52 protein-coding genes and 1 pseudogene (1 of these 53 running past the window's edge) are annotated in these 54,640 nt (G+C 74.2%); 20 read left to right on the forward strand and 33 right to left on the reverse strand.

Features of this window, described 5'->3' with window-relative positions; translation table 11 throughout:
- Positions 1–321: 321 nt before the first annotated feature.
- Together ACZ7KX_RS16590 and ACZ7KX_RS16595 are read right to left on the reverse strand one after the other, a co-directional pair.
- Positions 322–1,212 carry an aldo/keto reductase gene (locus ACZ7KX_RS16590; protein WP_470327031.1) on the reverse strand — a complete coding sequence of 297 codons (891 nt, stop codon included), beginning with the start codon at positions 1,210–1,212 and terminating at the stop codon, positions 322–324.
- Positions 1,209–2,117: an NAD-dependent epimerase/dehydratase family protein gene (locus ACZ7KX_RS16595; RefSeq protein ID WP_470327032.1), complete on the reverse strand. Its 909-nt coding sequence runs from the start codon at positions 2,115–2,117 to the stop codon at positions 1,209–1,211. Before ACZ7KX_RS16595 ends, ACZ7KX_RS16590 begins: the two co-directional genes overlap by 4 nt.
- 45 nt (positions 2,118–2,162) lie before the next feature.
- Here ACZ7KX_RS16595 and ACZ7KX_RS16600 point away from each other — a divergent pair, with 45 nt between their 5' ends.
- Positions 2,163–2,702 carry an Lrp/AsnC family transcriptional regulator gene (locus ACZ7KX_RS16600; protein WP_470327033.1) on the forward strand — a complete coding sequence of 180 codons (540 nt, stop codon included), beginning with the start codon at positions 2,163–2,165 and terminating at the stop codon, positions 2,700–2,702.
- A gap of 114 nt (positions 2,703–2,816) precedes the next feature.
- Here ACZ7KX_RS16600 and ACZ7KX_RS16605 read toward each other — a convergent pair whose 3' ends face one another.
- Positions 2,817–3,623: an IclR family transcriptional regulator gene (locus ACZ7KX_RS16605; protein ID WP_470327034.1), complete on the reverse strand. Its 807-nt coding sequence runs from the start codon at positions 3,621–3,623 to the stop codon at positions 2,817–2,819.
- A gap of 374 nt (positions 3,624–3,997) precedes the next feature.
- Between ACZ7KX_RS16605 and ACZ7KX_RS16610 the strand changes: the two genes are divergently transcribed.
- The 3 genes from ACZ7KX_RS16610 to ACZ7KX_RS16620 all read left to right on the forward strand — a co-directional run bounded on the left by ACZ7KX_RS16610 (position 3,998) and on the right by ACZ7KX_RS16620 (position 7,281).
- The gene (locus ACZ7KX_RS16610; RefSeq protein WP_470327035.1) at positions 3,998–5,308 is read left to right on the forward strand and encodes an extracellular solute-binding protein; all 1,311 of its coding nucleotides are present in this window, start codon (positions 3,998–4,000) and stop codon (positions 5,306–5,308) included.
- A 135-nt stretch (positions 5,309–5,443) separates the two neighbouring features.
- A complete protein-coding gene (locus tag ACZ7KX_RS16615; protein WP_470327036.1) occupies positions 5,444–6,424 on the forward strand; it encodes a carbohydrate ABC transporter permease in 981 nt (326 codons plus the stop codon).
- On the forward strand, positions 6,421–7,281 hold the full coding sequence (locus ACZ7KX_RS16620) for a carbohydrate ABC transporter permease (protein ID WP_470327037.1): 861 nt from the start codon (positions 6,421–6,423) through the stop codon (positions 7,279–7,281). The genes ACZ7KX_RS16615 and ACZ7KX_RS16620 overlap by 4 nt, the downstream gene beginning before the upstream one ends.
- A gap of 60 nt (positions 7,282–7,341) precedes the next feature.
- On the opposite strand, the gene ACZ7KX_RS16625 is transcribed toward ACZ7KX_RS16620, so the two are convergent.
- The 3 genes from ACZ7KX_RS16625 to ACZ7KX_RS16635 form a co-directional block, all read right to left on the reverse strand.
- The gene (locus ACZ7KX_RS16625; protein WP_470327038.1) at positions 7,342–7,680 is read right to left on the reverse strand and encodes a hypothetical protein; all 339 of its coding nucleotides are present in this window, start codon (positions 7,678–7,680) and stop codon (positions 7,342–7,344) included.
- 1 nt (position 7,681) lies between these two features.
- Complete coding sequence (locus tag ACZ7KX_RS16630) at positions 7,682–8,491, reverse strand: VOC family protein (protein ID WP_470327039.1); 810 nt, start codon at positions 8,489–8,491, stop codon at positions 7,682–7,684.
- A gap of 142 nt (positions 8,492–8,633) precedes the next feature.
- Entirely contained in the window at positions 8,634–9,275 is a 642-nt protein-coding gene (locus ACZ7KX_RS16635; RefSeq protein ID WP_470327040.1) for an alpha-ketoglutarate-dependent dioxygenase AlkB, read from the reverse strand.
- Positions 9,276–9,367: 92 nt separating this feature from the next.
- On the opposite strand from ACZ7KX_RS16635, the gene ACZ7KX_RS16640 reads away from it, so the two are divergent.
- The gene (locus ACZ7KX_RS16640; RefSeq protein ID WP_470327041.1) at positions 9,368–9,985 is read left to right on the forward strand and encodes a hypothetical protein; all 618 of its coding nucleotides are present in this window, start codon (positions 9,368–9,370) and stop codon (positions 9,983–9,985) included.
- A 105-nt stretch (positions 9,986–10,090) separates the two neighbouring features.
- Entirely contained in the window at positions 10,091–10,609 is a 519-nt protein-coding gene (locus ACZ7KX_RS16645) for a universal stress protein (RefSeq protein WP_470327042.1), read from the forward strand.
- A gap of 7 nt (positions 10,610–10,616) precedes the next feature.
- Here the strand turns inward: ACZ7KX_RS16645 and ACZ7KX_RS16650 are convergent, their stop codons facing one another.
- The 9 genes and pseudogenes from ACZ7KX_RS16650 to ACZ7KX_RS16690 all read right to left on the reverse strand — a co-directional run.
- Positions 10,617–12,236: an amidohydrolase gene (locus ACZ7KX_RS16650; protein WP_470327043.1), complete on the reverse strand. Its 1,620-nt coding sequence runs from the start codon at positions 12,234–12,236 to the stop codon at positions 10,617–10,619.
- Entirely contained in the window at positions 12,233–13,162 is a 930-nt protein-coding gene (locus tag ACZ7KX_RS16655) for a PaaX family transcriptional regulator (RefSeq protein WP_470327044.1), read from the reverse strand. The genes ACZ7KX_RS16650 and ACZ7KX_RS16655 overlap by 4 nt, the downstream gene beginning before the upstream one ends.
- A gap of 93 nt (positions 13,163–13,255) precedes the next feature.
- Positions 13,256–14,014, reverse strand: a complete 759-nt coding sequence (locus tag ACZ7KX_RS16660) for a maleate cis-trans isomerase family protein (protein ID WP_470327045.1) — start codon at positions 14,012–14,014, stop codon at positions 13,256–13,258.
- A gap of 77 nt (positions 14,015–14,091) precedes the next feature.
- The gene (locus ACZ7KX_RS16665; protein ID WP_470327046.1) at positions 14,092–14,985 is read right to left on the reverse strand and encodes a fumarylacetoacetate hydrolase family protein; all 894 of its coding nucleotides are present in this window, start codon (positions 14,983–14,985) and stop codon (positions 14,092–14,094) included.
- Positions 14,986–15,002: 17 nt separating this feature from the next.
- A complete protein-coding gene (locus ACZ7KX_RS16670) occupies positions 15,003–16,202 on the reverse strand; it encodes a cupin domain-containing protein (protein ID WP_470327047.1) in 1,200 nt (399 codons plus the stop codon).
- Positions 16,199–17,173 (reverse strand): carbon-nitrogen hydrolase family protein, encoded by a 975-nt coding sequence (locus ACZ7KX_RS16675; protein ID WP_350524739.1) that lies wholly within the window; start codon positions 17,171–17,173, stop codon positions 16,199–16,201. Before ACZ7KX_RS16675 ends, ACZ7KX_RS16670 begins: the two co-directional genes overlap by 4 nt.
- 9 nt (positions 17,174–17,182) lie before the next feature.
- The gene (locus ACZ7KX_RS16680) at positions 17,183–19,561 is read right to left on the reverse strand and encodes an oxidoreductase (protein ID WP_470327048.1); all 2,379 of its coding nucleotides are present in this window, start codon (positions 19,559–19,561) and stop codon (positions 17,183–17,185) included.
- Positions 19,558–19,893, reverse strand: coding sequence for an acyl-CoA thioesterase (locus ACZ7KX_RS16685; RefSeq protein ID WP_470327261.1), 336 nt, complete (start codon positions 19,891–19,893; stop codon positions 19,558–19,560). The genes ACZ7KX_RS16680 and ACZ7KX_RS16685 overlap by 4 nt, the downstream gene beginning before the upstream one ends.
- An 87-nt stretch (positions 19,894–19,980) precedes the next feature.
- A pseudogene (locus ACZ7KX_RS16690) lies at positions 19,981–21,585 on the reverse strand (AMP-binding protein); the annotation flags it as partial.
- Between the two features lie 323 nt (positions 21,586–21,908).
- On the opposite strand from ACZ7KX_RS16690, the gene ACZ7KX_RS16695 reads away from it, so the two are divergent.
- Positions 21,909–23,171: a sensor histidine kinase gene (locus tag ACZ7KX_RS16695; protein ID WP_470327049.1), complete on the forward strand. Its 1,263-nt coding sequence runs from the start codon at positions 21,909–21,911 to the stop codon at positions 23,169–23,171.
- Positions 23,156–23,803 carry a response regulator transcription factor gene (locus ACZ7KX_RS16700; protein WP_350524736.1) on the forward strand — a complete coding sequence of 216 codons (648 nt, stop codon included), beginning with the start codon at positions 23,156–23,158 and terminating at the stop codon, positions 23,801–23,803. The genes ACZ7KX_RS16695 and ACZ7KX_RS16700 overlap by 16 nt, the downstream gene beginning before the upstream one ends.
- A 3-nt stretch (positions 23,804–23,806) precedes the next feature.
- Here the strand turns inward: ACZ7KX_RS16700 and ACZ7KX_RS16705 are convergent, their stop codons facing one another.
- The 4 genes from ACZ7KX_RS16705 to ACZ7KX_RS16720 form a co-directional block, all read right to left on the reverse strand.
- A complete protein-coding gene (locus ACZ7KX_RS16705; protein WP_470327050.1) occupies positions 23,807–24,895 on the reverse strand; it encodes a hypothetical protein in 1,089 nt (362 codons plus the stop codon).
- Positions 24,896–25,149: 254 nt separating this feature from the next.
- Complete coding sequence (locus ACZ7KX_RS16710; RefSeq protein WP_470327051.1) at positions 25,150–26,508, reverse strand: hypothetical protein; 1,359 nt, start codon at positions 26,506–26,508, stop codon at positions 25,150–25,152.
- 115 nt (positions 26,509–26,623) lie between these two features.
- Positions 26,624–27,172, reverse strand: coding sequence for a GNAT family N-acetyltransferase (locus ACZ7KX_RS16715; RefSeq protein ID WP_470327052.1), 549 nt, complete (start codon positions 27,170–27,172; stop codon positions 26,624–26,626).
- Positions 27,169–28,512: a DUF6271 family protein gene (locus ACZ7KX_RS16720; protein ID WP_470327053.1), complete on the reverse strand. Its 1,344-nt coding sequence runs from the start codon at positions 28,510–28,512 to the stop codon at positions 27,169–27,171. The genes ACZ7KX_RS16715 and ACZ7KX_RS16720 overlap by 4 nt, the downstream gene beginning before the upstream one ends.
- A 372-nt stretch (positions 28,513–28,884) precedes the next feature.
- Between ACZ7KX_RS16720 and ACZ7KX_RS16725 the strand changes: the two genes are divergently transcribed.
- The 7 genes from ACZ7KX_RS16725 (at position 28,885) to ACZ7KX_RS16755 (ending at position 35,466) form a co-directional block, all read left to right on the forward strand.
- Positions 28,885–30,084, forward strand: coding sequence for a peptidoglycan-binding protein (locus ACZ7KX_RS16725; RefSeq protein ID WP_470327054.1), 1,200 nt, complete (start codon positions 28,885–28,887; stop codon positions 30,082–30,084).
- Positions 30,085–30,267: 183 nt separating this feature from the next.
- Entirely contained in the window at positions 30,268–30,930 is a 663-nt protein-coding gene (locus ACZ7KX_RS16730; protein ID WP_470327055.1) for a DUF2269 domain-containing protein, read from the forward strand.
- A 40-nt stretch (positions 30,931–30,970) separates the two neighbouring features.
- The gene (locus ACZ7KX_RS16735) at positions 30,971–31,990 is read left to right on the forward strand and encodes an MsnO8 family LLM class oxidoreductase (RefSeq protein WP_470327056.1); all 1,020 of its coding nucleotides are present in this window, start codon (positions 30,971–30,973) and stop codon (positions 31,988–31,990) included.
- 727 nt (positions 31,991–32,717) lie between these two features.
- The gene (locus ACZ7KX_RS16740; protein ID WP_350524811.1) at positions 32,718–33,101 is read left to right on the forward strand and encodes a hypothetical protein; all 384 of its coding nucleotides are present in this window, start codon (positions 32,718–32,720) and stop codon (positions 33,099–33,101) included.
- A gap of 175 nt (positions 33,102–33,276) precedes the next feature.
- Positions 33,277–34,482: a hypothetical protein gene (locus ACZ7KX_RS16745; protein WP_470327057.1), complete on the forward strand. Its 1,206-nt coding sequence runs from the start codon at positions 33,277–33,279 to the stop codon at positions 34,480–34,482.
- A gap of 82 nt (positions 34,483–34,564) precedes the next feature.
- Positions 34,565–34,960 carry a roadblock/LC7 domain-containing protein gene (locus ACZ7KX_RS16750; RefSeq protein ID WP_350526655.1) on the forward strand — a complete coding sequence of 132 codons (396 nt, stop codon included), beginning with the start codon at positions 34,565–34,567 and terminating at the stop codon, positions 34,958–34,960.
- A 131-nt stretch (positions 34,961–35,091) separates the two neighbouring features.
- On the forward strand, positions 35,092–35,466 hold the full coding sequence (locus ACZ7KX_RS16755) for a hypothetical protein (RefSeq protein WP_350526656.1): 375 nt from the start codon (positions 35,092–35,094) through the stop codon (positions 35,464–35,466).
- Positions 35,467–35,502: 36 nt separating this feature from the next.
- On the opposite strand, the gene ACZ7KX_RS16760 is transcribed toward ACZ7KX_RS16755, so the two are convergent.
- Together ACZ7KX_RS16760 and ACZ7KX_RS16765 are read right to left on the reverse strand one after the other, a co-directional pair.
- Positions 35,503–35,928, reverse strand: a complete 426-nt coding sequence (locus tag ACZ7KX_RS16760; RefSeq protein WP_470327058.1) for a DUF6188 family protein — start codon at positions 35,926–35,928, stop codon at positions 35,503–35,505.
- Between the two features lie 154 nt (positions 35,929–36,082).
- A complete protein-coding gene (locus tag ACZ7KX_RS16765; RefSeq protein WP_470327059.1) occupies positions 36,083–37,225 on the reverse strand; it encodes an NUDIX hydrolase in 1,143 nt (380 codons plus the stop codon).
- A gap of 278 nt (positions 37,226–37,503) precedes the next feature.
- On the opposite strand from ACZ7KX_RS16765, the gene ACZ7KX_RS16770 reads away from it, so the two are divergent.
- Positions 37,504–37,875, forward strand: a complete 372-nt coding sequence (locus ACZ7KX_RS16770) for a hypothetical protein (protein WP_470327060.1) — start codon at positions 37,504–37,506, stop codon at positions 37,873–37,875.
- Positions 37,876–37,926: 51 nt separating this feature from the next.
- Here ACZ7KX_RS16770 and ACZ7KX_RS16775 read toward each other — a convergent pair whose 3' ends face one another.
- The 6 genes from ACZ7KX_RS16775 to ACZ7KX_RS16800 all read right to left on the reverse strand — a co-directional run bounded on the left by ACZ7KX_RS16775 (position 37,927) and on the right by ACZ7KX_RS16800 (position 44,313).
- Positions 37,927–38,805 (reverse strand): SGNH/GDSL hydrolase family protein, encoded by an 879-nt coding sequence (locus tag ACZ7KX_RS16775; protein WP_470327262.1) that lies wholly within the window; start codon positions 38,803–38,805, stop codon positions 37,927–37,929.
- A complete protein-coding gene (locus tag ACZ7KX_RS16780) occupies positions 38,786–39,982 on the reverse strand; it encodes a glycosyltransferase (protein ID WP_470327061.1) in 1,197 nt (398 codons plus the stop codon). Before ACZ7KX_RS16780 ends, ACZ7KX_RS16775 begins: the two co-directional genes overlap by 20 nt.
- Positions 39,979–41,304 carry a glycosyltransferase family 4 protein gene (locus ACZ7KX_RS16785; RefSeq protein WP_470327062.1) on the reverse strand — a complete coding sequence of 442 codons (1,326 nt, stop codon included), beginning with the start codon at positions 41,302–41,304 and terminating at the stop codon, positions 39,979–39,981. The genes ACZ7KX_RS16780 and ACZ7KX_RS16785 overlap by 4 nt, the downstream gene beginning before the upstream one ends.
- A 120-nt stretch (positions 41,305–41,424) precedes the next feature.
- On the reverse strand, positions 41,425–41,613 hold the full coding sequence (locus tag ACZ7KX_RS16790) for a YegP family protein (protein WP_350630945.1): 189 nt from the start codon (positions 41,611–41,613) through the stop codon (positions 41,425–41,427).
- Between the two features lie 278 nt (positions 41,614–41,891).
- Positions 41,892–42,539: an HNH endonuclease family protein gene (locus tag ACZ7KX_RS16795; protein WP_470327063.1), complete on the reverse strand. Its 648-nt coding sequence runs from the start codon at positions 42,537–42,539 to the stop codon at positions 41,892–41,894.
- Positions 42,540–42,924: 385 nt separating this feature from the next.
- On the reverse strand, positions 42,925–44,313 hold the full coding sequence (locus tag ACZ7KX_RS16800) for an amino acid permease (protein ID WP_470327064.1): 1,389 nt from the start codon (positions 44,311–44,313) through the stop codon (positions 42,925–42,927).
- 421 nt (positions 44,314–44,734) lie between these two features.
- Here ACZ7KX_RS16800 and ACZ7KX_RS16805 point away from each other — a divergent pair, with 421 nt between their 5' ends.
- Positions 44,735–44,959 carry a hypothetical protein gene (locus ACZ7KX_RS16805; protein WP_470327065.1) on the forward strand — a complete coding sequence of 75 codons (225 nt, stop codon included), beginning with the start codon at positions 44,735–44,737 and terminating at the stop codon, positions 44,957–44,959.
- Between the two features lie 73 nt (positions 44,960–45,032).
- Here the strand turns inward: ACZ7KX_RS16805 and ACZ7KX_RS16810 are convergent, their stop codons facing one another.
- On the reverse strand, positions 45,033–47,129 hold the full coding sequence (locus ACZ7KX_RS16810) for an MMPL family transporter (RefSeq protein ID WP_470327066.1): 2,097 nt from the start codon (positions 47,127–47,129) through the stop codon (positions 45,033–45,035).
- A gap of 105 nt (positions 47,130–47,234) precedes the next feature.
- Entirely contained in the window at positions 47,235–48,188 is a 954-nt protein-coding gene (locus ACZ7KX_RS16815; RefSeq protein ID WP_470327067.1) for a deoxyribonuclease IV, read from the reverse strand.
- A 211-nt stretch (positions 48,189–48,399) separates the two neighbouring features.
- Here ACZ7KX_RS16815 and ACZ7KX_RS16820 point away from each other — a divergent pair, with 211 nt between their 5' ends.
- From ACZ7KX_RS16820 to ACZ7KX_RS16830, 3 genes are all read left to right on the forward strand, one after another.
- The gene (locus tag ACZ7KX_RS16820; protein WP_470327068.1) at positions 48,400–49,755 is read left to right on the forward strand and encodes a cytochrome P450 family protein; all 1,356 of its coding nucleotides are present in this window, start codon (positions 48,400–48,402) and stop codon (positions 49,753–49,755) included.
- A 334-nt stretch (positions 49,756–50,089) separates the two neighbouring features.
- Positions 50,090–51,172 (forward strand): right-handed parallel beta-helix repeat-containing protein, encoded by a 1,083-nt coding sequence (locus tag ACZ7KX_RS16825; RefSeq protein ID WP_470327069.1) that lies wholly within the window; start codon positions 50,090–50,092, stop codon positions 51,170–51,172.
- A gap of 41 nt (positions 51,173–51,213) precedes the next feature.
- Complete coding sequence (locus tag ACZ7KX_RS16830) at positions 51,214–52,248, forward strand: methyltransferase (protein ID WP_470327070.1); 1,035 nt, start codon at positions 51,214–51,216, stop codon at positions 52,246–52,248.
- 129 nt (positions 52,249–52,377) lie between these two features.
- On the opposite strand, the gene ACZ7KX_RS16835 is transcribed toward ACZ7KX_RS16830, so the two are convergent.
- The 4 genes from ACZ7KX_RS16835 to ACZ7KX_RS16850 all read right to left on the reverse strand — a co-directional run.
- Positions 52,378–53,067: a class F sortase gene (locus tag ACZ7KX_RS16835; RefSeq protein ID WP_470327071.1), complete on the reverse strand. Its 690-nt coding sequence runs from the start codon at positions 53,065–53,067 to the stop codon at positions 52,378–52,380.
- Between the two features lie 104 nt (positions 53,068–53,171).
- On the reverse strand, positions 53,172–53,684 hold the full coding sequence (locus ACZ7KX_RS16840) for a hypothetical protein (protein ID WP_470327072.1): 513 nt from the start codon (positions 53,682–53,684) through the stop codon (positions 53,172–53,174).
- A 365-nt stretch (positions 53,685–54,049) separates the two neighbouring features.
- The gene (locus tag ACZ7KX_RS16845; protein ID WP_350520173.1) at positions 54,050–54,379 is read right to left on the reverse strand and encodes a TcmI family type II polyketide cyclase; all 330 of its coding nucleotides are present in this window, start codon (positions 54,377–54,379) and stop codon (positions 54,050–54,052) included.
- Positions 54,376–54,640: the 3' portion of an SRPBCC family protein gene (locus ACZ7KX_RS16850; protein WP_350520172.1), read on the reverse strand. 191 nt of this gene lie beyond the right edge of the window; the window shows 265 of its 456 coding nt (coding positions 192–456); its start codon lies beyond the right edge, outside the window; the stop codon is at positions 54,376–54,378. The genes ACZ7KX_RS16845 and ACZ7KX_RS16850 overlap by 4 nt, the downstream gene beginning before the upstream one ends.

Here is a 54,640-nt window from a genome sequence, read left to right on the forward strand (position 1 = left end):
CGCCAGTGGTGCTACCAGAGCACGTCCTACTTTCAGTAGGAAGAGTCCGTGCGACCCGGGCCTGGCGCTCTTGTTCGGATGGGGTCCGGTGCCTTTCAGGGGTGCCGGGCCCCATTCGTGTTTCCCGGGGGTGGGGTTTGTTGGGTGCTTGTTTCCCGGGGTTCCGTATTCGCTCGTCGGGGTGCTAATGTTTCTCCTGTCGCGAGGGAGATGATTCCTCGTCAGGCGTCAGTGGTGCTACCAGAGCACGTCCTACTTTCAGTAGGAAGAGTCCGTGCGACCCGGGCCTGGCGCTCTTGTTCGGATGGGGTCCGGTGCCTTTCAGAGGTGCCGGGCCCCATTCGCGTTTTCCAGGCGGGCCAGTTCCTCGCTGCCGAGGACCAACTCCCCTGCAGCGGCCGAGTCGCGGATCGTCTCGGGGCGGCTGGCGCCGGGGATCGGGATGGTGACCGGGGAGGTGGCCAGCAGCCAGGCGAGGGCGACGCGCTGCGGGCTGGCTCCGCGGTCGGCGGCGACGGCCGCGAATTCCTGGCCGGCCCCGCCGAGTTCGGCGGAGCGGCCGATGCCGCCGAGGGGGCTCCACGGGAGGAAGGCCAGGCCCAGTTCGGTGCACAGGTCCAGCACGGGCTGGTGCTTGCGGACGGCGGGGGAGTACTCGTTCTGGACGGAGACCAGGGCGTCACCGAGGATCTCCCGGGCGAGCCGGACCTGCGCCACGTCGACGTTGGAGATGCCGGCCGCGCGGATCTTGCCCTCCTCGTAGAGCTCCCGGAGGGCGCCGAGCGAGTCGGCGTACGGGACGTTCCGGTCGGGGTGGTGCTGCTGGTAGAGGTCGATCGCCTCGACGCCGAGGCGGCGCAGTGAGCCCTCGCAGGCGCGCTTGAGGTGGGCCGGGTCGCCGTTGACGGTCCAGGTGCCGTCGCCGGGGCGACCGCGGCCGCCCTTGGTGGCGACCATGACCCGGTCGGCGTCCGGGCCGTAGGCGGCGAGGGCCCGGGCGATCAGTTCCTCGTTGTGGCCGTACTCGTCGGCGTGCCAGTGGTACGAGTCGGCGGTGTCGATGAGGGTGACGCCGGCGTCCAGCGCGGCGTGGACGGTGGCGATGGCGCGGGCCTCGTCGGGGCGGTTCTCGACGGAGAGCGGCATCGCGCCGAGGCCGATGGCGCTGGTCCGGACGGTGCCGAGGAGGCGGGTCGTCGTGGTGGTGGTCATGCGGGGAGCTCCTGTCCACGGGTGGCGGCGATCAGGCCGGGCAGCCAGTCGCGGGTGTGTGAGAGGGGGTGGCCGAGCCGGCGGGCCCGGGAGTTGTCCATGCCGTAGTAGCGGTCGAAGGAGAACGGCGAGGCCTGCTGCCCGGGTTCGGGTGCGGCGGTGCGGTACGGGCGGCCGGCGGCGAGTAGGTCGCAGAGGTCGGTGGCGGTCAGTTCGCCGTCCGAGGCGAGGTTGACGGGGCCGGTGAACCGTTCGCCCGCTGCCCAGGCCAGGAAGGCGGCGGCCTCGTCCTCGTGGGTGTAGGAGGAGGGGAGGTTCTCCGGGTGCACCAGTACGGGCAGGCCGGTCTCGATCCGTTCGGTGTAGTGGGCCAGCCGTCCGGTGAAGTCGGCGGTGCCGAGGACGTGTCCGAGCCGGACGGTGACGAACGGGAACGGCGCGCCGCGGGTGAACACGGCCTCCGCCTGGCGCTTGCCCTCGCTGTACGAGGACTCGACGAACTCGGCTTCCTTCCAGGGGAGTTCGAGTCGGACCGGCCATTCGTCAGGGTTGACGGCGGACTCGGCGAGCGGGCGGTCCGCCGGGCGGGGCTCGCCGGTGTCGTAGACCTCGATCGTGGAGGTCATCAGGTAGCGGCCGGTCCGTCCGGCGAAGGCGCGGACGGCGAGTTCGGCCTGTTGCGGGGTGTAGCAGACCTGGTCGATCACCGTGTCGAAGTCCTGCCCGGCGAGTGCGCTGGTCAGCGCCGCCTCGTCCGTACGGTCGGCGACGAGCCGGGTGACACCGGGAGGCGGCGGTGTCGAGCCCCGGTTGAGCACGCTGACCCGGACTCCGGAGTCGCGCAGCCGGGTGACCAACTGCCGTCCGAAGTAGCGGTTTCCCCCGATGACGAGCACGTTTTCCATGCCCACAAGTGTTATGGTGCGGCGCGGTTCGATGAAGGGGTGATCATGGGAGTTCAGGCGCTGCGACCGAAAGACCGACGGCAGTCCGGGGGTTCGGCCGACGATTCGTCGGTGGGCTCCCGGAGCGGCGTCGGCGGGGGTCTGGACGCGGTCGACCTGGGGCTGCTGGAGCTGCTCCAGTCCGACGGGCGGATCACGCTCAGCGAGCTGGGCCGGCGGGTCAACCTCAGCCCGGCCGCGGTCGGCGAGCGGGTGCGCCGGCTGGAGGCGAGCGGCACGATCACCGGCTACGCGGCCCTGGTCGCGCCGGAGCGGCTGGGCTACGGCATCCGCGCCTTCGTCCGGGTCTCGCCGCACGCCCGGATGACGGTGAAGTACCTGCGCAGTCAGGATCTGCTGAGCCGGCCGGAGGTGCTGGAGGTGCACCACGTGATCGGCGAGGACTGCTGGGTGTTCAAGGTCGCCGCCCGGGACACCGCCCACCTGGAGGAGCTGATCGAGGCGATCGCGGTGCTCGGCCGGACGACCACTTCGGTGATCCTCTCGTCGCCGGTGGACCAGCGGGCGCTGCTGCCTTCGGACTGACGGAGCGCCGGAGGGCCCGCGTCAACGCGAGCGAGGGCGTACGTGTGAACGCGAGCGGGGACGTACGCGGGAACGCGCTCCGGAACACACGCGGGAACGCGCGCGAGGACGCGTTCACGATGGCTGCCGGTCGGAGCCCAGCTCGCGCGAGATCCGCAGGCCGACCTGCGCCACGACCGGCCCGAGCGCCCGCACCCGGGCGGCCGTCATCCGGGAGGTGAGCCCGGAGACGGAGAGCGCCGCCGTCACCTCCCCGGTGTGGTCGAAGATCGGCGCGGCGACGCACCGCACCTCGGGCTCGTTCTCCCGGTCGTCGATGGAGTAGCCGCGGGCGCGGATCCGGGCGAGGTCGGCGCGCAGCCGGCTCTCGTCCGAGATGGTCCAGGCGGTCACTGGGCGCAGGCCGGCCGTGACCACCTCGGTGACGGCCTCCTCCGGCAGCCAGGCGAGGATCGCCTTTCCGGTGGCGGTGCAGTAGGCCGGGGCCCGGCTGCCGACCCGGGAGGCCATCCGGACGTTGGTCTCGTCCTCGACCTTGTCCAGGTAGACGATCCCGGGGGCCTGCCAGACCGTCAGGTGGACGGTCTCGCCGGCCTCGCGCTGGAGCCGGCGCAGGTGTTCGGCGGCGACGCTGCGCAGGTCGAGGGTGGTCAGGTAGGCCTGGCCGAGCCGCAGGGAGCCGTGGCCGAGCCGGAACCAGCCGGTCTCGCGGTCGCGGTCGAGCAGGTGCTCGTCCAGCAGCGGACCGGCCAGTCGCAGCACGGTGCTCTTGTTGAGGCCGAGGGCTTCGGCGAGTTGGGCCAGCGGCACGCCGCGCCCGTCGCCGTGGTCGCGGACGTGGCCGAGGACGGCGAGCGCGCGGCGCAGCGAGGAGGACTGGTTGCGTTCGGTCGCGGGCTTCCTGGGTGCCGTCTCCGTCATGGGGTCGTGTCCCTGCTGGTGTGTTCCCTGGTGGGTTCTGCCGTCGCTCCTCCGCCATGCGTCGGCGGTGCCGTCGGCCGTGGTGGTGGTCAGAACGTACCCGTTCGCGGTCGGAACGCCGCATCCTCGACACAACGTTGTGCAGTGCAAAACTTTCGCCGACCCCCTCTTGTTGGCGCCGATCGCCCGCGCCTAACGTCCCTGCCATCGAGCAGGCGACGTCGCCCCACCCGAGCGCTGCGCCCTGCCCCACCCCCACCACTTCACCCACCATCGGCCCCGGTCAGGGCCTGCTTCGACGTGCCCGCCCCGCGGTCAGCGGTCCGCGGCGGCGCACGTCCCGGCGGCAGCTGTCGGGAGGGGAGGTCTCCACCATGCGACTCACCGGACGGACCGCAGTGGCCGCCGTGCTCGCCGCCGGTTGCCTGGCCGCCACCGCCTGCGCGCCGGGCACCGCCTCGTCGGCGGGCGACCGGGCGGGCGACGACCGGACGGGCACGCTGCAGGTCTGGCTGTACAACGAGGCGGGCAACGCGGCCAAGGAGGCCGTGATCGCCAAGGCGGTCGGCGAGTTCCAGTCCTCCCACCAGGGCGTCACCGTGAACGTGAGCTACATCGACACCGACGCCTCGGCCCGCGCCGCCAAGATGAAGGGCGCCTTCAACGACCCCGGCAGCGCCCCCGACCTGGTCGAGTTCGGCAACACCGACCTGCCCGGTTACGTCGCCGCCGGCGGTCTCGCCGAGATCGGCGCCGAGCTGGACCGGTGGAAGGACCGGGGCGACCTCGACCCGGCCATCGCCAGGACCGCCGTGGTGGACGGCAGGGCCTACGGCCTGCCGTGGTGGGTCGGTGTCCGGGCGCTGTACTACCGCACCGACCTGTTCACCGAGGCCGGGCTCACCCCGCCGACCTCCTACGCCGAACTGGTCGCCGCCGCCCGGAAGATCCACGCCGCGCACCCGGACACCTTCGGCATCGCGGTCGGCGGCAAGTACACCTTCGGCGCGTTGCCCTTCGTCTGGGACGCGGGCGGCGACATCGCCGCCAAGGACGGCACCGCCTTCAAGGCGGCCATCGGCTCGCCCGCCTCGCAGGCCGGGATCAAGCGCTACACCGACCTGTTCGGCGCCGACGGCTGCCCCGCGCAGCAGTGCGCGGACCTGACCGGCGGCAAGACCGTCGACCTGTTCGCGGCCGGGAAGTCGGCGATGGCGATCCTGCTCAACTCCAACCGCGGCAAGGTGGACGCGGGCGCGGCCAAGGGGAAGTACGGCGTGGTGCCGCTGCCCGGCGAGAAGGCCGGATCCATCGCCCCCGCCTTCGCCGGCGGCAACAACCTGGGCGTCATGAAGGCGGCCAGGCACCGCACGCTCGCCGTCGAGTTCGCCGAACTGCTGGCGAGTCCGGCCTACCAGGAGCAGATGTACGACGCGATGGGCAACCTGCCGACGCTGACGTCCGTCAGCGGCAGGGTCGCGGCCAAGGACGCGTTCCTGAAGCCGTTCACCGACACCATCGCGGCCGGCACCAGGTTCGTGCCGCTGGACCGGGCGTGGGCGCAGATCGACGCCCAGTCGGTGATCCCGACGCTGCTCCAGCAGGTCGTCACCGGCAAGGCGGACGTGGCCAGGGCCTCCGCCGACGCAGCGGCGCAGATCGACTCGGCCTTCGCCGGGCACTGACAGCCGCGCTGACGGCCGCGCCGGCGGCCGCGCATCGGCAGCCGAGCCGTGGCAGCCGCGTACTGACGGCCACCGCCCTGACAGCCGCGCCTTGACGGTCCCCCTACCGGTTCGTCACAGAGAGCAGGTCCGCACGTGTCCGCATCCACCACGACCGCGCCGCCGGTTCCGCCCTCCCCGCAGCGGCGGCGTGGGAGCAGAGCGTCGGCGGCACCCCCGGGTGGCCGGCGCCGCAGGCCCCCGTTGCTGCTGCTCCTGCCGGCCGCGGTCATCCTGATCCCGCTGGTCGGCTACCCGGTCTACCAGCTCGGGCTGCTGTCCGTCCTGGACTTCGGGCAGCCCCAGGCGTCCGGCGGCGCACCGACCTCCTTCGTCGGCCTCGGCAACTACACGCAGATCCTGGCGGACGACCAGTTCTGGTCGGTGCTGCTGCAGACGGTCGGCTTCGCCGCGTTCTGCGTGCTCGCCACCCTGGCCGTCGGCGCCGCCCTCGCGGTGCTGCTCACCAGGGTCGGCCGGTGGCCGCGGCTGGTGCTGACCACCGCGGCGATGGCCGCCTGGGCGGCGCCGGCGATGACCGGCTCGACGGTGTGGAGCTTCCTGTTCGACACCAACCTGGGCCTGGTCAACCACACCCTGGAACGGATCGGGCTCTCGGGCTTCCACGAGTTCAACTGGTTCTACGACAAGTGGACGGCGTTCCTGGTCGTCGGGGCCGTGGTGGTGTGGCACTCCTTCCCGTTCGTGATGGTCACCCTCTACGCGGGCATCCGCGCCATCCCGGAGGAGGTGCTGGAGGCGGCCGCGCTGGACGGCGCCAACACCTGGACCACCTTCCGCCGGGTCACCGCGCCGATGCTGCGGCCGATCCTGACGATCGTGGTGATCCAGTCGGTGATCTGGGACTTCAAGGTCTTCACCCAGATCTACGTCATGACGGAGGGCGGCGGCATCGCCGGCCAGAACCTGGTGCTCAACGTGTACGCCTACCAGAAGGCGTTCGCCTCCTCGCAGTACGGGCTGGGCGCGGCGATCGGCGTGATCATGCTGCTGATCCTGGTGGTCCCGACGGTCCTCTACATCCGCAGCCTGCGACGGACGGGGAACGAACTGTGAACTCCCTTCGCAACGCCCGCAGCCGGTGGCGGCTCGGCGCTGACGCGGCCGCCGTCCTGCTGGCCGTCGTCACCGCCTTCCCGATCTTCTGGATGGTGCTCTCGGCCTTCAAGCCCAAGGGCGAGGTGCAGTCGCTGGACCCGAGGCCGTGGACCGCCCACCCCACGCTGCAGAGCTTCCGCCAGGTGCTCGGCGTGGACGGCTTCGGCCGGTACTTCGCGAACAGCCTGGTGGTGGCGCTGTCGGTGGTGGTGCTCTCGGCGGTCGTGGTGTTCCTGGCTGCGGTGGCCGTGACCCGCTTCAGGTTCAGGTTCCGCACCACCGTCATGGTGATGTTCCTGATCGCCCAGATGATCCCGGTCGAGGCGCTGACCATCCCGCTGTTCTTCATGTTCCGGGACGCCGGGCGGTTCGTCCCCGGCATCGGGCTGAACACCCTGGCCTCGCTGGTCCTGGTGCAGTTGGCGTTCTCCCTGCCGTTCGGGATCTGGATGATGCGCGGGTTCGTCGCCGCCGTTCCGGTCTCGATCGAGGAGGCCGCGCAGATCGACGGCGCCGGCCGCGCCCGCATCCTGTGGCGGATCCTGCTGCCGCTGGTGGCCCCGGGCCTCGCCGCGACCAGCGTGTTCTCCTTCATCACGGCGTGGAACGACTTCGTCTTCGCCAAGACGTTCATCATCAGCGCCACGCGGAACCAGACGCTGCCGTCGGCGCTGCTGGTCTTCTTCAAGCCGGACGAGAACGACTGGGGCGGCATCATGGCGGCGTCCACGCTGATGACCGTGCCGGTGCTGGTCTTCTTCGTCGCGGTGCAGCGGAGGCTGGTGTCGGGGCTGGCGGGGGCGGTGAAGGACTGATGCGCGGTGAGGGACGGGCGGGCGTGGTGACCTGACCGGCGGGGGTGACGGGCGGCGGGCTCAGCCCTCCCGGTGGACGAACGCGTACGCCTCGCGGGCGAGTCGGGACCAGGACAGCGGGGAAGCCGGGTCGAGGGCGAGCCACTCGCGCATCGGGCGGCCCTTGCCCGCGTCGAAGTTCGTGCCCTCGCCCGCCGCGACCAACTCCTCCACCCGGGGCCGCGGCAGCTTGAGGACCAGGCGGCCGGAGGACAGCATCGCGAAGATGTGACCGTCCGCCTTGAGGGCGTCGGAGCCGAAGCGGCGGCCCGGACCCGGCGTGGTGACACCGGGGAGGCCGGCCGTCTCCCGGACCAGGGCGGCGAAGCGGTGCTCGGGGTCGAGCTGGTCACCGGTCATCTCAGGCCGCCTCCGCGGACTCGTGGGAAGGCACGGAGACCAGGACGAACACCGCGTCGGCGTCGTCCCGGACCAGCGCGGCGCGGCCGTACGGCGTCGGCTCGGGTCCGGTGAGGACGGCTCCGCCGAGGTCGCGCAGCCGGTCGGCCGCGCGGTCGGTGTCGGCGGTGCCGAACTGGGCCAGCCAGCGTGCCCCGGTGGCGGTCGGGTCGGTCAGGTCAGCCGGGTCAGCCGGGTCGGCCGGGTCCGCGCCGGCGGCGGACGGGCCGATGCTGCAGGCCGGGTGGCCGGCGGCCCGGGCGAGGGTGTGGCCCGCCTTCGGCCGGTCGTAGGTGTAGCCGAAGACGCGGCGGTAGAAGGCGCGTGCGGTGTCGGGGTCGGGGGAGAGGTGCTCGTTCCAGGCGAGGGTGCCGGGCTCGTCCACCAGGGCGGCGCCCTCGATGGCGCCCGCCTGCCAGAGGCCGAAGACCGCACCGAGCGGGTCCATGGCCAGTGCGGCCCGGCCCTGGTCGGGCACCTCGTACGGCTCACGGACGATCCGGCCGTCGGCGGCGCGGACGAGCGCGGTGGTGCGGTGCAGGTCGGCGCAGGCGAGGTGGGTGGTCCAGGCGGCGCTCCGGGCCCGGTCAGGGGCCTGTCCGACGGCCGCGACCTGGGCACCGTACCGGGTGGCGACCGACTCGGCGGGGCCGGTCGGGACGAACTCCCAGTCGAACAGCGCGCCGTAGAAGCGCTGCGCGCTCGCGGCGTCCGGCGTCGTCAGGACGACCCAGCACGGGACGCCCTCGCGGTACTTGCCCGCCTTCGGCATGCCGCCCTCCTGGTGCCACCGGTCCCACTGGTCAGCGTCCGCGCCGGGCAGGTGCGCGGCAACCGGAGGCGGACGGCGCCCGCGTCGGGGCGGACGGGCCGGGGGCTCAGGTGGACGGACGGTGGCCGGGCCGACCGGGGGCTCAGGAGACGCCGTGCGGCCGGAACTGGATGCTGATCCGCGGGCCCACCGGGCGGGCGGTCTTGGGGATCGCGTGCTCCCAGGTGCGCTGGCAGGAGCCGCCCATCACCACCAGGTCGCCGTGGCCGAGCGGGCGCCGGACGACCGTCGAGCCGCCGTACCGGGGCCGCAGTGCCAGGACGCGCGGTTCGCCGACGGACAGGATCGCCACCATGGTGTCCTCGCGGGCGCCGCGCCCGATCCGGTCGCCGTGCCAGGCCACGCTGTCCCGGCCGTCCCGGTAGTAGCAGAGCCCGAGGGTGCGGAACGGCTCGCCCAGTTCGTCGGCGTAGTGCCGGCTCAGTGCTGCCCGGGCCTGTCCGAGCACCGGGTGCGGCGGCTCGGCGTCCGCCGGGTACGAGGCCAGCAGGCGGGGGACGTCCACCATCCGCTCGTACATCTCGCGGCGCTCGGCCCGCCAGGGCACGGTTGCGGCCAGCCGTTCGAACAGCTCGTCCGCGCCGTGCAGCCAGCCCGGCAGCACGTCCAGCCAGGCGCCGTCGCCGAGCACCTGCCGCCGCAGGCCGTCGAGCGGGCCGAGGCGGACGCCCTCGCGGTCCGCGTCGTCGAACAGCGAGGGCTGGAGGGGGACGGTGCCGTGCATGGGGTCAGCGTACGCCTTCATTCGAACAAATGCTCGAACAGATGGTTCCGGCGATCGGCTCGGGCCGTCGCTCCGGGTCGTAGCCTGCGGGTATGGCGATCAACGGCTTCGGGGTGACCGAGTTCCAGCTGGTCCTGCTGCGCCGGATGGCGGACTTCCGGCCGGGCTCGGTCGAGGACGCGGTGCGGCGGCTGGGCGCCGACCGGGCCTCGATGCGGGAGGCGAACAAGCGGTGGCAGGCGATGGTCCGGGCGCCCCGGTTCCCGCGCGGCGCAGCCCGCCACGCCGCCGTGCTCGGGCCGGCGGAGGCGAGCGTGCCGCGCCGGATCGGGGACCTCGCGTGCACCGCGCGGCAGTGGATGCTGCCGCTCTGGCCGGAGCTGCGCTTCGAGGTCCTGCTCGGGCCGGCGGAGATCGGCTCACCGGTGCTGAACGAGTGGCTGGTGCGGGCGCCCGGCGTCCCGGCGCCCGAGCTGCGCACGGTGGCCGATCTGGTGCCGTGGGGCTGTGTGGTGGGGGACGTCGGAGCCGCGTTCCTGACGGCCGTACCGCGGGAGGGGAGTGCGCCGACCAGGTTTCGCCTGGACTTCGAGGCTCCGGACGCCGCCGGGCGGGTGGGGGCGTGGACGGCGGACTTCACCTGGGGGCTGCTCCAGGAGGTCCGGCGGGAGGAGGGCGGGCCCGCAGAGTTTGCCGAGCCTTCCGAATGATGCAAGGCGACATTCAGTTAATGCCTTCGATTTGCAGGCAAGCCCGAAAGCATGGCAGCATAATCGCAGACACTGTTGAGGCTTGACATCGGAAAGTGAAGGATCATGTCGGACGGCGCCCGCGTCATCGTCGGAGTCAACGGCTCGCTGCACAGCCTGACCGCCCTGCACCGAGCGGCGGAGGAGGCCCGGATCCGGCAGGCCGTGCTGGTCCCGGTGCTCGCCTGGACGCCGGTCGGCGGCGAGCGCAACTACCGCGCGCGGCCGTGCCCGCCGCTGCTGCGCGCCTGGCAGGACCTCGCCGACGCCCGGATGGGCGCCGTGCTGGAACAGGCCTTCGGCGGGCTCCCGATCGGCGTGCCGGTGCGCCCGCTGGTCGTGCGCGGCGAGGCCGGTGCGGTGCTGACCGAGCTGGCCGACCGCCCGGGCGACCTCCTGGTGATCAGCACCGGCGGGCAGGACGGCCTGCGGGCCCGGCTGCGCCGCATGACGGGGCGCTCGGTCGCCCGCCACTGCCTGGAGCAGGCGCGCTGCGGCGTGCTCGTCGTCCCGCCGTCCACGCTGCACGAGGACCTGCGCGCGCTGCACCGCGGCATCGACCTGCGGGAGCTGGTCGCCGCCTGACGGGTAGTCAGGACATGTGAACCGAAAGGCCGTTGACCACCGTACGGGTCGGCCGCAGGTCGCGCAGCGCCTCCACCGGGCAGTCCAGCGGGTCGAGCGGCCACACCGTGAGGTCGGCGAACGCCCCCGGTCGCAGGCTGCCGCGCACGGCGCTCTCGCCGGTCAGCCGGGCGGCGTTCACGGTGTGCAGCACGACCGCCTCCGACCGGTCGATCGCGTGCTCCGGGCCGACGATCCCGGCCGTGGTGCCCCGGGTCGTCATGCCCCACACCGAGACCATGGCGCCGTACGGGCCGACCGGGAAGTCCGAGCCGCCGGTGAGCAGCGCGCCCTCGTCCAGCCACTCGCGCAGCGGGAAGAGCGCGGCCGTGCGCTCCTCGCCCCAGGCCCGCTGCTGGGTGAGCGCGCCGTCGTGCAGCAGCGGGTGCTGGACGGTCACCGGAATGCCGAGCGCGATCGCCCTGGCCCGCTGGTCGGGGCGGGCCAGGCCGCCGTGCTCGACCACCAGCGTGCCGGGCGGCAGGCCGGGGTGGCGCTTGAGCACCCGCTCGAAGACGTCCAGCAGCACGCGCAGACCGCGGTCGCCCCAGGCGTGCACGCCGGCCCGCCAACCGCGCTCGACCACCCGGTCCACCGCCGCGAGCAGCTCGTCCGGTTCCCAGAGCAGCCGGCCGTGGTAGCAGGGCTGGCCCTGGTACGGCTCCTCCATCGCGCCCGCCTCGAAGCCGCCGTCGATGCCGAACTTGACGCCCCAGAGCCGGAGTCGGTCGTCGTCACGGCCGTCCGCGCGCCAGGCGTCCATCCGCTCCAGCAGCGTGTCGACCTGCTCGGGCGTCCGGGCGGCGAAGCCGGAGACCAGCGCCCGCATCCGGACGGCGAGGGCGCCCTCGGCCCGGGCCGCGTCCAGCACGTCGAGGTCCTCGACCGGGACGAGGCAGTCGCGGACGGTGCCGATCCCGGTGGCGGCGTAGTCCGCGGAGGCCGCGCGCAGGCCGTCGATCCGCTCGGCGAGGGTGGGGCTCGGCAGCACCGGCTCGACCAGCTCGATCGCCCGGTTGATCAGCCGACCGGTGAGCCGGCCCTGCTCGTCGCGCTCGATCACGCCGCCGGGCGGGGCCTCGGTGACCTCGGTGATCCCGGCCAGCCGCAGCGCCGCCGAGTTGAGCACCATGTTGTACGCGCCGCGGCGCACCAGCACCGGGTGCTCGGCGGTGGCGCCGTCCAACTCGCCGGTGGTGGGCATCCGTTGCTCGGCCAGCAGCACCTCCTGCCAGTTCACCGTGGTGTGGATCCACTGCCCGGCGGGGGTGCGGGCGGCGCGCTCGCGGATCAGGTCGAGGAATCCGGCCAGGTCACGGGCCCGGTGCACGGGCACCCCGTGGACGCTCTGGGCGGCCAGGATCAGATGGGTGTGGGTGTCGTCGAAGGCGGGCAGCACGGTCGAGCCCGGGGCGTCCACGACCTCGGTGGCCGGCCCGATCAGGGCGTCCAGGCCGTCGGGGGCGGGGGAGAGCGCGGTGATCCGTCCGTCGGTCACGGCGATCGCGCGCCGCGGCGGCTCGCCGGGGACGAGGGTGTGCACGGCGGCGGCCCGGATCAGCAGGTCGGCGGGGGGCTGGGGGGTCATGACGGCTCCTGGGGGTGGGACAGACCGGTGACCTTCTCGACGTACCGCAGGCTGGGCTCGGCGAGCAGTCCGTGCAACTCGGCGAAGACCGCCCGGGCCGGGACGGCGTTCCAGTCGGCGGGCAGCAGTTGGGCGGGCAGCCCGGGGTCGAGGTAGGGCAGGCGGCGCCACTGGGTGAGCATCGGGACGTAGGCGCGGAACGCCTCGGCCGGGTCGATCCGGGGCTGGTCGCCCGGTTCCGGTGCCCGCGGTGGGCCGTCTGTCTCCGGTGTCGCTGGCGGGCCGTCTGCTCCCGCTGCCCGCGGCGGGTCCGGCTCGCGCAGGTCCTCGGCCACCGGGCGCCAGGCGTCGGTGAAGGCCGCGTACTGCGCCTCGATCGCCGGGAGGTCCCACCAACCCGCCACCGCCGTCCGGAGATCGGCGAAGCCGGCGTACTCGGCGGACAGGAAGAGGTGGACGTAGGCGCCCAGCCCGAGGCGCTCCAGCAGGCGGCGGGCGTCCGGCAGCAGCCGGGCGGGGGCCAGCCAGACGCCGGGGGCGGCGTTGCCGAAGCCGAGCCAGCTCAGCCGGGAGCGCAGTTGGTGGCGGTGGGCGCGCTCGGACTCGGGCACCGAGAAGACCGCCACCACCCACCCGTCGGCGAGCTCGGCGGGCTCCAGGCTGCGGAAGATCCGGCGGTCGCCCTCCTCGAACACCGGCTCCATCGCGGGGGCGAGCCGGTAGCCGGTGCCCGCGCGGCGTTCCTGGTGGAGGGTGCCGGCCTTCTTCAGCCGGGACATCGCCGAGCGGACCGCCGGGCCGTCGACGTCCAGCTCGGCCATCAGCGCGATCAGGTCGGCGATGGATATCCAGCCGCCCAGGCGGCGGACGAACTCGCCGTAGACGGTGTGGATCAGGGAACTCGGCCGGGGCGTGGTCTCCGACATGCGTGGGCGCTCCTCCCCGGCGATCGGCGGTGACCGGGCCACCGGGTGGCGACCCGGTGACCGGTGGTGATCATAGCGTCGGTCCCCGCCGGTTCAGACCTCCGCGTAGGCGCCGGAGAGCAGCTGCCCGGCCCCCGGGGCGAAGGCGGGCAGGCCGAGGGCGCGGAGCAGTTGGTGGGCGGTGCAGATCGCGGCCGACACCACCGGTTTGCCCAGCTGCTGCTCGGCCTCCTCGACGGCGGACAGCGAGGGCATCTGCACGCATGCGGAGAGCACCACGGCGTCCGCCCCGGAGTGTGCGAGGCCGCGGGCGATCGCGGGCAGCCGGGCCGGGTCGTGGGCGGCCACGTCGAGGTTGTCGGCGATCTCCAGGGCGGCGTGGTCGAGCACCTCGATGTCCTCCTCGGCGAGGTAGTCGACCACCGTCCGGGCCAGCGGCCGCAGGTACGGGGTGACCATCGCGACCTTCGCCGCGCCGAGCGTCCGCAGCCCGGCGACCAGGGCCCCTGCGCTGGTGACCACGGGGGCCGGCGCGCCGTTCTCCACGGTGCGCCGGTGCAGTCGCCGTTCGGCCTCGCGGTGGTAGCCGGGGCCGGTGGCCATCACGGCGACGAGGCAGGCGTAGCCGATCACGTCCACCCGGGCGTCCGAGAGCTCGGCGGCGCAGCGGTCGGACTCGCCGTCCATGGCGCGCAGTTGCTCGGGGGTGACCCTGGTCATCCGCATCCGGCTGGAGTGGAAGGTGAACCGTTCGGGGGCGACCGCCTCGCGAGCCCGCAGCAGGGCGGGGACCTCGGTCTCCATGGTGACGTTGGAGCTCGGGACGATCTGGCCGATCCGGTACGTCGACATCGCGGGAAGGGTCCTTTCGGGCGACGGAACCGTGCGGGGGCGCGGGCTCGGTGGACCGGGCTGCGCAGCGGGTGGGCTCAGCGGGCGTCGATCACGGGGTTGGCGAGCGTGCCGATCCGCTCGATGGTCGCCTCGACCAGGTCGCCGGGCTGCAGGAACTGCGGCGGGACCATACCGGCGCCGACGCCCGACGGGGAGCCGGTGGCGATCACGTCGCCCGGTTCCAGGGTGACGCCGGAGGAGATGTCGGCGATCAGCCGGGCGATGCCGAACAGCATGTGGCGGGTGTTGGAGTCCTGCCGCAGCTCGCCGTTGACCCTCAGCGAGAGGTCGAGCCGCTGCGGGTCGGGGATCTCGTCGGCGGTCACCACGACCGGGCCGAAGGGCGCGTAGCTGTCCTGGCCCTTGGAGAAGAACCACTGGCCGGAGCGGCGTTGGTCGCGGGCGCTGACGTCGTTGACGATGCTGTAGCCGAACACGTGCCGCAGGGCGTCCCGTTCGTCGACCTGGAAGGCGGGTGCGCCGATCACCACGGCGAGTTCGCACTCCCAGTCGAGCTGCTTGGTGAGGTTCGCGTTGTGCCGGATCGGCTGGCCGGGCCCGGTGACGGCGGTCGACGGCTTGCCGAACAGCACCGGGCGGTCGGGCAGTTCGCGGTCGGTGTCCAGGGTGCGGTGGGACTCGGCCACGTGCTCCACGTAGTTGAGGCCGACCCCGACGATCTTTCCGGGGCGCAGCGGTGCCCGCAGCGACACCCCGGCGAGCGGCCGGGTGTCCGGCGACCCGGCGACCAGTCGGCGTGCGGTGGCGAGCGCCGGCTCTCCGGCGCGGATCAGCCCGAGGAGGCTGTCCGGCAGTCGTTCCCCGGCGGCGCCGGCGAGGGCGGTGAGGTCGGCGACCCGCTCCCCGGCGAGCAGCGCGCCGAGGCGCGGGGTGTCGTCGCCGTCCGCGAGGTAGGTCAACAGGTGCATGGTGGCGGGTCTCCTGGTCAGGCGGGGGTGGTGGTGGGCTGGTGCCCGTCGTGCTCCGGGTAGGCCTCCTCGCGGTACAGGCCGAGCGAGTGCATCACCGGGAAGTCGTTGAAGGAGAACAGGCAGGCGTCCTCGCCCTGGTCGAGGTTCGCGTGTTCGTGCCAGGCCCAGGACGGGACGACGAAGACGTCCCCCTGCTGCCACGCGAAGCGCTGCCCGGCGATCAGCGAGACGCCGCGCCCCTTGGCGGCCGTGTAGACGACCGAGCCGGTGTGGCGGTGGGCGCGGGTGGCCTGGCCCGGGCGCAGCAGCTGCAGGTGGGCGGCCATGGTCGGCATCACCGAGCCGCCGGTGGCGGGGTTGGTGTACTCCATGATGACGCCGTCGTACGGCGATCCCTCGGCGGCGCGGGCGAGTTGGCACAGTGCGTGGTAGCTGGGCTCCCAGGGCCAGCCGAGCAGCGGCGAGTACGGCCGGGTCCACTTCTCGACGCCGTACGGCAGCAGGTTGCCGCCGTGGCTGAGCAGCGAGGAGTTCACCACCGGGCCGGGGCGCTGGTACAGCTCAGGGTGGACCTCGTAGAAGTTGGCGTCGAGGGTGTTGACCAGCGGGATGTCCAGGCCGTCCTGCCAGATCACCGGGGCGTCGTCGGACTCGTTGCCGTGCTCGTGCCAGGTGTTGTTGGGGGTGATCGCGAAGTCGCGCGGGCCGACCTTGAGCTTCTGGCCGTCCACGATCGTCCAGGCGCCGGTGCCCTCGTGGACGAAGCGCAGTGCGGAGGCCTGGTGGCGGTGCGCGGTCATCGCCTCGCCGGGGCCCATGATCTGCAGGCCGGTGTACAACAGGCCGACGGCGGCGCTCAGTTCGCGGCGGCCGGGGTTCACCAGCATCACCACCCGGCGGCCGGCGTCGTCGGCCTTGACCAACGGGAGCGCCTTGTGGACCAGCGGGCGCAGGTCCGCGTAGCGCCAGAGCGCCGGGACGGACTTCGGCTGTGGGTACCAGGGCTCGATCTCGTTCGCCACCGTCCACAGCGCACCGGCCTCGTGCTTGGCCAACTCCTCGTAGTAGGCTAGGAGTTCCGGGCTGTCCGTGACGCGGGCCCGGCCGATCCGGTCGTCGCTGAGGTCATTGTCGAGGTCATTGCCAAGGGTGGTGCCGAGGTCGTCGCCGTCCTCGCGGCCGTTGCCGCGGGCACGATCGTCCTGACCGGTCATGACTCCTCCTCCTCGGGGAACACCAGGGGCCGCAGCGGTCGGTCGTTCACGTGCAGCCGGAAGACGTCGAAGCGGTTGTAGTGGCCGACGATGTCGTGCATCTGCTTGGGCTGGATGCAGCGGCCGAGGTCGATCTCGGCGTGGACGATGCCCTCCTCGTCGACCAGGGGTTCGGTGACGGCGCGCCCGTCGGGGCCGAAGATCCCGGACAGCGCGCTGCGCGGGCGGGCGAGCTGCTTGCGGACCTGCTGGTCCTCTCCGGCGATCAGGTCCACGATCTCGGGCGAGATGGTGGAGCAGGAGACCACGGTGAACAGCTTGCCCTCGAAGCAGTGCGCCGCGGCGCGCACCGCGATCGCCTCCGCCATGTCGTAGTCCTCGGGGCCGACCGGCAGGGCGATGTAGCTGGCGGCGTGGACGAGTTCGCCCTGGGCCAGCAGGGTGAAGCGGGCCAGGGTGTTGGTGTTCTCGCCGCAGGCGAGCGCGCCGAGCGGGCCGACGGCGGTGCGGTGCACCTTCAGGGTGCTGCCGTCGCCCTGGGTCCAGGTCAGCTTCTCGGCCCAGGTAGGCACCAACTTGCGGTGGACGCTGAGCAGTTCGCCGTCCGAGTCGATGATCAGCAGGGTGTTGTACAGCACGCCGAGGCTGTGCCGGCCGCGCTCGTTGACGCCGATCACCAGCACCACGCCGGCCTGTCGGGCGGCGGCGCGCAGGGTGTCGACGTACGGGCCGGGGACGTCCACGGCGGCGCGGTACAGGCGCTCGTACCAGGGCGAGCCCTGCACCGGGGTCATCGTCCAGTTCCAGTACGGGTAGCCGGCCACGAAGACCTCGGGGAACACCACCAGTTCGGCGCCGCGACCGGCCGCCTCCTGGATCAGTGCGACGGCCTTGTCGACGGTGGCGGCCGGGTCCAGGTAGACGGGGGCGGCCTGGACGGCGGCGGCGGTGAAGCGGGGCAGACGGAGCACGGGTCCTCCTCACTCCTCGGGCGGGGTCGGCCGCCAACGGCGGTGGACGGGGGCGGGCGGCTCGCGCAGCAGGTGCAGCCGCGGAGCGACCCGGTCGGCGCCCGGGCCGGGCGGCTTGCGGCTGCCCGCCCGCCAGGGCTCGGGCCAGCGGGCGCCCGGCCCGGTGTAGCCCTGGTCCGCGGCGGCGTGCAGCGTCCAGAGCGGGTCGTGCAGCTGGGCCCGGCCGACCGCGACCAGGTCGGCCCGCCCGGCCAGCAGGACGGAGTCGGCGTCGTCGGGCCCGGAGATCGCACCGACCGCGATGGTCGGCAGGCCGGTGGCGGAGCGGACCAGCTCGGCGAACGGCGTCTGGTAGCCGCGCCCGTACGGCGGGCGCTGGTGCGCCACGACCTCGCCGGTGGAGACGTCCAACGCGTCCGCCCCGGCCTCGGCCAGCGCGCGGCAGATCGCCGCGGCCTCGGCCTCGGTGGTGCCGCCGGGCGCCCAGTCGCTCGCCGAGATCCGGACCAGCAGCGGCCGGCCGGCCGGCCAGGCGGCGCGCACCGCGTCGAGCACCTCCAGCGGAAGCCGGAGCCGCCCGGCGAGCGGGCCGCCGTAGTGGTCGGTGCGGTGGTTGGTGAGCGGGGACAGGAAGGAGGAGACCAGGTGCCCGTGGCCGAACTGCAGCTCCAGCACGTCGAAACCGGCACGTGCCGCGCGTTCGGCGGCCGCGGCGAAGTCCGCCGTGACGGCGGCCAGGTGGACCTCGTTGGCCTCGTGCGGCACCTGGCTGTCGGCGTCCCAGGGGATCGGCGAGGCGGACAGCAGCGGCCAGCCCCCGGCGAGCGGGCGCCCGATGCCGTCCGGCCCGGGCACGGCGGTGGCGCCCCGCCGGCCGGCGTGGGTCAGCTGGATGCCGAGCGGGGTGTCGCTCACCGCCCGCACGGCCTCGACGAGTTCGCGCCAGGCGGCCTCCTGGCGGTCGCTCCACAGGCCCGGGCAGCGGTCGGTGGCCCGGCCCTCGGGGGCCACCGCGGCCATCCCGGCGAGGACCAGCCCCGCGCCGCCGAGCGCGTGCCCGGTCAGCTGGGCCCGGTCGAAGGCACTGGGCAGCGCGTCCGGGGAGGTGAAGGTCGCGAGCGGCGGGACCACGACGCGGTTGTGCAGCTCCAGCGCGCCGAGCTTCAGCGGCCGGAACATCGGCGGCACCCCGGGCGAGCCGCCGAAGGCGGTGTCCACCGCGTCCACGAAGGCGGGGTCGCGGGCCCGGAGGTTGCCGTAGGTGACCCGGCGGCTGCGGGTGAGCAGGTTGAAGGCGAACCGGTCGACGTCCTGCCCGGTGCGCCGCTCGACGGTCTCGAACCACTCCAGGCTGGCCTGTGCGGCGCGCTGGGTGGATTCCACCACCGGGCGCCGCTCGGCCTCGTAGGCGGCCGACGCCTCGTCCGGGGTGGGCTGTTCGCTGAGTGCGGCGGCCAGGGCGAGGGCGTCCTCCAGGGCCAGCTTGGTGCCCGAGCCGATCGAGAAGTGCGCGGAGTGCGCGGCGTCGCCGAGCAGCACCACGTTGCGGTGGCGCCAGCTCGCGTTCCGCACGGTGGTGAAGCGGATCCAGCGGGAGGCGTTGGGGATCAGCCGGTGGCCGTCGAGGTGGTCGGCGAGCAGCTCCGCGCAGCGCCGCACGCTCCGCTCGTCGCTCTCGCCGCGCGCGAACTCCCGTGCGGCGAGGGCCTCGAAACCGGCGCGGCGCCAGGCGTCCTCGGCGATCTCGACGATGAAGGTGGAGCGGGTGGCGCTGTACGGGTAGGCGTGCACCTGCAGCACGCCGAAGTCGTGGCGCTCGACGATGAAGGTGAAGGCCTCGAACACCTTGTCGGTGGCGAGCCAGATGTAGCGGCAGTGCCGTTCGTCGAGTTCGGGGCGGAAGGCCTGCGGGTACGCCGCCCGGGTGCCGGAGTGGATGCCGTCGGCCGCCACCACCAGGTCGTACTCGGCCGCGAGTTCTTCGACGGGCGGTGCCGGCGTGCGGTAGCGGACGTCCACCGCCAGCTCGGCGCAGCGCTGCTGCAGGACGGCGCGCAGCCGGTTGCGGTCCAGGGCGGCGAAGCCGTGCCCGCCGCTGGTGCGGACCTCGCCGGCGTAGCGGATGTCGATGTCGCTCCAGCGGGCGAACTCGGCGCTGATCGCGGCGAACACCCGCGGGTCGGCCCGGGCGATGCCGTCCAGGGTCTCGTCGGAGAAGACCACGCCGAAGCCGAACTCGTCCTCCCGGCCGTCCCGTTCGAAGACGGTGATCTCCCGGTCGGGCGCCAGCTGCTTGGCCAGGGCGGCGAAGTACAGCCCGCCGGGCCCGGCGCCGATCACCGCGATGCGGCGGGCGCCGGCGGGCGCCGGGTGCGGGGTGCCGCTCATGCGACCACCTCCGGCTGCTGCGGACCGGCCTCGGTCAGCGCCCGGCGCACCGGCGCGGGCCACGGCTCGGCGCCCCGGGTGTGCGGTGCGGCGTGCACCACCGACATCCGCCCGCTCGCGGCCAGGCCCTGCGGGCCGTGCACCTCGAAGGCGTAGTGCAGCGAGGAGCCGCCGACCCGGACGACCCGCAGTTCGGTGCGCACCACGTCCCCGAACCAGAGCCGCTCGCGGTAGTCGGCCTCGAAGTGCACCCGGGGGATCCGTCCGAACAGTTCCGCCAGGCCGAGGCGGCGCAGCAGCGCGGCCTCCGCCGCCTCGGCCCAGCGCTGCACGGCGGAGAAGTGGTAGTGCCCGGCCGCGTCGGTGTCGGACCACTCGACCCGGCGCTCGATGGCGACGCTGGCCGGGGTGCGCGAGGCCCGCCGCCGCAGTTCGGCGCGGTGCAGCTTTCCGGTCGCGGTGCGCGGCAGCTCGGTGACGAATTCGACCGTGCGCGGGTACTTGTAGGGGGCGATGGTGCGCTTGACGTGCTCCTGGAGGTCGCGCACCGTGTCCGGCCCGGCCGGGACACCCGGGCGCAGCACCACGTACGCCGTGACGACGCTGCCGCGCCGCTCGTCCGGTGTGCCGACCACCGCGCAGTCGGCCACGTCGGGGTGGGTGGCGAGCGCCTGTTCGACCTCGGGGCCGGCGATGTTGTAGCCGGCCGAGACGATCATGTCGTCGTTGCGGGCCTGGTACCAGAAGTAGCCGTCCCGGTCGCGGACGTAGGTGTCGCCGGTGAGGTTCCAGCCGTCCCGGACGTAGCTCAGCTGGCGCTCGTCGTCCAGGTAGCGGCAGCCGGTCGGGCCCTTGACGGCGAGCAGCCCGGGTTCGCCGTCCGGCACCGGGCGGCCCTGGTCGTCCAGTACGGCGGCGCGGTAGCCGGGGACGGGCAGGCCGGTGGAACCGGGGCGGACGGCGTCGTCGGCGGCCGAGATGAACACGTGCAGCAGCTCGGTGGCGCCGATGCCGTCGATCAGCCGCTGCCCGGTGGCCGCGTGGAAGGCCTGCCAGACGGCGGCGGGCAGTGGTTCGCCCGCCGAGACGCAGCGCCGCACCCCGGCCAGCCGGTCGGCCAGCCCGGCGGCCAGGATCGCCCGGTAGGCGGTCGGCGCGGTGAACAGCACGCTGACCCGGTGCTGCCGGACCTGTTCGGCCAGCTGCTCGGGCGTGGCCTGCTCCAGCAGCAGGCTGGCGGCGCCGGCCCGCAGCGGGAAGACCAGCAGGCCGCCGAGGCCGAAGGTGAAGCCGAGCGGCGGGGTGCCGGCGAAGAGGTCGTCGGGGGTGGGGCGCAGCAGGTGGCGGGAGAAGGTGTCGGCGTTGGCGAGCACGTCGCGGTGGAAGTGCAGGGTGGCCTTGGGGCGGCCGGTGGTGCCGGAGGTGAAGGCGATCAGGGCGACGTCGTCGGCGGCGGTCGGGACGGCGGTGAAGCCGGGCGGTTTGGCGGCGCAGCGGGCGGTGAGGTCCTGCGGATCGCTGCCGCCGTAGGCGAGGATCCGCAGGCCCGGGGTCCGTGCCTGCCGCAGTTCGGCCAGGAACCGGTGGTCGCAGAGGGCGAGCACGGGTTTGGCGATGCCGGTGAGCTCGGTGAGCTCGGTGGCGCGCAGCAGCGGCATGGTGGTGACGACCACCCCGCCGGCCTTCAGCACACCGAGCCAACAGGCCGCGAGCCAGGGGGTGTTGGGGCCGCGCAGCAGCACCCGGTTGCCGGTGGCGAGGCCGAGGTCCTCGGTCAGCAGGCGGGCGATCCGGTCGGCGCGGTCGCGCAGTTCGCCGTAGGACCACTGCTCGGTGGGGGTGAGCAGGCAGCGGCGTTCGGGTCCGAGGCGGTCGATGGTGTCGTCGAGCAGGGCGGTGGCGCAGTTCAGGCGGTCGGGGTAGGCCAACTCCGGTAGTTCGAAGAGGAGTTCGGGCCACTGCTCGAAGGGTGGGAGGTGGTCTCGGCAGTATGTGTCCACGTGCGCTGAGGGGGAGAGCTCCATGGGCGGGCACCTCGTCGTGCGAGCGGGAGTGAGGCCAGTATGGCGCGTTGGTGACGCCAGTCAAGAGAGCGATACATGCATTCGGGCGACGGCCCGCTCCACCCCGGTCCCGGCGGCGGTGCGGGCCCCGGGCGCAGGGGCGGGCCCCGGGCGGACGGCCGAGTGGGCCCCGGGGCGGACGGGCGGGTGCGCCCCGGGTGCGGGGAGGGGTGGGCGTGGACGCACCGAGGGGTGGGGCCGGCCCCACTTCTGCGCTGACCAGCGCCGCGGCGGGCTCCGCTTGGTGCAGAGTGGGGGCATCGAACGGAGGTCGAGGAGCGGGGATGATCGGACAACTGGCTTCGTGGGGGGTGCGCGCCGGAGTGGGCTTCGCCCGGGCGTGCGCGGTGGCGGTCGTCACCCTGCTGATCCCGGCGGTGTGGGCCGCCGCCGTGGCGCTGGGCATCGGGTGGGGCCCGGCGAACCCGTGGTCGTGGCTGCTGCCGGTGGTGCTGGTGTGCACCGGCTCGCCGGCCCTGGCCCGGCCCGTCTGCCGGGCCGTGCGCTTCCTGGTCCAGCGGTGGACCGGCACGGTCGTCCCCGCCGGGTACCGGGAGCCCGGGCCGGTCACCCGGATGTCCACCGGCTACTGGTGGAACGGCCACTCCTACGAGCGCAGCCGCCGGGACGCCGTGCTGGACCAGTCGTGGCGGACCTGGTGGGGCGACCCGGCCACCCGGCGCGACCTGCGGTTCACCGGGATCGCGCCGTTCACGGCGGGCCTGGCGGCAGCCGTCCCGCCGGCCGCCGCGGCCACGGCGGTCCTCGGACTGGTCCGGCCGGAGCCGGTCGCCAGGCTGGTCGGGGCGCTCGCCGCAGTCGCGGCCGTGGCCTGCGCCCCGTACGCCTGGCGGCTGGTCGAGCCGGTCGCGGTCCGCTTCCTCGGCCCCTCCGCCGCGATGCTGCTGGCCGAGCGGGTCGACGAACTGACGTCCCAGCGGGCGGACGTGACGGTCGCCCAGGCCGCCGAGATCCGCCGGATCGAACGCGACCTGCACGACGGTGCGCAGGCCGGCCTGGTCGCGCTCGGGCTCTCGCTGGCCACCGCCGAGAAGCTGATGGAGACGAACCCGGAGCGGGCCAGGGCGCTGATGCGGTCGGCCCGGGCCGGCGCGGCGAGCTCGCTGGCCGAACTGCGGGACCTGGTGCGGGGGATCAACCCGCCGGTGCTGACCGAGCGCGGCCTGGTGGACGCCGTCCACGCGCTCGCCCTGAACAGCCCGCTGGAGGTGACCGTCAGCGCGGAGCGGCGGTTCCGGCTGGAGCCGCCGATCGAGTCCGCCGTGTACTTCGGGGTCGCCGAACTGCTCACCAACGCCACCAAGCACGCCCGGGCGACGGCCGTGCGGATCGCCGTCGCCCACAGCGAGACCGGCATCGTCGTGGACGTCGAGGACGACGGCCGCGGCGGCGTGGTGGTGCGCGAGGACGGCGGACTCGCGGGCCTGCGCCGCCGGCTCGCGGTGTTCGACGGCACCCTGGAGATCACCAGCCCCGAGGGCGGGCCGACCCGTGCGACGATGATGGTGCCATGCGAATCGTCGTAGCCGAGGACCTCTACCTGCTCCGGGACGGCATGGTCCACCTGCTGGAGGCCTACGGGCACCAGGTGGTCGCCACGGCCGCCACCGGACCCGAGACCCTGGACGCCCTGCTGACCCACCGTCCGGACGCCGCCGTCGTCGACGTCCGGATGCCGCCGACCCAGTCGGACGAGGGCCTGCAGGCGGCCCTCGCCGCCCGCCGCGAGGTGCCCGGGCTGCCGGTGCTGATCCTCTCCCAGCACGTGGAGCAGCTGTACGCCCGCGAGTTGCTGGCCGACGGCGCGGGCGGCATCGGCTACTTCCTCAAGGAGAGCGTGTTCGACGGCGAGCAGTTCGTCGACGCCCTGGAGCGGGTGGCCGGGGGCGGGACGGCGATGGACCCGGCGGTGATCGCGGCGCTGGTCTCCTCCGCCCCCTCGAACCGGCGGCTCGACCGGCTCACCGCGCGCGAGTCGGAGGTGCTCGCCCTGATGGCCGAAGGGCTGTCCAACCAGGCCATCGCGCAACGGCTGTTCCTCAGCGACAGCGCGATCGGCAAGTACACCACCTCGATGTTCGGCAAGCTCGGCCTCACCGACGACGAGAACGGAAACCGCCGGGTGCTCGCGGTCCTCGCCTACCTCAACAAGCCCTGACCGTCAGTCGGTCGTGTCCCGGGCGACGGCGTCCGGGGTGCGGCCGTCCTGGGCCTGCCGTGCGCGGTCGGCGAGCAGCCGGGCGAACACGGTGAGCACGGGTGCGGTGGCCGCGGCGCCGATCCCGGTGTCGTGCACGAGGAGCACCACGCTGCCGACCCGGACCAGCGCCACCGCGGACGAGGAGCCGCGGGTTCGGGTCGCGCTCTGGTCGCCGATCCGGGGGAGGTCCACCGCCCCCGAGGCCTCGCCGGCCGTGCGGTCGAGCGTGGTGTCGAAGGCCCGGGCGGCCGTCTCGGGGGAGTCGAAGGTGACGACGCTGAGCTCCACGCTCTGGACGGCTGCGGCGAAGGTCACGGTGGCGTAGGCGAGTTGCCGGTCGCAGGAGTCCGGCAGCAGGCACGGCACGTCGCCGCCCGTCCCCGTCCCCGATCGCGGCCCGCTGCGCACCTGCCAGCCGCCGGGCACCTCCCGCGCGTCCGGCAGCACGCCCTGCACCAGCGCCGGGTCGCGCAACGGCTGCGCGGCGTGCGCCAGACCGGGCCCGCCCGGCTTCAGCAGCGGGCGCGAACCCAGGTGGATCCCGATCGCGACCAGGGCGGCGATCAGGACCACCACGAGCGCCAGCACGATCCCGGTGTTGCTGCGCCGCGCGGCGAGGGCCGCGGCCCGGGCGTCCACCGGATCGACCCGCAGCTGGACGGTGGTCGGGCCGGCCGGCGGTGGCGCGGCGCCGGTCCGCAGCTGCACGGTGGTCGGGCTCGCCGGGGGCGGCGTGGGGCCGGTCCGCAGCTGCACGGTGCCGGGTTCGTTCCGAAGCTGGACGGTCGGCGGATCGGCGGGCCGCCCCAGCCCGGTCGTCGCCAGGTACTGCGCGAACGCCTCGTCGGAGGCGAGCAGATGGGCGACCGCGGCGGTCAGCTGCGTGCGCGCCGGCCCGTCCTTCGGGTCCGCCTCGGCCGCGTCCAGTGCCCGCGCACCTTCCGGCACCAGCCGCAGCCGCGCCCGCACCACGTCCGCCACCGCCCGGTGCGGCCCGTCGACCAGCAGCGCCTCCACGACGCCGGGTACCATCGCGCGGCCGTCCCCCATGGCAACTCCCCTTGCCGGACCAGTCGTTGCTTCCACGATCCCGGACCGGCCGGTACTTCGTACCCCCGCCGAGACGGAACGGAGACGCAACTGCAACCACTCCCGGACGTACCCGGTACGGGAGGGGAAGGCGGGGTTGCGGGCCGATCGGGCGTCCGCAGGACCGGAACCGCGTTCGAGGCGCCCGGGGAGCCCCCACCGGCCGCGCTCCGGCTGCCGGTTCCTCCCGGGCTCGGGCTGCCGGTTCCTCCCGGCTACGGGCACCGGTTGCTCCCGCTCTCCTCGGTGCCGGTCGACCAGGCCTCCCCGGCCAGCGCGGAGATGACCTCCGGCGGCAGCGCCGGGTTGCCCGCCGCGGCCTCGGCGGTGCGCCGGTCCGCGGAGGCGAGGCCGCGGGCCAGCGCCTCCGGGCCGGCGTGGGGGTGCGCCGCGATGGCGCGCAGGGCCTTGGCGGGCACCGGCTCGGTGGTGGCGATGCGGTCGAGCAGTGCGGTCGGGGCGTCCGGGTTGGCGGCCACCGCGGTGGCGATCTTGGTGCCGAACCGGTCGAGCAGCGCGGTGAGTTGCCCGGTCGTGAGGCCGGGGTGCGGGGCGACCGACGTCGCCACCGCGGCGTCCGCGTCGGCGGCGAGCGCGTCCCGTACGGGGGCGGGCAGGTCGCGGTGCCGGGCGACGAGCATCCGCACCCGGGGCTCCGCCGATCCGGCCAGCCGGGAGAGTTCGGCCGGCTCCGCGCCGGCGATCCGGGGCAGCAGGGCCGCCCCGATCCGGACCGCGACGGCCAGGCGTTCGAGCAGGTCGAGCGGGACGGCCGGGTGGTGCGCGAGCCGGCGTCGCACGTCGTACCCGTCGTCCTCGGCGAGCCGGTGCATCAGCGCCAGGTCGACCCCGGGGTTCTCGGCGAGGTTGCCCCGGACCCAGGGGGTGGGGTCCTCCGCGAGCCGGTGGTAGGTCCCGGCGGGCAGTCCGGGGTGCTCGGAGAGCTGCTGCCGGACCAGCAGGTGGTCGTCGACGTGCCGGGCCGCCGCCGCGCCCGGGGTCGCGGGGTTGCCCGCCGCCTGGCGGCGGACCCGGACCTCGTCGGCCAGCAGCGCCGTCAGCAGCTCCGGCGGCGCGGCCCGGTTCGCCGCGACCCACCGCCGCACCTCGGTCTCAGGGTGTCCGGCGAGCCGGGCCAGCAGGTCCGTCCGGCCGGTGTGCAGGCCGAGTTCGCCCACCACGTCGGTGTCCTCGTCCTCCGCGAGGAGGTCGGCGGCCTCGTCCGGCAGCCCCGGGCACGCCCCGAGCCGCATCCGGACGTACGGGTCCGGGTGCCGGGCCAGCGCCGTTGCCCAGGCCGGATCCCCGCGTCCCTCGTCCAGCAGGGCGAGCGCGACGAGGGGCCGGGCGACCGGGTCGACGTCCTCCGCGCGCAGCAGACCACCCCAGGCGAGCCGGGCGGCGGTCTCCCGGTCGCGTGCGGCGAGCCGCCGGACCTGCTCCGGCCCGAGGTCCGGCCGGCCCGCGAGGGCCAGGGCCAGCTCCTCGTCGGCGTCGGCTGCGTCGATCAGCGGGCCGAGGAGGCCGCTCGGCAACGCGGGGTTGAGGGCGACGGCGTACAGGAGCTCCGGCATCCGGGCATTGTGCCCGCCCACCGGCCGGGCCCGCCGCCGATTACCGCGGCGGACCGGGCAGGGCGGGACCGGGCCGGGCAGGACCGGGCCGTACAGTCGGGCCGGAAGGCGACCCTCAGTCCACCGGCATCGACATGTACACCGCCCGCCGCCCGTAGCACTCGGGCACCGCGACCTCCCGGTGCGCCCGGTAGCCGAGCAGCCGCAGCAGGATGTCCGCCCCGCGCACCGCGACCATCGAGATCCGCTCGTACCCCTGCCCGACCGCCTGCTCCCGGAAGTGCCGCATGAAGCCCAGCGCGACCTCCCGCCCGCGCAGCTCCTCGGCGATCACCAGGTCGTGTACGTGCAGGTTGCGCGACCGGTAGGCCGTCACCTCCGGCCGGCCGAGGTCCGGGCAGCGCAGTGGCGGGTACGGCAGGCTCAGCAGGTAGCCGCGCACGAGGCCGCGTTCCTCCAGCACGAAGCAGGTGGCGGGCGAGCTGCGGGCGCGGGACTGCAGCGCCTCCCTGCCCTCGGACAGGCCGTCGGCGGCGTAGGCGGCGTGCTCCAGCTCGGCCACGGCGTCCCAGTCGCCGTCGGCCAGCTGCCGGATCCGGAGGCCGTCGCTCACCGGGCCGCCCACCGGGCCGCCCACCGGGCCGCCCACCGGGCCGCCGCTCACCGCGCCGTCTCCGTACCCGCGGCCGGCCCCTCCGCAGCCGGGGCCAACCCCTCCGCGCGGGCGGCGGCCACCAGCGCCGCCCATGCCTCGATCAGCACCGCCCACCGCTCGACGTCCTGCTGCGCCTCGTCCAGGAGCCGCTGCCGCCGCCCGGCCACCACGTCCGCGAGCGCGGCGTACTTGCCGCCCAGCTTGCGGTAGGAGCGGTCCAGGACGTCCAGGCAGTGCTCGTTCCGGGACCGGTCCCAGTGGGCGCTGCGCCGCACCGAGTCGAGGATCGGCTCGACCCGCAGCCCGTGGCGGTCGTCCAGCAGCGCGCCGCCGAGGTCCATCATCTCGCCGTAGACCGGGTAGAGGTACAGCATCGAGAGCAGGAACTTGACGAACCGCAGCTGGTAGGCGACGAAGCCGGGGCCGGTGCGGCGCTCGGGCGTGTAGTAGTTGACGATGTGGCGGTTGTGGACGACGCCGGGCAGGCCGGCGTCGAGCACGACGTGCGACAGGAAGTAGTCGCTGCCGATGGTCTCGGTCGACGGCAGCAGCGGCAGCAGTTCGTAGACCCGGTGGTCCAGGGCGATGTTGCACATGTCGACGTGCCAGATGTCGGGCACGCCGAGGACGGAGTCGTCGGCGGTGAACGGCTCGGCGCCGGCACCGCTGAACGAGGCCTCCACCACCGCGTTCCTCTCCTCCTCCGACCACAGCGGCGGGGCCCACAGGCCCACCACGTCGTGGTAGACGGCCGGATCCAGCTCGCGGATCTCGCCCACGTCCACGGACAGTTCGCCGATGAAGGAGCCGCCGACCAGCACCACCGGCTTGTCGGCGTCGGCCGGGTCGAGCTCGGACCGGGTCACCACGGCCGCCGCCTCGCCCGCGGGCCGGCCCAGTGAGAGCAGCTCGTGGTGGATCGGGAAGACCTTGCGGCCGTCGACGGTCTGGAAGTCGGCGTCGTCGTTGCGCTGGTGCACCGAGGTGCAGCCGAGGGCGGCCGCGGCCAGGAAGAGCCGGTTCGTGCAGGCGCCGTACGCGACGGCCGGCGGGAGCATCAGGTCGAGCAGCAGGCCGGGGTCGGGGGCGCCGGAGCGCTCGGTCACCCGCCGCAGGAACGCCCGCTGCTGAGCCTCGCCGAGGTGGTGGACGACCACACCGGGGGCGGGGGCCAGCGCGGCCACGGCGCCCGCGTTCTCCGCGAATCCGGCGGCGTCGTTGGTGTCGAGGACGAGCAGGTGCACCTCGACCTCGAAGTTCGCAACGGCGTGGGCCGCCTCCTCGGCCAGGTCCGCGATGGTGCTGGCGCAGGGCCGCATGGTGGGCAGGGCGAGGCAGATTCTCCGCATGGCTGGGATTCTCCGTCGAGTCGTCAGATGTGGTGCCACGGTGGCGAGTCGGATGCACACGGATGCCCGGGAAAGGGGTTCGGCCGGTCCGCTGGACTACCGTGGACTAGACCATTTGTGATGTCAACGATTGACAGCGCGGCTCCGGTCGGGCTCGCACGACCCTCCTCCGGCGGCCGCCCGTCCCGGCGCGGCCCGACCCCGGCGCCCCGGCAGTCTTTTCGCACGTGAGGACGAGCACCCCCCGCGTGGTCGAACGTCCGGGCGAACGGGAGGGGTTCAGTGCCGCGCATTGCGCCGTAAGGGTCAATCCGGACCGCGGACCTGCCGATACCGGATGCGACGCCCTCACGTCGTTCGGAGGAGACCGCAATGCCCGACCTGTGGCTTCCCGGTGCCGAGGTCCACGACCTCGGCGACCACGCACCGACCGATCAGCAGTACCCGCCGAAGGCCATCGCCCACATCACCTGGGACCGCAACGCGACCGCCGCCGCACCGCAGGACTGGTGCCCCTACGAGGACCTGGTGAGCTACTTCACCGGCAGCGGCGCCGGCGACGCGCCGCACCTGGTCTGGGACCCGTTCAGCGGCCGCACGGCGCAGCTGTTCCCGGCCGACTCCCGCTCGAAGAGCCTGCTCAGCCCGACCGGGAGCCCGACCCGCACCAACCGGGCCGGGCGGGTGGTGATCCAGATCGAGGCGGTGTTCTTCCCGTACTGCCGCTACCAGGGCCGGGTCTACCCGCGGCTGGTCGACACCCCGTGCGCGGGCTGGGGCCGGATCCACGCCTGGATCGCCTCCTGGGGCGTCCCCGACGTGTGGCCGATGGGCCGGCCCGTCGACTTCTCCGGCCACCGCGACGAACAGGTGTGGGAGACCCGCGGCGGCTGGTACGCACACGCCCACGTGCCGTTCAACGACCACACCGACCCCGGCTCCTGGCCCGACCTCACGGCCGGCTCCGGAACCCCGGACCCCCCGCCCTCGCAGCAGCACCCGGTGCCCCCGCAGGCCCCGGCGCCCGCCCGCTACCAGGTCTCCATCAACGGCCTGGCGTACGGCTACGGCGCCCAGGGCTACCAGGTCACGGCGGTCGGGCGGGCGCTCGTCTCACGCGGCTTCGGCGCCCACTACCACTCCGGCCCGGGGCCGACCTGGACGGACGCGGACACCGAGAACTACGCGGACTACCAGGGGAGTCTGGGCTACTCCGGGCAGGCGGCGGACGGCGTGCCCGGCGAGGGTTCGCTGAGCCGGCTGCTCGGCTACGTCCCCGGGCAGCGGACGGTGTCGGTCGCCCACGTGGTCTCCGCCGCGCGCACCGACCCGGGCGCCGAGCAGGGCCACCGCACGTACGGGGCCGAGGTGGCGATCGTGGAGCAGGCGCTGGTGGACGAGGGGCTGCTCGAACAACGCTGGGCGGACGGCTCGTTCGGCACCCGCACGGTCGCCGCGTACGCGGCCTGGCAGCGGCGCTGCGGGTACCGGGCGGGCGCGGCGGACGGCGTCCCCGGACAGGCCTCGCTGCAACGGCTCGGCGCGGCGCAGGGCTTCTCGGTGACCGACTGAGCGGCGCGGAGCTCCGGGGGAGCGGCTCGGGTACTCCCGGGGGAGGTGTGTCGGCGCGTCCGGAGTGCGGGCGCGTACTCGCCCGGGAGTAGCCGATGCTACTCCCGTCGGCAGATGCCCGATGAGGGGCGAGCGGGACAGTCTCGGGGTCGTGTCCGTGGCCACGACTCGAAGGAGGTACCCGTGCCCTCGTCCACCGGAGCCGGTGGGGCCGGCAGGGCCGCCAGTGCGACCGCTTCCGCTGCGGCCGGCGGAGCCGTCGCGACGTCCGGAACGGCCCTCGGCGGCAGGCGGCGATCGGCGGATCGCATCCTGCCGCCGAGGGCGCGCAAGGCCCTGGTCGTCCTGCACGTCGTCGCCTCGGTGAGCTGGCTGGCGCTGATGCTCTGCCTGCTCACCCTGGCGGTGACGGCGCTGACGACGGCGGACGCCGACCGGCTGCGCACCGCCTACCGGGCGATGGGTCTGCTCGGCGACGCCCTGGTGCTGCCGCTCAGCCTGCTCACCTTCCTGAGCGGGGTGGTGCTCGGGCTCGGCACCTCCTGGGGCCTGTTCCGGTACTCCTGGGTGAGCACCAAGTTCTGGCTGACGCTGGCGGCGATGACGGCCTCGGTCTTCGCCCTCACCGCCCGGCTGCACGACGCGGTGCGCGCGGTGGACGCGCATCCGACCGGCCCGATCCGGGCGTCGGAGCTCGGCGTCGTCCGCTACACCACGGTGATCGTTCCGGTGGTCGCCCTGTTGCTCCACCTGTTCGCGGTGGTGCTGTCGGTGTACAAGCCCTGGGGCCGCCGCCGCACGGCCGAGGGCGCACGTCCGGGCCGAATACCGCCGGCCGGCCCCTGAGGCCGGGGGGAAGGGGGAATGTCCACCCAGCAGGCAGGCGTTGACCACCCTTGTGACCAGCACCGCGCCCACCACCAGGCTCTCCGTGCTCGACCGTTCCCGCACCCGTCAGGGCGAGGAGCCGGCCCGGGCGCTGCGGGACACGGTCGACTTCGCCCGCGAGGCCGAGCGGCTCGGGTACCACCGCTTCTGGGTCTCCGAGCACCACGGGGTGCCGGGGGTGGCCGGTTCGGCACCCACCGTGCTCGCCGCCGCGGTGGCGGCGGCCACCTCGCGGATCAGGGTCGGCACCGGAGGGGTGATGCTGCCCAACCACCAACCCATGGTGGTGGCCGAGCAGTTCGGGGTGCTCGCGGCCCTGTTCCCCGGCCGGATCGACATGGGCCTCGGCCGCTCGGTCGGTTTCACCGACGGTGTCCGCCGGGCGCTCGGGCGGGAGAAGGACGCGGCGGACGACTTCGGCGCCCAGCTGGCCGAGCTGCTCGGTTACTTCGACGGGTCGCAGCAGGTGCACCGCGGTGTCCGTGCCCGGCCCGCGGAGGGACTGCACGTTCCGGCCTTCGTGCTGGCCACGGGGGCCGGCGCCGACCTGGCCGCCGACGCCGGGCTGCCGCTGGTCATCGCCGCCGCGCGCGGGGAGGAGCGGATGCTCGCGGCGATCGACCGCTACCGCACCCGGTTCCGCCCCTCCGCGCAGGCCGCCGAGCCGTACGTGGTGGTCTCGGGCACGGTCGCGGTCGCCGGGACCGCCGAGCAGGCCCACGAGCTCCTCGTCCCGGAAGCCTGGTCCGGCGCGTACTCCCGCACCCACGGCGAGTTCCCGCCGCTGGCCCCGGCCGCCGAGATCCGCGCGCGGGCGATGACGGCGCGGGAGCGGGCCGCGTACGAGCAGTCGCTCAAGGGCCACATCGCGGGCACCCCGGACGATGCCGCCGCCGAGCTGGCCGCGCTGGTCGAGCGCAGCGGGGCGGACGAGTTCCTGGTCACCACGAGCACCTACGACCGCGCTGCGCTGCTCGACTCCTACCGCCTGCTCGCCGAGGCGGTCGGCCAGGCCTGAGCCGGTGGTACCCCCTCGGGCGGTACCGGGCCGACCCGCCACGATCCGTCCGGCTCGATTTCTGAGCAGGCCCGATGACCTGCTACTGTTCTGTCCGTCGAGAGGAAGTGATCTTCCGGAGAGCGAATCTCTCGAACATGCGTCAGCGGTGCTACCAGAGCACGTCCTACTTTCAGTAGGAAGAGTCCGTGCGATCCGGGCCTGGCGCTCCACCCGAAGGGGCTCGTTCCGTCCAGCGGAGCGGGCCCCTTCGTCATGCGTGTTGCTCATGGCCGCTGCCCATGAGCCCGCCTCATCGTGGTTCCTCATGAGGGCCACCATGAGCGCCCCTCATGGCGCTGCCCATGAGCGTGCCTCATCGCGTTCGACATGAGCGCCGCTCATGGCCAGGGCTCAGGTGTTCGCCTCTCGCGCGGTCGTCCCTTTATCGCATTCCGGGGCTCGAAACCTTCCCCGTCGGCCCGGTATCGGCCAAGGTCCCGTGCCAGGTGGCCGATGAGCACCGTTCCCGAACGGTGAGCGGGCCAGCGGGTTTGCCCACCCGGGCCGGTCTGATGAATCGTCATACCTTGGCTGGAACCAGCCGCTAATGATGTGAATATGCCATTGGAACGTTCGTCAGACTGAACCCCGGCAGTAGCCTTCCGTGTCGAACCTGCCACTGCTGGTGGCGATCCGGTCGGTGCCGCAGAGCGCCCGGCCGCCCAGACCCCGCGAAGGAGCCGGTGTGCCGGGTATCGACGAATGCCTCTCCGGAGCGATGGAAATCGCCGGAGCCCGCGCCGCGAGCCTGGTCGACTGGAGTAGCGGGCTCGCCCTCGGCAGTGTCGGAGAAAGCCCGACGGGCGAGCACGAGACCTCCGCCGCCGAGGCAACGGACCTGGTCCGAGCGGCCGTCGAGAGCCAGACCTTCACGGCGGCGGAGAACCGGCGGTCCCCGCTGGAGGACATCATCGTCACTGCCGGCCGGAGTTACCACCTGATCCGCTTCATCGACACGGTCTTCGACAGCCGGCTCGTCCTGCATCTCTGGCTGGACCGTACGGCGGGCAACCTCGCCGTCGCCCGCTTCCGCCTCCAGGCGCTGGCCGAGGAGCTGGTGCTGGGGTGAACCCGACGTCCGCGACACCCGAACCCCTCCGGCCGCCCGTCGCATTTCGGCCGTCGACGCGTCCTGCCGCAGTCTCCGGACCAGCCGCCGCACCCGCATCCACCCGCACCTCCACCTCCACCTCCATCTCCGCCTCTGCATCCTCCCCTGAAGCCGCCTCCCGGCGGTGGCCCGCGTGACCGCCGCCATCGGCACCGTCCCGCCCCCGACGGAGTACGCCGCACCGAAGACCCCGGGCGAGGCGCTCGCCCTGCTCGCAGGCCGTCGCGCCACCGGCGCCCTGCACGGTCCGCTCGGCACCCTCCACCTCGTCGACGGTGCGGTGGCCGGCGCCGAGTCCCCGCGCGCACCCGGCCTGGCCGACCTGCTCACCGGCTGCGGCCGGATCACTCCCGAGGACTGGGCGGACCTCGTCCGCGTCCACGGCCCGCAGGCCAGGGTCGGCGACGTCCTCGTCGAACGGCGGCTGCTGACCAGGGGAGAGCTCGAACTCGGCCACCTGGGAACGCTGTTCGACGCCGCCTTCTTCGTCCTCGCCGATCCGGGCGGCGGCCTCTGGCGGTTCGAGTCGGACGTCCGGCACTGGCTCGGACCGGTCGCGACGGTAGAGCCGGACCGGCTCCGCCGCGAGGTGGAGCGCCGAGGCCGGCTGCTCGACCGGATCTGGCCCTGGGCGCAGCTCGACACCGCCCCGGTCCGCCCGGTGGAGCACAACCGCCTGCCGTCCCACCGTCCGCCCGGTCGGCGGCGCCGGGAGCTGATCGACCACGCCGACGGCCGAAGAACCCCGGCGGACCTGGCCCGCCTGCTCGGCCGCTCCGGCTTCGGCGTCACGGCGGACGTCCGCCGTCTGGCCGCCGCCGGACTGCTCGACGCGCCGGGGCCCGTCGCGCCGGGGCCCCCGCCCCCCGCCCCGGGGCCCCCGCCCCCCGCGCCGCACCCCGGTGCGCTGTACGGCGGTGCGTCCCACCCCGGTGCCCCGCACGGTGGTGCACCGCACGGTGGTGCGCCGCATCCGACCGCACCGCACACCACGGTGCCGGGTGCCGCCCGGTCGGCGACCGCACCGTCGGCCGTCCCTCCCGCCGCGAGCGGGAGAACGTCCGGCGGCCTGCACCGCCGGATCCCCGGCGCCACCCTGCGCGGAGTCACGAGGAGCGGTGCCGTCGTCGTCGGTGCCGTACAGGTCGGCACCCCGGGCGCGGCGTACTCCGCCGCGGCCGCCCGGCCCCCGGCGCAGTACACCGCGCAGGCCGACGCCGGAACCCCCGCCCGCCCCGACTGCCCGCCCACCCCGGCAGCGGCCCACCCGCTGACCGTCCCCGACCCGGACATCGCGCTGCTGACCCGGGTCCGAGACCTTCTGGAGGCCCGACTTTGACCCACTCCCCGCCCGCGACCCCGCCGTTCCGGCCATGAGGCGGGCGCTCAAGCAGCGTGTCGGAAGGAGACAACTGATCGCCTTGGAGACCGAGCTGCTCGCCGAACTGCGTGCCTGCAAGCACCGCGTCCCGCACCTCGCAGGCGGCCTGGTGGCCAGTGTGGACGGCCTGCTGGTCGCCCACGACACCCACGGGACGGAGCCCTCCGGCCTGGCCGCGATGACGGCGGCCTCGCTCTCGCTGGCCCAACGGCTCGCCGACACCACCGGCCAGGGTGAGTTCCGGGAGTCGCTGGTGCGCGGTGAGCACGGCTACGTCGCCACCTACGCGGCCGGCGGCAGCTGCGTGCTGACCCTGCTGGCACATCCGGACGTCAACGTCGGCCGCCTGCACCTGGAGGCCCGTCGCAGCGCCCAACGCATCTCCGGCCTGCTCAACGACGCCCTCCTGCCGAAGGATCCGCGCGACGTGGGCTGACCCGGGCCCACCCGCCCCCTACCTCACTGCCGCACCACACCACCCACCACCACGACACCACACGCCACAACAGCACACACGACACACCACAACACCAGCCACAACCCAACCACCGAACGGGAGTTACCGAGATGACCGACGCACCCGGCGCACTCAAGCAGGCCATGACCAGCATCGAGGGGGCCATCGGCGCCGCCCTGGTCGACTACAACAGCGGGATGGCGCTCGCCACCCTCGACGGCCCCGGCGGCCTGGACCTCAATGTGGCCGCGGCCGGGAACACCGACGTGGTCCGCGCCAAGATGCGCACCATGGACATGCTCGGCCTGGGGGACGGGATCGAGGACATCCTGATCACCCTGTCCAGCCAGTACCACCTGATCCGCCCGCTCACCAGCCGCACCGGCAAGGGCCTGTTCCTCTACCTCGCGCTGGACAAGGGCCGCGCCAACCTGGCCATGGCCCGCCACCAGCTCCTCAAGATCGAGGCTGACCTGGAGGTCTGACGGCCCCCGGGCACCGGAGGAGTCCCCGGCGGTGGCTCAGGCCCCGCCGGGCTCTTCCCCCGGCGTCCCGTCCGGCTCGGCCCAGCGGACCTCGCCGCCGGGCAGCCCCGCGCACGCCACGTCCCCGGCGGTCAGCACGGTCCACGGGGCCAGCTGCGCGTGCGGCGGGACGGACAGCGCGCCGCCGCCGGCGAAGCCCAGCTCCAGTCCGCCGGCCAGGGTGATCCGGGCGGTGTCGACGGTCCGCCCGACCAGCGCCAGGAGCGGGGTGCTCGGCTGGAAGGTCAGCGCCGGGAAGAAGTGCCCGACCTCCTCCGGTGCGGCGAACGACGGCGCCGCGAAACGGAATTCGTGCGCCACCCGGACGCTCACCCCGCCGTCCAGCAGCAGGTCCAGCCGCCCGCCCCCGCTGACCGACTCCACCCGACGGCCGGCCAGCACCTCCGTGATCGCGTTCTGCATGCCTTCAGTCTGTCCCAACCGGCCCCGGGTGACTCACCGGCCGGCCTCCCGCCGCAGTCTCCCGCCCACCGCCCACCGCCCACCGCCCACCGCCCACCGTCCACCGCCCACCGCCCGCCGCCTGCTGCTCGTCCGCGAGCCCGCCGCCCGCGAGCTACCCCGCTGCCCGGCCGCGCACCAGCTCGACCGGCCCGCCCGCTCCCTCCCGGGCCGCCAACGCGGCGGCCGTCCGGTCCCAGGACGGCCCGGTCAGCAACGAGCGCGCCTCGGTCGGATCGCAGAGCCGCCACTCCACCAGCTCCGCCTCCTGCAGCACGATCGCGTCGAGCATCGCGTCCGTCACCGTGCCCCCGTCGTAGACGTACACCAGCACGGCCGTGTCCCGCCCGGTCGCCGGGTCCGCCCCCGGATCGGCTGCCGCTCCCGGCTGCCAGTCCAGTGCGAGCAGCGGTCCGGGCTCGACCTCCAGGCCCAGTTCCTCGCGGATCTCCCGGCGGGCCGCCGTGCGCGGCGCCTCCCGGTCCGCCTCGACCCCGCCGCCCGGCAGCGTCCAGTACGGGTCCCGCCCGCGCGGTCCGTCCCACGGCCGCAGCCGTACCAGCAGCACCCTCCCGGCGGCGTCGGTGAACAGTGCCCGTGCCTTGGCCCGGATCCGCGGTCGGGTGGCGTAGAAGGTGTCCGGGTCCAGCGGCGGAGCCGGCCGCTGTGCGGTCGCCGGGTTCAGCTCCGGGGCGGCGGCGAGTCCGAGGTACTCGGGCACCGGGCCGTCGGCCGGCAGTTCCCGCAGGGTGTGCCCGGCCGGCCGGCTGCCCTCCAGTTCCAGCGGTCCGGCCGTCCGCGGCGCCCGCAGACAGGCCGTCACCCGGCGCGACAGCAGGGGTGGCAGCGCGTGGCCCGCCTGCTCGGCGGTCAGCCACGTCCACCCGCCGACCTCGGCTGCGTCCGGCCGGATGACCGCGGTCTGCTGCTCCGTCAGCGGCTCGGCCCAGTAGAGGTACGCCACGATCGGCGGGCGGCCGTGGTCGACCGCCCAGTCGACGCAGGCCAGCGGCCCCAGCCGGGGCGTGAACCCGAGCTCCTCGGCGATCTCGCGCAGTGCGGTCTCCCGCGGCGACCGGTCCGTCGGCTCCCACCCGCCGCCGGGAATCGCCACCGGATGCTTCCGGTCGTACGGCAGCCGCACCACCAGCAGCCGCCCGTCCCGGTCCGGGAACAGCACCCCGGCCGCCGCCAGGATCCCCCGACCGTCCGCGCCCGCACTCGCCACCCCGACTGCCTCCACCCCGACTGCCTCCACCCCGGCTCCCTCCGCCGCACGCTTCCCCGGTCACGACAGCCCGGGCCACCTCCATGGTTCCCGTCCGGCCGCGGCACCGATCACCACCGTCGGGTGACCGTAGCCACTCCGCCGGACACCCGACCACGCCACCCACGAGTGCGCGCCCACGCCGGTTCCACGTCCGCCCACGCCGACGCGGCATCGTCCGCACCGTCCCCGAACACTGCGTCCGCCACCTCGGGCGATGGCGGGGCATCGCCACCCGCTGTCCTGCCCGGCCTGGATACGGTGACGGCATGACGACGATCCTGCGGCACCCCCGACCTGGATTCATGTGGGATTGGTGGGCAGTGGACGCTCAGGGCCTCCTGGTGCAGTTCAGCTGCGGACCCGCTCCCGAGCAGCTACTGGCGCATGTGGACCGTGTCGACGCCGCGGCGGCGTGGGCCGAGGAGAACCGCCCTGCATGGTTCGGCTCTGCTCCCGCGTCGCTTCACGCCTTCAGCTGCAACGGCGAGCTGCCGGTCTACACCCGCAAGGGCGTCCCGGACTCCCCGTTGCGGCTGTCCGACGCTCCGGCAGTCGTCGCGGACGTTGCGGCCCTGGTCGAGCTGCGCAGGGCGGTGGGAGACACCTGGACGGTCCACCTCGACGAGGGATGGGTCTAGGCAGCCCCCCGCCGCTCCGCGCGGCTCCGGCCGGGGTGTCACGCCTCCCCGTCATCCCAGGGAGGCCAGCGCCTGTGCCACGGCCCGCGCCATCTGCTCGTCGTGCCGGCCGCTCGCGCCGCGCAGCCGGGCGGCGGATTCGGCTGCGGCGAGTGCCAGCAGGCCGGGCAGGAGGTCGGTGCTGCGGGCGACGACCCAGCGGGTGCCCTGGGTGGCCATCCACCACAGGTCGGCGGCCAGGCTCGGTGGGGGCTCGGCCGGTGCGGTGGCGGGTGGCGGGCCGAGGGGGTGCCCCGCCTCGACGAGCAGCGCGTGGAAGCCGCGGGCGATCAGATGGTGGCCCTCGGCGCTGGGGTGCAGGCGGTCCACGCTCAGCAGCCGCCGTTCCTCCAGCCACGGCAGCTCGGCGAGGTGCAGGTGGATCGCCCGGTGACGTACGGAGAGGGCGTGCACCACCGTGTTGACGGCCCGCATCCGCCGTGCCAGCGGGCGGGCGAGCGCGGCCGGGAGGGGGAGCAAGGTGCCCGGGTCGGGCAGGCAGGCGGTCAGCAACACGGCGCCGTGTCCGGACAGTTCACCCAGTGTGGCGTCCAGTTCGAGGGTGGTGCGCCGGATGTCGAAGCCGGCCCGCAGGGTGTCGTTCCCGCCGACCACCACCGCCGCCAACTGCGGTCGCAGTGCCAGCGCGGCCGGTAGCTGACGAGTCGTCAGTTCGCCGCTCAGTGCGCCGCTGTACGCCAGGTTGGTGAACTCGACGTCCCGCCCCCCGGGCGCCAGCGACCGGGCCAGGACGGCCGCCCAGCCGCGCCACGCCTCGCCCACCGCGTCCCCGACTCCTTCGGTCAGCGAGTCCCCGAGCGCGACGAACCGCGTCAGCTCGCCGGCCGGTGACCGGTCCTCCGCCAGCCGGTCAGGACCGGTGCCGAGCATGCTCATCCCGACCCCCTTCGCTCGTGCCGCCGTTCCGTACGCCGTGCGCCGCGAGGAACGCGGCCACCGCCGCGGGCCAGCCGTACCGCTCGGCCTGTGCGCGGGCGGCCGCCCGCCGGACGCCCTCCGGCCGGTCCAGCAACTGGCGGACCGCGGTGGCGAATCCGTCTCCCGTGTCGGCGGCCGCGACCCCGGCGAGGCCGATCAGGCCGGGCAGCGCGGAGGACCGGCTCGCCACGACTGGTGTCCCGCAGGCCAGCGCCTCCATCGCGGCCAGTCCGAAGGTCTCCACCGGCCCGGGCGCGAGCACCACGTCGGCGCAGCCCAGCAGTCGGGCGAGCGCCTCGCGCCCGCTCAGGTGTCCGAGGAAGCGCACCGGGAGCCCCAGCCGGGCGGCCCGGTCCGCCAGCCGCCCCCGCAGCGGGCCGGTCCCGGCCACGGCCAGGACGGCGGGCACCCGTCGGGCCCGCAGCGCGGCCAGGGCCTCGACCGCCCGCTCCGGCCGCTTCTCCGCCGAGAGCCGCGAGCAGAGCACCAGCAGCACTTCTGCCGGGGCGGCGTACCGGGCCCGCTGCGCCGCCCGGTCGGCCGGTGGCAGCGGCCGCATCGCCTCCAGGTCCACCCCGAGCGGCGCCCGTGCCAGGTTCGGCGTGCCGATCCGCCGGAACTCCGCGGCGGCCCAGTCGGTGGTGCACAGCACCGAGTCGTACGCGCGGGCGGTTGCCGCGTTGAGCCGGTCGGCGGTGGCGTTCGCCAGTGGCCCGGGCACTCCCCGGGTGCGCAGCACGCCGGCGGCGCTCTCGTGCGACACCATCACCGAGCGCACCCCGTGCCGCAGTGCCCAGGCGCCGGTCCAGCGCAGTGTGGTGCGGTCGGACACCTCCAGCCGGTCGGGGGAGAGCCGGGTCAGTTCGGCGGCCACCGCCCGGCGGTCGGTGAGCAGCCGGTACCCGCCGCTGGCCGGCAGGACCGGTCCCGGCAGGGTGACCACCAGGCCCTGCTCGGTCTCCTCCTCGGTGCGCCGCTTCCCGGGCACGATCAGCACCGGCCGGTGCCCGGCGGCCCGGTACCCGCTGCCCAGGTGCCGAAGCGCGGTGCGCAGGCCGCCGGAGACGGGCGTGACGAAGTTGGCGAGCCGCACGATGGTCAGGGCCTCGCCGTTCTGGGCGGAGGTCATGCCGGCAACTCCTCCGGCATGCTGTCCGCGGCCGCCGGGTCCTTCGCGGCGGCGGTGTCCGTCGCGCCGGCCGTCACCGGCCCCGGCATCGCGGAAGCCGGCACGACCGGCCCCGCCGTTCCCGTCCCCGCCGTCCCGGTCCCCGACAGGACCGTCCCCGACGGGACCGTCCCCGACACCCCCCGGTGCTCCGCCAGCACCTCGGCGTAGTGCCGCAGCAGCAGGTCCCCGACCGCCTCCCAGGTGCGCGCGGTGACCTCCGCCCGTCCGGCCCGTCCGTACGCGGCCCGCCGCGCGGGGTCGCCGGCCAGCTCGGCCACCGCCCGGGCCACCGCCGCAGCGTCCCGGGGCGGTACGAGCAGGCCGGTGCGGTGGTGCGCGACCAGGTCCAGCGGACCGCCCGCCGCCGGGCCGATCACCGGTACCCCGCTCGCCATCGCCTCCTGGATGGTCTGACAGAAGGTCTCCAGCGGGCCGGTGTGCACGAACACGTCCAGCGTCGCGAAGCACCGCGCCAGCTCGTCACCCGTCCGGCGGCCCAGGAACACCGCGCCGGGCATCGACGCCTTCAGCCCGGGCGCGGACGGCCCGTCCCCGACGACCACCACCCGCACCCCGGGCAGCGCCGAGGCCGCCGCCAGCAGGTCGACCCGCTTCTCCGGCGCCAGCCGCCCGACGTACCCGACCAGCACCTCCCCGCCCGGCGCGAGCGCCCGGTGCAGCGCCTCGTCCCGGTGCCGGGGGTGGAACCGCGCCGAGTCCACTCCGCGCGGCCACAGCTGCACCCGGGGCACCCCGTGTGCCGTGAGGTCCTGCGCGGCCGGGGTGGACGGCGCCAGGGTGCGGGCGGCGGCCCGGTGCACGGCCCGGATCCGCCGCCACGCGGCGGCCTCCCCGAGCCCGCGTCCGGCCCGGTAGGCGTGCGCGTACCCGGCGAGGTCGGTCTGGTAGACGGCGACGGCGGGCACTCCGAGCCGCGCCGCCACCTGCCCGCCGCGCGCCCCGAGCACGAACGGGCTGGCCAGGTGGACGATGTCCGGCCGGTGTCCGGCGATCGCGGCCGCCAGCTGCCGGCTCGGCAGGGCGATCCGCACCTGCGGGTACCCCGGCAGCGGCATCGACGGGACGCGCACCACGGGGATCTCGGCCGCCTCGGCACTCCCGAAGGTCTCCGGCGGGCACTCCGCCCCCCGCGCCGGCGCGGGAGTGACGACAAGGGGCTGGTGGCCCCGGCGGACCAGATGCTCGGCCGTCCGCAGCACGCTGTGGGCGACCCCGTTGACCTCGGGCGGGAAGGATTCGGTGACGATGACGACACGCATGCCAGTGTTCTGTCCGTGTCCGGCGTGCTCCGGGCCAAAGGGATCTGTCGTACAAGCGAACGCGGGTCGGCGATTTGCACCGCCGGCCCGCGTCCTCCTCCAGCTGCTGCCACCCCGGCCTCACATCGACCCGGCAGCCTCCTTGAGCTCCGCGTACGGTGCGAGCTTGCGGATCGACTCGATGCTCTTCAGGCAGTCGTCCTTGCTCTCCTCCGGGTCCCCGGTCACCACGACCGACCCGTTGCTGGCCTTGAGCCGGAACCGGTGCATCCCGCTCTCGTCCACGTAAAGTTCGAATCTACCCGCCATGCCGGTAACAGCCTTCCGCTCGGATGACCCCCTGGGCGCACCGTAGGCGCGCGGGCACCGCAGGGCGCGCGGGGAGTGGCGTTCGGGTGGCGGGGTCGGCACCTCGTCGGCCCGGCCGGTGGGTCCGCCGCCGTCGGCGCGCGGTGGCCGGCGCGGCCGGTGGGTCGGGCGGCCGCCGGGATGTCCGAGGCCCCGACTGACGGGGCGTCATGGAACGCGACGGCGCCCCGCGCCGGACCCGGTGGGGTCGGAGCGGGGCACCGCCGGGCGGGGTGCGGTCAGCAGCCGTTGAGGATTCCGGTGAGCGCGGTCTTCTCGGCGCTGTCGACGCCGAGGCCGTAGTACTGCTTGACCTGCACCCAGGCGCGGGCGTAGGTGCAGCGGTAGGAGGCCTGGGGGAGCCACTCGGCGGGGTCGCGGTCGCCCTTGGAGCGGTTGCTGCCGGCGGACACCAGGAGCAGCTGGGGGCGGGTGACGTCGTTGGCGAAGGCCTGGCGCTGGGCGTCGGTCCAGGACCAGGCGCCGGAGGCCCAGGCCTCGGAGAGCGGCACCAGGTGGTCGACGTCGAAGGACGAGGCGTTGGTGGTGGTCGCGTTGTCGTACGGCGAGGTCCAACTGCCGCTGGTGGCCTTGCAGGAGGTGTCGGTCGCGACGTTGCTGCCGTCCCGCTTGACGACCCACTCGCGGGTGTCGCAGGTGCCGCTGATGGTGATCCAGATGTGGAACAGCGTCCGGTCGTAGGTGTCCCCGTGGGTCTCGGCGGTGGCGGGCATCGCGGCGAGGTAGGTCCGGGCGGTGGCGGCGGAGATCGGGGTCGGCAGGGCGGCCTGGGCGGGGGTGCCGGTCGTGAGCACGGTGGCGGCGGCGAGGGCGGCGGCGGCCGGTATGCAGGACAGGAACCGGCGTATGGACGCGGTGGTGGCCATGGCGAACGCTCCATCATCAGATCGGAAAAGATGCTGAGTTGCGTGCGCCAGTGTGGCGAGCTTGGGGCTACGCGGGTAGACCCCGAGCGTGAAATCCTCGTGGACATCGGCCCGTTACCGGGCTACTACCGGACAAGTCCGGCATTCTGCAGGGGTGTTCACGACCTCCGGCCGCCGCCGAGCGGGCCCCGCCGACGGAGGTCACGGCGAGGCCGAGCGAGGACACCTCGCGGGGACGCCGCGTCCGGCAGCGACCTCCCGACCCGACCCGACCCGAGCCGACCCGAGCCGACCCGACCCGACCGGGTCGGCCGCGCCCCTCCCGGGTCGGCCGCGCCCCTCCCGGGTCGGCCGCGCCCCTCCCGGCTCAACCCGCCCTCCCGGCTCAGCCGCGTCGCCGCCCCGCCATCCAGACGTAGACCAGGATCCCCGCGAACAGGAACAGCACCCCCTGGTAGACGGCGGCGTAGCCGGCGCCGGCCAGGAGCCAGAGCGAGAAGGCGAAGGCGCCCAGCCCGAGGACGGCGTCGCGGACGAGCCGGCCGTTGTCCACCTTCTCGGTGGCGCCGCGGACCAGCCAGTACAGCTGCGCGGCGGTGGAGAGCAGGTACGGGACGGTGGCGGTGAAGGTGGTGACCAGCACCAGGATGTCGAAGGCGCCCTTCGCGCCGCTGGCGAAGTCGAGGACGGTCAGCACCGAGGCGAGACCGACGCTCACCACCACGCCGAAGACCGGGACGCCGCGCCGCTCCTTGGCGAAGGAGGCCGGGAAGAGGCCGTCCTTGGCGGCCGCGTACGGGGCCTGGGCGGCCAGCAGCGTCCAGCCGTTGAGGGCGCCGCTCATCGAGACCAGTGCGGCGACGGCGATCGCCGTCCCGCCCCAGGACCCGCCGAACATGGCGTTCACGGCGTCCGAGAACGGCGCGGTGGAGTGGACGAGCCGCTCGTGCGCGACGCTGCCGAAGACCGCCACCGTGCCGAGCAGGTAGACCACCGCCGCGCCGGTGGTGCCGAGCACACTGGCCCGCCCGACGTTGCGCTCCGGGTCGCGGACCTTGCCGGCGCTCATCGCGGCCGACTCCACGCCGAGGTAGCTGAACAGCAGGATCGCCGCGGCGGCGGTCATGCCGCCCGCCCAGCCCTGGCCGCTCCCGTCGAAGGGTCCCAGGTTCTTCGGGTCGAAGAAGAACAGGCCCCCCACCGAGACCAGCAGGAGCGGGACGAACTTCAGGACGGTGGAGACGAGTTGGACGGCCCCCACGTAGCGGGTCCCGGCCAGGTTGGCCAGCGCGGGCAGCCACTGGAAGGCCAGCGCGGCGGTGATGCTGAACGCGGTGGAGTGCCCGACGGGCAGCAGCACGTCGAGGTAGCCGACGGCGGCGACGGCCAGCGCGGCGTTGCTGACCCAGGTGGTGATCCAGTACGACCAGGCGGACAGGAAGCCGGCGAAGTTCCCGAAGGCCTCGCGCGCGTAGACGTACGGCCCGCCGGTGCGCGGGTCGCGGCGCGCCAACTGCCCGAAGACCAGGGCCAGTGCGATGGCGCCGACGGTGAGCACCGCGAAGGCGAGCAGGCTGACCGTGCCGTAGGGCGCGACGGCGGCCGGGATCATGAAGATGCCGCCGCCGATGATGTTCCCCATCACCAGCGCCGTGGCGGTCGTCAGTCCGAAGCGGCCGTTCCTCGGCGGGGTGGGGTCGGCCGGGGCCGGGGCCGGGGTCTCCGGGGCGTTCGGCCGGGTCACCTGCCGGGTTGCGGCGGGACTGGTCTGCATGAGGGTGGTGCGCCTTTCGTGGTGCTGCCCGCGCTCCGACGCGCGCTCGGTGGAGCGCCGGGAGCGTGCGGAGCGACCGTTCATGCTCGGACCGGGCGACACCTTGCACCAAATCGACGGGATTTGTTCAGTTCGCCCGGCGATTCACCGCAAGTCTTGCGGTGGCGCGGCAGCCGGACGGGCACTCGTCCGGCCCGGTGATCGGCGCCCTCCCCCACCTGTTCGACCGGCACCCCAACCGGGCCGCCCGTTCGTCCGGGAGGGGGAGTTGTGTCACCCGGATGTCGCAGTCGGCTTGCGATGAAGGCGGGTTCGTGCGCGTTCGTGTGCAAACCTGTGCCGGTGTCGCGGGGTGGCCGGGTGTGCTTGTGGCCGGCCCCGGGGCGCTCCTTCATGCCAGAGACCACCCAAAGGACATCTGATGTCGCTTCGTGGAAACATCCGCAAGCTCGCCGTGATCGTCACCGTGACGGGCGCTGCCGCTCTCGCGGCGCCGGTGCCGGCGATGGCCGCTTGGCACGCGTCGGACTCGTCGACCTCGGCGAGCCTGGAGACGGGTTCGGCCGGTGTCGGCCTGTTCGGCCCGCACGCCCAGTGGCTCAACGCGCACGAGCACACCGACGACAAGTGCATCGGCGACTGCTGATCGACGGGTGAACGGGCCCGGGTGCCGCCGCGGCGGCACCCGGGCTCACTGCTGCCCGCTCACTGCTGCCCGCTCACCGCTGCCCGCTCGGCGCGGCCTCCGCCACCGGAGCCGGCCGGGACAGCTGCCCGGGCCACCACATGTGCCGGTCGAGGTCCATGGTGAGTGCGGTGACCAGCACCGAGCGCACCACCAGGGTGTCGAGCAGCACGCCGAGGGCCACCGCGAAGCCGATCTCGGCGAAGCCCACGACCGGCAGCGTCCCGAGGACGGCGAAGGTGCTGGCCAGGATCAGACCGGCAGAGGTGATCACGCCACCCGTGGCGGACAGTCCGTTCAGCGCTCCCTGCCGGGTGCCGACTTGGGCGGACTCCTCCCGCACGCGCGTCATGAGGAAGATGTTGTAGTCGATCCCCAGCGCGACCAGGAACACGAAGACGAACAGCGGGAACGCGTTGTCCTGGCCCTCGAAGTGGAAGACGTGCGCGAAGAAGAACGCGCTGATCCCGAGCGCCGCCGCGTACGACAGCACCACGGTCGCGATCAGCACCAGCGGCGCGGTGACGGCCCGCAGCAGCAGGGCGAGGATCAGCAGCACCACGCCCAGGACCAGCGGGATGATCGCCCGGTTGTCGTTCCCGGCGGCGCGCCCGGCGTCCAGGATGACGGCGGTGTTGCCGCCCACCTTGGCGTCCGCGTTCGGCACGGCGTGCACGGCGTCCCGCACCCGGTCGACGGTGTCCTTGGCGGCCTGACTGTCCGGCGGGTCGGTGAGCGTCGCCTGGAAGAGGGCCTGCCCCTCGTGCACGACCGGCGGCGTGGTGGCCGCCACCCCCGGAGTCGTTCCGGCGGCCTCCCGTACGGCGGGGGCGCCCTCGGCGGTGGAGATGATCGTCAGCGGCGCGCCCGTCCCGCCCGGGAAGTGCTGCTCCAGCACCTGCTGGCCGACCACCGAGTCCGGCTTGCCGGTGAAGGTCCCGGCCGTGCTGAGGCCGTTGGCGTCGAGCCAGACCAGCCCGATGCAGCAGACGCCGAGCGCCAGCGCCGTCGTCACCCACACCTTGCGGGGCTTCCCGCCGATCCACTCCCCGATGTGCGCCCAGCGGCCGGTCCTGGTCGGCTCCGGCGTGCCGTACCCGGGCCGGACCGGCCAGAACACCCAGCGGCCGACGATCACCAGCAGCGCCGGCAGCAGGGTCAGCATGGCCACGAGGGCGACCAGCACGCCGATCGCGCACACCGGGCCGAGGCCGCTGGTGGAGTTCATCTCGGCGATCAGCAGGCAGAGCATGGAGGCGATCACGGTCGCCGAGGAGGCGAGGATGGCGGGCCCGGCCCGGTGCAGGGCGAAGGCCATCGCCTCGTGCCGGTCCTGGTGGCGGCGCAGCTCCTCGCGGTAGCGCGCGGTCAGCAGCAGTGCGTAGTCCGTGCCGGCGCCGAGCACCAGGACGATCAGGATGCCCGCGCTCTGCGCGTTGACGGTCAGTCCGGCGTGCTTGGCGAGCAGGTAGATGAGCGCCTCGGCGACGGTCAGCGCGCCGGCCGCCGAGACCAGCGGCAGGATCCACAGCACGGGGCTGCGGTAGGTGAGCAGCAGCAGGATGATCACCACGCTGACGGTGGCGGCGAGCAGCGAGCTGTCGATGCCCGCGAAGGCCGCGGCCTGGTCGGCGCCGATGCCGCCGGGGCCGGTCACATGGGTGGTCATGCCGTTGCTGCCGTCGGCGGCGATCCGGCGCAGCTGCTCGACGGCGGGTTTCAGGTCGTTCCAGCCGTTGGTGCCGATGTCGATCGGCACGATGGTCTGCATCGCCTGGCCGTCGCCGGAGAGCACCGGGCCGGTGACCGGCCCGGCGACGTGCGGCACGGTGCGGAACTCGGCGGCGTCACGGGCGGCTTCGGCCCGGTCGGCGGGGGTGATGCCGGAGGGCCGCTGGTAGACCACGACGGCCTGGGCGGTGTCCACCGGTTGGAAGGCCCGCTGCTCGTCGAGCACCCGGGTGGACTCGGCGCTGCCGGGCAGCCAGCTGGACGCCTGGTTGTCCTCGGCGCCCATGAGCTTTCCGGCCAGTGGGCCGAGGGCCACCAGCAGCACCAGCCACAGCGCGAGCACCACCCACTTGCTGCGGTGGCCGCAGGGCAGTGCGGCGAGTTTCCGGGTCGGAAACATCCAGGAACCCCCTGGGGGCCGGCGGCAACGACTCGTCCAGACTCGCACCGGCCCCGCGATCCGGCAGCTCCGGCGTCGGCGGCCTCCGGGCCCCGTGGCGGGGACTCAGACGCGGACGGCCGCGCGCTCCCGCAGCTCCTTCAGCACCGCGATGTCCATCGCGTGTCCGGTGCCGTCCCCGCCGTGCTTGCGGTCCGGGGTTTCCACCAACAGGGGTACGCCGGCCGTCTCCGGGTGTTCGAACAGCTCGCGGAACGGCTCCGCGCCGATCATCCCGGCGCCGATGTTGGCGTGCCGGTCCTTGCGGGCACCGACCACGTCCTCGGAGTCGTTGGCGTGGATCAGCCGCAGTCGGCCCGGCCCGGCGGCGGAGGCCAGGGCGTCGAGCGCGGCCGTCACCCCGCCGGGGGCCGCCAGATCGTGTCCGGCGGCGAAGGCGTGGCAGGTGTCCAGGCAAACTCCCACCTTCGGGTGACGGTCCAGCGCCTCCACGTACTCGGCCAGTTCCTCCATCCGTGAGCAGAGGGAGCTGCCCTGACCGGCGGTCGGCTCCAGCAGTAGCCAGGGCGCGTCCTCGCCGAGTGCGTCGAGCTCGTCCAGCAGCGGCCGGACGTCCTCGCGGACCTGCCCCATCGCCTCCGCCCGGCGCGAGCCGCCGCCGGGCGCGGTGCCGACCGCCGAGCCGGTGTGCAGCACGACACCGAGTGCACCGATGGCGTGGCCGCGGTGCAGCGAGTGGCGCAGCGAGTCGGCCGAACGCTCGCGGGTGGCGGGGTTGTCCGAGCCGAAGTTGATCAGGTAGGGCGCGTGCACCCAGGCCGGGACGCCCTGGTCGGCGCAGGCGGTGCGGAACTCCTCGTCCTGCGCCGGGTTGCCCGCGGGCGTCGCCCAGCCGCGCGGGTTGGCCACGAACACCTGCACCGTCTCGGCGCCGACCCGCCGCGCGTACGCCAGGCCCGTCCCGGCCAGCCCCCGGCCGGCCACCGGGACGTGGGCGCCGATCGGGTTGCGGACGGTGGCGGTGGTGGCGGCGGGGGACGGCGCGGGCACGGTGGTCATGGCCCCGAGGATGTCACGCGGCCGGACGGCGGCGGCGGCCAGGTCGGCCCGGGCCTGCGGAGGCGGGGTCCGCCGCGTCCTTCCGCCGAGCCCTGAGGAAACGATCCTCTGTACTCCATCGAGTGAATGGCACCCGGAAACCCCGGCTCGCGGCACCCGGCTCCGTCACGATCCGTGACCACAAGGACTCCGTGTCCCCGAGGAGGCAGCCGTGACCACCGCCGACCCCGTCGAGACCGTCGACCTGCGTGCCGACCACCTTGTCCGTGACCCCTTCGCCGCCTTCGCCGACCTGCGCGAACGCGCCCCGCTCGCCCGCGCCACCATCCCCGGCGTGGACCCGTTCTGGATCGCCGTCCGCTACCAGGACGTCCGCACGGTGCTCTCCGACCCGCGCTTCGCCAACGACGTGCACTCCGTCCACGGCGGGCCCCGTGCCGAGGCGCCCACCGGCGCCGCTGAGGCCGCCCCCGCCGACACGTCCACCCCCGCGGAGGCGCCCACCCCCGCCCACCGCACCGAGCAGGTCTGGCGCGCCCGCGGCATGCCGCCGGAGTGCGCCGCGTACCTGCGCGCCGGGGTCTTCGACGCGGACGGCGCCCGGCACCGCCGGATGCGCGGCCTGGTGCACCCGGCCTTCACGGCCGGCGCGGTCGAGCGCCTGCGGCCCCGGATCGAACGGCTCGCCGAGGGGTACGCCCGCGGGCTCGCCGGGCACGCCGACCGGGACGGCGTGGTCGACCTCGTCGCGCACTTCGCGTACCCGCTGCCCGTCACGGTGATCTGCGAGGTGCTCGGCATCCCCGGGGCCGACCGCCCGCAGTGGCGCCGCTGGAGCTCCTACCTCGGCCGGGGCGCCGGGCCCGGCCTGGACGAGGCGCTGCGCGCGATGGTGGCCGCCGCCCGCGAACTGATCGAGCGGCGCCGCGCCGAACCGACCGAGGACCTGCTCTCCCGGCTCGCGTCCGCCGAGGGCAACACCCTCGCCCCGGTCGAGACCGTCTCGCTGATCCTCAACCTGATCGTCGCCGGGCACGAGACCACCGCCACGCTGATCGGGAACGGGACGGCTGCGCTGCTCGCCCACCCCGAGCAGCTGGCGCTGGTCCGCGCCGACCCGGGCCTGCTGCCCGCCGCCGTCGACGAGCTGATGCGCTGGTGCGGCCCGACCATCGGCGGGGTGCCGCGCTACGCGACCGAGGACCTCACCCTGGCCGGCACCCTGATCCGCAAGGGGGAGGCGGTGATGCCGATCCTCGCCGGAGCCAACCACGACCCGCGGGTCTACGCCGAGCCGGAGCGCCTGGACATCTGCCGGGCCGGCGCCCCGGACCGCGACGGGCACCACGACGCGCACCTCGGCTTCGGCCACGGCACCCACCGCTGCCTCGGCGCGGCGCTGGCGCACGAGGAGGCGGTGGTCGCCCTCGGCGCGCTGCTGCGGGCGTACCCGCAGCTCGCCCTCGCGGTCGGACCGGAGGCCGTCGAACGCGGCCCGAACCCGGCCGCCTGGCACCTCGCCGCGCTGCCCGTGCGCCTCGGCCCGCAGGCCCCGGCCGGGGGCTGAGCCGGAGCCGGCAGGGGACACACCGCCCCCGACCGCACTCGCGCCCGACCACACCCACACCCGCACCCGCGCCCGACCGCACCCGCGGTCGGGCGCGTCGTCATGTCCGCCCCGCGCGCGCCACGCCGGGCCGTCCCACGCCCGGCCGACGCCCCGTCAGTCCCGCAGCCCAGCCCTGGTGGCGGCCCCACCCGGGCGACCGTACCGTCGACTCGGCCGCACCCACCGGCCGTCACCGCCCGCACACAGCGCGTCAGTCCACACCGCCGGACCGGGCCGGACACCCCGACCCACCCACGAGCACCGCGCACGCCGAAAGAACAGGTCACCACTCATGCCCACGCGACGGGTCCACCACCTGGCCGCGGCCACCGCGGCCGCCACCGCCCTGACCACCGTCCTCACCACCCTGGCCGCCGCGCCCGCGGCCCACGCCACCGACATCGGCCGGCTGCACCTCGTCCAGCCCGGCGAATCGATTCAGCAGGCCGTCGACGCCGCCCAACCCGGCGACACCGTCCTGCTGCTCCCCGGCACCTACCGGGGCAGCGTCCGCATCACCACCCCCGGGCTCACCCTCGTCGGCTCCGGCCCCGACAGCGTCATCACCCCCGGCACCGGCACCGAGAACGCCTGCGCCACCGCCGGGCACGGCCTCTGCGTGGTGGGCACCGAGGCCGCCCCGCTGCGCGACGTCACCATCGAGGCCCTCGCCGTCACCGGCTTCGCCAAGAACGGCATCGATGCCAGCGGCACCACCGGCCTGACCGTCCAGGGCACCTTCGTCCACGGCAACGCCCAGCAGGGCATCAGCCAGGAGATGTCCACCAAGGCCGCCATCCTCGGCAACCGCTCGACCGACAACGGCCAGTCCGGCGTCTTCCTCGCCAACTACGCCTACCGCGAGGGCGGCGCGCCCGACACCGGCGGCACCGTGGTCGAGGGCAACGTGCTGACCGGCAACCGGGTCGGCGTCACCGTCCGCCGGCTGCGCGGGCTGGCCGTCCAGGACAACGACATCAACGGCAACTGCGCCGGCGTCTTCGTGGTCGGCGACGAGGGCGTGCCCCGTGCCGGGGACCTGGACGTGCGGCGCAACAAGGTCGTCGCCAACAACAAGTTCTGCCCGGCCAACCCGCGCCTGGGCGCCATCCAGGGCGCCGGCATCGTGCTCACCGGCACCGAGGACGCCCGGGTCACCGACAACGAGGTCCGCGACAACACCGGCACCTCGGACTTCTCCGGAGGCATCGTCCTCTTCAAGAGCGTCGTCGGCGTCTCCAACGCCCGGGCCCAGGTCACCGACAACCGCCTGAGCGGCAACGGCCCCGCCGACCTCGCCGACCGCGACGCCGGGGCCGACAACACCTTCGCCCGCAACACCTGCGAACGCTCCGAGCCCTCCGGCCGCTGCTGAGCACCCCGACCCCCTCGCCGCCCACCCCCAAGGAAGCGCCCATGACCACCGCACCCGCCCACTCCAGCCCGCAGGCCGCGATGCGCCTGCGCGAGCTCGTCTTCGGCGCCGCCTGCGCCGCCGCCGTCCGGGCGGCCGCCCGGCTCGGAGTCGCCGACGCGCTCGGCGACGCCCCGACCACCGTCACCGACCTCGCCGCCGCGCTCGACACCGAGCCCCGCCAGCTGCGCCGCCTGCTGCGCGCGCTCACCTGCTACGGCATCTTCGCCGAGACCGGGGACGACCGCTTCGAGCACACCGAGATGTCCCGGCTGCTGCGCGAGGACGCCCCCAACTCGCTCCGGTACATCTCCCTCTGGTGCACCGAGCCGTGGACCTGGGAGGCCTGGCCGAAGCTGGACGAGGCGGTCCGCTCCGGCCGCAACGTCTTCCCGGAGCTCTTCGGCAAGGAGTTCTTCGACTACCTGCACACCGACGGCGGCGACTCGGCCAAGGTCTTCGACAAGGCGATGACCACCTCCAGCCGGCAGTCCGCCCAGGACTTCGCCGACTACCTGGACCTCACCGGCATCGACTCGGTGGTCGACATCGGCGGCGGCCAGGGCCACGTGCTCGCCAGCCTGCTGGAGAAGCACCCGGCCCTGCACGGCACCCTGCTCGACCTGCCCAAGGTCGTCGCCGGAGCGGACTCCCGGCTGCAGGACGGCGGCGCCTTCTCCGCGCGCGCTCGCATGGTGCCGGGCGACTGCCGGGTGGACATCCCGGTCCGCGCCGACCTCTACATCATCAAGAACATCCTGGAGTGGGACGACGAGAGCACCCGCCGCACCCTCGCCAACGTGGTGAAGGCGGCGCGCCCCGGCGCCCGCGTGGTGGTCGTCGAGAACCTCGTCGACAACAGCCCGTCGATGCGCTTCACCACTGCGATGGACCTGCTGCTGATGCTCAACGTGGGCGGCGCCAAGCACTCCGAGGAGAGCATGGTCCGGCTGATGGAGGAAGCCGGTCTGACCGTCACCGAGGTCTGCCCGGTCAACCCCTACCTGCACGCCTTCGAGGCCACCGTCCGCGGCTGACCCGACGGCTACGCACCGGACGACCGCCGGCCCCTCCGTTCCCGGGAGGGCCGGCGGTCGTCCGGTGCGCGCGGCGCCGGGCCCTGCGCGCGGCACCAGGCCCCGCGCGGCATCCGGCCCCGCGCCGCGTCAGGCCTTGTGCGAGGACTCCAGGTGCGCGAAGACCACCACGTTGTCCAGGTAGTCCCGCTTCTTCTTGTCGTACGTGCCGCCGCAGGTGATCAGCCGGAGCTGGGCGTCGGGCGTCTTGCCGTACACCTTCTGGTCGGGGAAGGCGTCCTTGGCGAAGGTCTCCACCGAGTCCACGGTGAAGACGGCGACCGTGCCGTCGGCGCGGCTCACCTCGACCTTGTTGCCGGGCAGCAGCAGGCTCAGCAGCAGGAACACCGCCGGGCCCTTGGTGGTGTCCACGTGCCCGGCGACGACCGCGCTGCCGCGTTCGCCGGGGGTCACGCCACCGCGGTACCAGCCGACCAGGTTCTTGTCGTCCGGCGGCGGCGCGTTGAGCTGGCCGGCCGCGTTGAGGGTCAGCTCGGTGAACGGCGCGTCCACGGCGATCTGCGGGATCCGCAGCCGGGTCGGCTTGGAGGCCTTGAGCGGGGGCACCCCCGGCGCGGCCGCCGCGGGCGGCGGGGAGGCGGCGGCCGGCGGTCCGGGGACGGCCGAGGCGGTGGCCGCCGGCGGAGCGGCCTGGGTGGCCGCCGTGTCGGTGCTCGGCCCGGTGTCCACCGAGTTGTAGATCAGCAGCAGACCGACCGCTGCCGCGCCCATCCCGGCGCGCAGCAGCCGGGGCATTCCAGAGGCGGGACCACCCGTCATTCCTGTCCTCCGCTCAACCGGTTCCGAACGGCGCGCCGCCCCCGGTGCGCCCCACCCCGGCCGGGGTGGGGCGCCCGGAGGCGACGGAAGCAGCGCGTCGGGCGTCAGGCGACCGCGCCGGAGGCGCGGCGGCCGCGGCGCAGGGCGTAGGCACCGGCCCCGAGGCCGCCGAGCAGCAGCACCGCGCCGGAGGCGAGCCCGCCGCCGGACAGCGACATGCCGCCGCCACCGGTGTGCACGCCGCCGTGCGGGGTCTTGTGGTCCTCGTCCTTGGCCTCGGAACCCTTGTGCTCCTCGCTCCCCTTGGACTCGCCGCCCTTGGACTCCGAGCCCTTGGACTCCGAGCCCTTGGAGTCGGTGCCCTTGGAGTCGGAGCCCTTGTGCTCCTCGGTGCCCTTGGAATCGGTGCCCTTGTGGTCCTGGGTGGCGGCCGAGCCCATCGAGCTGTCATTGCCCTTCGTACTGTCGGCGGAGCCCTTGTCGGGCTTCTCCTGCTTCTCCTGCCAGGTGAGGTTCTTGCCCTGGTCGGCGGAGCCGTCGGCATAGGCCATGGGAGCACCGGCGGTGAGGACGGCGGCGACGGCCGCCGCGGCGAGCAGCGTGCGTGCAGAACGCATGAGGATGATCCTTCCGGCGCGCGGACCGCGACTGCCGACACGGTGCCGGGCAAGGGGGCTCGCGGGGGGTGCGCCTGATCCACCGTCAACCACGGTGCGGCCGCCTGCCACCGGAGCGTGGCAGCGCCGGTGCGGACTGTGCGCCCTTCGGGTGGAGTCCCGGGTGTGTTCACCCGGCTGGCCGGGCGATCCGGGTGAATCCGCGCCGGGACCGGGGCCGGGTGTCGGGGGGGGCGAAGCCGGGCGTCGGGGACCGAGGGACCGGGGCCCGAGGGCCGTGCGAGTGCGTTCCCGGGACCGCCGGGAAGCGCGACGGGCCCGCCCCCGGCACACGGCCGGGGGCGGGCCCATCGGGGACGCCGGGTTCAGCGCTCCCAGCGGTAGAACTCGCGCGCCATCGCGTCCTTCGGCTCGCGCCAGGTGGCCGGGTCGTAGGCCTGGACGAAGGCGGTCAGGCGGTCGCTGACGGACCGGAACTCCGGGTGTCCGATGACCTTGGCGACCGCCGGGCCCGGCGGTCGGTCGGCCTCGATCAGGTGGAGGTACACGTCGCCGAACTGGAAGAGGCTGCGGCCGGTGACGCCGATCAGGTGCGGCAGTTCGCCCTGGTCGGACTCGGCGAACACCTCGGCGATGTCCGGCGCCGCCTCGGGCTTCATCCGGGCGACGATCAGCGCCCGGTGCGCGCCGCTCACAGCTCCGCCGCCCGCTTCTCGACCTTCTCGCGGATCAGCTGCATCTGGATCCGGGAGTTCTTGTTGATGTGGTTGACCATGCCGTTGTCGTCGACCGGCGCGGTGGGCTTCATCGCGAAGTCCTGGATCCAGCGCATCCTGGTGCCGGCCGGGACCTCCGCGTACTCCCAGCGGATGTCCATGAACTCGAACGGGCCGGGCTCGACCCGGCGGGCGCGCACCGCGAGCGAGGACTTGTCGGTGGTGCGCTCGGAGACCCAG

It is taken from the genome of Kitasatospora sp. NPDC038210 (assembly GCF_055600605.1).

Bases quoted from the DNA above. Each gene is read 5' to 3' on its own strand.
- ACZ7KX_RS16780 (WP_470327061.1), bottom strand. From the start codon at position 39,982: ATGACCTCCGCCCAGAACGGCGAGGCCCTGACCATCGTGCGGCTCGCC.
- ACZ7KX_RS16680 (WP_470327048.1), bottom strand. From the start codon at position 19,561: ATGAGCGGCACCCCGCACCCGGCGCCCGCCGGCGCCCGCCGCATCGCG.
- ACZ7KX_RS16670 (WP_470327047.1), bottom strand. From the start codon at position 16,202: ATGACCGGTCAGGACGATCGTGCCCGCGGCAACGGCCGCGAGGACGGC.
- ACZ7KX_RS16720 (WP_470327053.1), bottom strand. From the start codon at position 28,512: ATGCGGAGAATCTGCCTCGCCCTGCCCACCATGCGGCCCTGCGCCAGC.
- ACZ7KX_RS16605 (WP_470327034.1), bottom strand. From the start codon at position 3,623: ATGACGGAGACGGCACCCAGGAAGCCCGCGACCGAACGCAACCAGTCC.
- ACZ7KX_RS16640 (WP_470327041.1), top strand. From the start codon at position 9,368: ATGGCGATCAACGGCTTCGGGGTGACCGAGTTCCAGCTGGTCCTGCTG.
- ACZ7KX_RS16665 (WP_470327046.1), bottom strand. From the start codon at position 14,985: ATGCACCTGTTGACCTACCTCGCGGACGGCGACGACACCCCGCGCCTC.
- ACZ7KX_RS16840 (WP_470327072.1), bottom strand. From the start codon at position 53,684: ATGCGTTCTGCACGCACGCTGCTCGCCGCGGCGGCCGTCGCCGCCGTC.
- ACZ7KX_RS16590 (WP_470327031.1), bottom strand. From the start codon at position 1,212: ATGACCACCACCACGACGACCCGCCTCCTCGGCACCGTCCGGACCAGC.
- ACZ7KX_RS16790 (WP_350630945.1), bottom strand. From the start codon at position 41,613: ATGGCGGGTAGATTCGAACTTTACGTGGACGAGAGCGGGATGCACCGG.
- ACZ7KX_RS16800 (WP_470327064.1), bottom strand. From the start codon at position 44,313: ATGCAGACCAGTCCCGCCGCAACCCGGCAGGTGACCCGGCCGAACGCC.
- ACZ7KX_RS16710 (WP_470327051.1), bottom strand. From the start codon at position 26,508: ATGCCGGAGCTCCTGTACGCCGTCGCCCTCAACCCCGCGTTGCCGAGC.
- ACZ7KX_RS16595 (WP_470327032.1), bottom strand. From the start codon at position 2,117: ATGGAAAACGTGCTCGTCATCGGGGGAAACCGCTACTTCGGACGGCAG.
- ACZ7KX_RS16795 (WP_470327063.1), bottom strand. From the start codon at position 42,539: ATGGCCACCACCGCGTCCATACGCCGGTTCCTGTCCTGCATACCGGCC.
- ACZ7KX_RS16760 (WP_470327058.1), bottom strand. From the start codon at position 35,928: ATGCAGAACGCGATCACGGAGGTGCTGGCCGGCCGTCGGGTGGAGTCG.
- ACZ7KX_RS16695 (WP_470327049.1), top strand. From the start codon at position 21,909: ATGATCGGACAACTGGCTTCGTGGGGGGTGCGCGCCGGAGTGGGCTTC.
- ACZ7KX_RS16645 (WP_470327042.1), top strand. From the start codon at position 10,091: ATGTCGGACGGCGCCCGCGTCATCGTCGGAGTCAACGGCTCGCTGCAC.
- ACZ7KX_RS16725 (WP_470327054.1), top strand. From the start codon at position 28,885: ATGCCCGACCTGTGGCTTCCCGGTGCCGAGGTCCACGACCTCGGCGAC.
- ACZ7KX_RS16650 (WP_470327043.1), bottom strand. From the start codon at position 12,236: ATGACCCCCCAGCCCCCCGCCGACCTGCTGATCCGGGCCGCCGCCGTG.
- ACZ7KX_RS16705 (WP_470327050.1), bottom strand. From the start codon at position 24,895: ATGGGGGACGGCCGCGCGATGGTACCCGGCGTCGTGGAGGCGCTGCTG.
- ACZ7KX_RS16700 (WP_350524736.1), top strand. From the start codon at position 23,156: ATGCGAATCGTCGTAGCCGAGGACCTCTACCTGCTCCGGGACGGCATG.
- ACZ7KX_RS16815 (WP_470327067.1), bottom strand. From the start codon at position 48,188: ATGACCACCGTGCCCGCGCCGTCCCCCGCCGCCACCACCGCCACCGTC.
- ACZ7KX_RS16655 (WP_470327044.1), bottom strand. From the start codon at position 13,162: ATGTCGGAGACCACGCCCCGGCCGAGTTCCCTGATCCACACCGTCTAC.
- ACZ7KX_RS16825 (WP_470327069.1), top strand. From the start codon at position 50,090: ATGCCCACGCGACGGGTCCACCACCTGGCCGCGGCCACCGCGGCCGCC.
- ACZ7KX_RS16660 (WP_470327045.1), bottom strand. From the start codon at position 14,014: ATGTCGACGTACCGGATCGGCCAGATCGTCCCGAGCTCCAACGTCACC.
- ACZ7KX_RS16830 (WP_470327070.1), top strand. From the start codon at position 51,214: ATGACCACCGCACCCGCCCACTCCAGCCCGCAGGCCGCGATGCGCCTG.
- ACZ7KX_RS16600 (WP_470327033.1), top strand. From the start codon at position 2,163: ATGGGAGTTCAGGCGCTGCGACCGAAAGACCGACGGCAGTCCGGGGGT.
- ACZ7KX_RS16625 (WP_470327038.1), bottom strand. From the start codon at position 7,680: ATGACCGGTGACCAGCTCGACCCCGAGCACCGCTTCGCCGCCCTGGTC.
- ACZ7KX_RS16805 (WP_470327065.1), top strand. From the start codon at position 44,735: ATGTCGCTTCGTGGAAACATCCGCAAGCTCGCCGTGATCGTCACCGTG.
- ACZ7KX_RS16785 (WP_470327062.1), bottom strand. From the start codon at position 41,304: ATGCGTGTCGTCATCGTCACCGAATCCTTCCCGCCCGAGGTCAACGGG.
- ACZ7KX_RS16630 (WP_470327039.1), bottom strand. From the start codon at position 8,491: ATGCCGAAGGCGGGCAAGTACCGCGAGGGCGTCCCGTGCTGGGTCGTC.
- ACZ7KX_RS16835 (WP_470327071.1), bottom strand. From the start codon at position 53,067: ATGACGGGTGGTCCCGCCTCTGGAATGCCCCGGCTGCTGCGCGCCGGG.
- ACZ7KX_RS16755 (WP_350526656.1), top strand. From the start codon at position 35,092: ATGACCGACGCACCCGGCGCACTCAAGCAGGCCATGACCAGCATCGAG.
- ACZ7KX_RS16610 (WP_470327035.1), top strand. From the start codon at position 3,998: ATGCGACTCACCGGACGGACCGCAGTGGCCGCCGTGCTCGCCGCCGGT.
- ACZ7KX_RS16810 (WP_470327066.1), bottom strand. From the start codon at position 47,129: ATGTTTCCGACCCGGAAACTCGCCGCACTGCCCTGCGGCCACCGCAGC.
- ACZ7KX_RS16770 (WP_470327060.1), top strand. From the start codon at position 37,504: ATGACGACGATCCTGCGGCACCCCCGACCTGGATTCATGTGGGATTGG.
- ACZ7KX_RS16635 (WP_470327040.1), bottom strand. From the start codon at position 9,275: ATGCACGGCACCGTCCCCCTCCAGCCCTCGCTGTTCGACGACGCGGAC.
- ACZ7KX_RS16775 (WP_470327262.1), bottom strand. From the start codon at position 38,805: ATGCTCGGCACCGGTCCTGACCGGCTGGCGGAGGACCGGTCACCGGCC.